The 57,671-nt window shown below is 39.6% G+C and carries 49 protein-coding genes, 3 tRNA genes and 4 rRNA genes (2 of these 56 running past the window's edge); 33 read left to right on the top strand and 23 right to left on the bottom strand.

The features are described 5' to 3' along the window. Positions 1–661: the 5' portion of a recombinase RecA gene (recA, locus tag C3V42_RS04350; RefSeq protein WP_009499645.1), read on the bottom strand. 404 nt of this gene lie to the left of the window's left edge; 661 of the gene's 1,065 nt are visible here — the first part of the coding sequence; it begins with the start codon at positions 659–661; the stop codon falls past the left edge of the window. A 371-nt stretch (positions 662–1,032) separates the two neighbouring features. On the opposite strand from recA, the gene tfoX reads away from it, so the two are divergent. The 10 genes from tfoX to murQ all read left to right on the top strand — a co-directional run bounded on the left by tfoX (position 1,033) and on the right by murQ (position 9,658). Next, the gene (gene tfoX, locus C3V42_RS04355) at positions 1,033–1,686 is read left to right on the top strand and encodes a DNA transformation protein TfoX (protein WP_106013805.1); all 654 of its coding nucleotides are present in this window, start codon (positions 1,033–1,035) and stop codon (positions 1,684–1,686) included. Between the two features lie 294 nt (positions 1,687–1,980). Next, positions 1,981–3,520: ribosomal RNA gene (locus C3V42_RS04360) — 16S ribosomal RNA — on the top strand. A 117-nt stretch (positions 3,521–3,637) separates the two neighbouring features. Then, positions 3,638–3,713, top strand: a tRNA-Glu gene (locus tag C3V42_RS04365). Between the two features lie 269 nt (positions 3,714–3,982). After that, positions 3,983–6,879 (top strand): 23S ribosomal RNA (locus C3V42_RS04370). Between the two features lie 118 nt (positions 6,880–6,997). Then, positions 6,998–7,113: ribosomal RNA gene (gene rrf, locus C3V42_RS04375) — 5S ribosomal RNA — on the top strand. A gap of 47 nt (positions 7,114–7,160) precedes the next feature. Next, positions 7,161–7,276, top strand: a 5S ribosomal RNA gene (gene rrf, locus C3V42_RS04380). Together the 16S, 23S and 5S rRNA genes with 3 tRNA genes alongside form the textbook arrangement of a ribosomal RNA operon. 12 nt (positions 7,277–7,288) lie before the next feature. Then, positions 7,289–7,365 (top strand) — tRNA-Asp (locus C3V42_RS04385). Positions 7,366–7,381: 16 nt separating this feature from the next. Then, positions 7,382–7,457, top strand: a tRNA-Trp gene (locus tag C3V42_RS04390). Between the two features lie 134 nt (positions 7,458–7,591). After that, on the top strand, positions 7,592–8,737 hold the full coding sequence (locus tag C3V42_RS04395) for an anhydro-N-acetylmuramic acid kinase (protein WP_164994220.1): 1,146 nt from the start codon (positions 7,592–7,594) through the stop codon (positions 8,735–8,737). A 9-nt stretch (positions 8,738–8,746) separates the two neighbouring features. Continuing rightward, positions 8,747–9,658: an N-acetylmuramic acid 6-phosphate etherase gene (gene murQ, locus C3V42_RS04400; protein WP_106013807.1), complete on the top strand. Its 912-nt coding sequence runs from the start codon at positions 8,747–8,749 to the stop codon at positions 9,656–9,658. Between the two features lie 29 nt (positions 9,659–9,687). On the opposite strand, the gene C3V42_RS04405 is transcribed toward murQ, so the two are convergent. Together C3V42_RS04405 and envC are read right to left on the bottom strand one after the other, a co-directional pair. Further along, positions 9,688–10,530, bottom strand: a complete 843-nt coding sequence (locus tag C3V42_RS04405) for a divergent polysaccharide deacetylase family protein (RefSeq protein WP_106013808.1) — start codon at positions 10,528–10,530, stop codon at positions 9,688–9,690. Next, positions 10,530–11,762, bottom strand: coding sequence for a murein hydrolase activator EnvC (gene envC, locus C3V42_RS04410; RefSeq protein ID WP_106013809.1), 1,233 nt, complete (start codon positions 11,760–11,762; stop codon positions 10,530–10,532). The genes C3V42_RS04405 and envC overlap by 1 nt, the downstream gene beginning before the upstream one ends. Before the next feature lie 175 nt (positions 11,763–11,937). Here envC and C3V42_RS04415 point away from each other — a divergent pair, with 175 nt between their 5' ends. After that, entirely contained in the window at positions 11,938–12,621 is a 684-nt protein-coding gene (locus tag C3V42_RS04415; RefSeq protein WP_005625827.1) for a 2,3-diphosphoglycerate-dependent phosphoglycerate mutase, read from the top strand. 77 nt (positions 12,622–12,698) lie between these two features. Beyond that, positions 12,699–13,295, top strand: a complete 597-nt coding sequence (locus C3V42_RS04420; RefSeq protein WP_106013810.1) for a hypothetical protein — start codon at positions 12,699–12,701, stop codon at positions 13,293–13,295. Positions 13,296–13,336: 41 nt separating this feature from the next. On the opposite strand, the gene C3V42_RS04425 is transcribed toward C3V42_RS04420, so the two are convergent. The 3 genes from C3V42_RS04425 to C3V42_RS08710 form a co-directional block, all read right to left on the bottom strand. Then, positions 13,337–13,966: a response regulator gene (locus C3V42_RS04425; RefSeq protein ID WP_048953116.1), complete on the bottom strand. Its 630-nt coding sequence runs from the start codon at positions 13,964–13,966 to the stop codon at positions 13,337–13,339. 164 nt (positions 13,967–14,130) lie between these two features. After that, a complete protein-coding gene (gene lysA, locus C3V42_RS04430) occupies positions 14,131–15,378 on the bottom strand; it encodes a diaminopimelate decarboxylase (protein WP_106013811.1) in 1,248 nt (415 codons plus the stop codon). Between the two features lie 41 nt (positions 15,379–15,419). Further along, complete coding sequence (locus C3V42_RS08710) at positions 15,420–15,536, bottom strand: lipoprotein (protein WP_005639040.1); 117 nt, start codon at positions 15,534–15,536, stop codon at positions 15,420–15,422. A 97-nt stretch (positions 15,537–15,633) separates the two neighbouring features. Between C3V42_RS08710 and cyaY the strand changes: the two genes are divergently transcribed. The 3 genes from cyaY to proS all read left to right on the top strand — a co-directional run bounded on the left by cyaY (position 15,634) and on the right by proS (position 19,600). Continuing rightward, complete coding sequence (gene cyaY, locus C3V42_RS04440) at positions 15,634–15,939, top strand: iron donor protein CyaY (RefSeq protein WP_005635590.1); 306 nt, start codon at positions 15,634–15,636, stop codon at positions 15,937–15,939. Between the two features lies 1 nt (position 15,940). After that, positions 15,941–17,800: a DNA helicase RecQ gene (recQ, locus tag C3V42_RS04445; RefSeq protein ID WP_106013812.1), complete on the top strand. Its 1,860-nt coding sequence runs from the start codon at positions 15,941–15,943 to the stop codon at positions 17,798–17,800. An 84-nt stretch (positions 17,801–17,884) separates the two neighbouring features. After that, on the top strand, positions 17,885–19,600 hold the full coding sequence (proS, locus tag C3V42_RS04450; protein WP_106013813.1) for a proline--tRNA ligase: 1,716 nt from the start codon (positions 17,885–17,887) through the stop codon (positions 19,598–19,600). Between the two features lie 46 nt (positions 19,601–19,646). Here the strand turns inward: proS and asnC are convergent, their stop codons facing one another. After that, positions 19,647–20,099, bottom strand: a complete 453-nt coding sequence (gene asnC, locus C3V42_RS04455) for a transcriptional regulator AsnC (protein WP_106013814.1) — start codon at positions 20,097–20,099, stop codon at positions 19,647–19,649. Positions 20,100–20,252: 153 nt separating this feature from the next. On the opposite strand from asnC, the gene asnA reads away from it, so the two are divergent. After that, on the top strand, positions 20,253–21,245 hold the full coding sequence (gene asnA / locus C3V42_RS04460; RefSeq protein ID WP_048953111.1) for an aspartate--ammonia ligase: 993 nt from the start codon (positions 20,253–20,255) through the stop codon (positions 21,243–21,245). Between the two features lie 117 nt (positions 21,246–21,362). Here the strand turns inward: asnA and slyD are convergent, their stop codons facing one another. The 3 genes from slyD to rraB are packed head-to-tail and all read right to left on the bottom strand — an operon-like array spanning position 21,363 to position 23,243. Next, positions 21,363–21,989, bottom strand: a complete 627-nt coding sequence (gene slyD, locus C3V42_RS04465) for a peptidylprolyl isomerase (protein ID WP_106013815.1) — start codon at positions 21,987–21,989, stop codon at positions 21,363–21,365. A gap of 54 nt (positions 21,990–22,043) precedes the next feature. Next, complete coding sequence (locus C3V42_RS04470; RefSeq protein WP_106013816.1) at positions 22,044–22,766, bottom strand: SIMPL domain-containing protein; 723 nt, start codon at positions 22,764–22,766, stop codon at positions 22,044–22,046. A gap of 54 nt (positions 22,767–22,820) precedes the next feature. After that, complete coding sequence (gene rraB, locus C3V42_RS04475; RefSeq protein WP_106013817.1) at positions 22,821–23,243, bottom strand: ribonuclease E inhibitor RraB; 423 nt, start codon at positions 23,241–23,243, stop codon at positions 22,821–22,823. A gap of 108 nt (positions 23,244–23,351) precedes the next feature. Here rraB and truD point away from each other — a divergent pair, with 108 nt between their 5' ends. The 6 genes from truD (at position 23,352) to tusA (ending at position 27,567) form a co-directional block, all read left to right on the top strand. Continuing rightward, the gene (truD, locus tag C3V42_RS04480) at positions 23,352–24,371 is read left to right on the top strand and encodes a tRNA pseudouridine(13) synthase TruD (RefSeq protein WP_106013818.1); all 1,020 of its coding nucleotides are present in this window, start codon (positions 23,352–23,354) and stop codon (positions 24,369–24,371) included. Positions 24,372–24,380: 9 nt separating this feature from the next. Beyond that, positions 24,381–25,121, top strand: coding sequence for a 5'/3'-nucleotidase SurE (gene surE / locus C3V42_RS04485; protein ID WP_005644202.1), 741 nt, complete (start codon positions 24,381–24,383; stop codon positions 25,119–25,121). Between the two features lie 29 nt (positions 25,122–25,150). Next, positions 25,151–25,729 carry a YqaA family protein gene (locus C3V42_RS04490; RefSeq protein ID WP_106013819.1) on the top strand — a complete coding sequence of 193 codons (579 nt, stop codon included), beginning with the start codon at positions 25,151–25,153 and terminating at the stop codon, positions 25,727–25,729. A gap of 8 nt (positions 25,730–25,737) precedes the next feature. Then, positions 25,738–25,923 (top strand): hypothetical protein, encoded by a 186-nt coding sequence (locus tag C3V42_RS04495; RefSeq protein WP_046949370.1) that lies wholly within the window; start codon positions 25,738–25,740, stop codon positions 25,921–25,923. A 23-nt stretch (positions 25,924–25,946) separates the two neighbouring features. Beyond that, positions 25,947–27,260, top strand: coding sequence for a murein hydrolase activator NlpD (gene nlpD, locus C3V42_RS04500; RefSeq protein WP_106013820.1), 1,314 nt, complete (start codon positions 25,947–25,949; stop codon positions 27,258–27,260). A gap of 67 nt (positions 27,261–27,327) precedes the next feature. Continuing rightward, on the top strand, positions 27,328–27,567 hold the full coding sequence (gene tusA / locus C3V42_RS04505) for a sulfurtransferase TusA (RefSeq protein WP_106013821.1): 240 nt from the start codon (positions 27,328–27,330) through the stop codon (positions 27,565–27,567). 44 nt (positions 27,568–27,611) lie between these two features. On the opposite strand, the gene htpX is transcribed toward tusA, so the two are convergent. From htpX to C3V42_RS04520, 3 genes are all read right to left on the bottom strand, one after another. After that, positions 27,612–28,466: a protease HtpX gene (htpX, locus tag C3V42_RS04510; protein ID WP_164994248.1), complete on the bottom strand. Its 855-nt coding sequence runs from the start codon at positions 28,464–28,466 to the stop codon at positions 27,612–27,614. A gap of 147 nt (positions 28,467–28,613) precedes the next feature. After that, positions 28,614–29,003, bottom strand: coding sequence for a RidA family protein (locus C3V42_RS04515; protein WP_048953102.1), 390 nt, complete (start codon positions 29,001–29,003; stop codon positions 28,614–28,616). 50 nt (positions 29,004–29,053) lie between these two features. Beyond that, positions 29,054–29,797, bottom strand: a complete 744-nt coding sequence (locus C3V42_RS04520) for a VacJ family lipoprotein (protein WP_106013822.1) — start codon at positions 29,795–29,797, stop codon at positions 29,054–29,056. Positions 29,798–29,969: 172 nt separating this feature from the next. Here C3V42_RS04520 and C3V42_RS04525 point away from each other — a divergent pair, with 172 nt between their 5' ends. After that, positions 29,970–31,892 (top strand): ABC transporter ATP-binding protein, encoded by a 1,923-nt coding sequence (locus tag C3V42_RS04525; RefSeq protein ID WP_106014310.1) that lies wholly within the window; start codon positions 29,970–29,972, stop codon positions 31,890–31,892. Between the two features lie 43 nt (positions 31,893–31,935). Here C3V42_RS04525 and C3V42_RS04530 read toward each other — a convergent pair whose 3' ends face one another. The 7 genes from C3V42_RS04530 to glpT all read right to left on the bottom strand — a co-directional run bounded on the left by C3V42_RS04530 (position 31,936) and on the right by glpT (position 39,593). Continuing rightward, the gene (locus C3V42_RS04530; protein WP_106013823.1) at positions 31,936–32,610 is read right to left on the bottom strand and encodes a phosphoglycolate phosphatase; all 675 of its coding nucleotides are present in this window, start codon (positions 32,608–32,610) and stop codon (positions 31,936–31,938) included. Between the two features lie 21 nt (positions 32,611–32,631). Beyond that, the gene (gene rpe, locus C3V42_RS04535) at positions 32,632–33,309 is read right to left on the bottom strand and encodes a ribulose-phosphate 3-epimerase (protein ID WP_106013824.1); all 678 of its coding nucleotides are present in this window, start codon (positions 33,307–33,309) and stop codon (positions 32,632–32,634) included. A gap of 127 nt (positions 33,310–33,436) precedes the next feature. Next, positions 33,437–34,948: a glycerol kinase GlpK gene (glpK, locus tag C3V42_RS04540; RefSeq protein WP_106013825.1), complete on the bottom strand. Its 1,512-nt coding sequence runs from the start codon at positions 34,946–34,948 to the stop codon at positions 33,437–33,439. 20 nt (positions 34,949–34,968) lie between these two features. Next, positions 34,969–35,763, bottom strand: a complete 795-nt coding sequence (locus tag C3V42_RS04545; RefSeq protein WP_106013826.1) for an MIP/aquaporin family protein — start codon at positions 35,761–35,763, stop codon at positions 34,969–34,971. Positions 35,764–35,994: 231 nt separating this feature from the next. Beyond that, positions 35,995–37,089, bottom strand: a complete 1,095-nt coding sequence (gene glpQ / locus C3V42_RS04550) for a glycerophosphodiester phosphodiesterase (protein ID WP_106013827.1) — start codon at positions 37,087–37,089, stop codon at positions 35,995–35,997. Between the two features lie 17 nt (positions 37,090–37,106). Then, positions 37,107–38,018, bottom strand: coding sequence for a hypothetical protein (locus C3V42_RS04555; RefSeq protein WP_106013828.1), 912 nt, complete (start codon positions 38,016–38,018; stop codon positions 37,107–37,109). Positions 38,019–38,150: 132 nt separating this feature from the next. Continuing rightward, the gene (glpT, locus tag C3V42_RS04560; protein WP_106013829.1) at positions 38,151–39,593 is read right to left on the bottom strand and encodes a glycerol-3-phosphate transporter; all 1,443 of its coding nucleotides are present in this window, start codon (positions 39,591–39,593) and stop codon (positions 38,151–38,153) included. 293 nt (positions 39,594–39,886) lie between these two features. On the opposite strand from glpT, the gene glpA reads away from it, so the two are divergent. From glpA to C3V42_RS04590, 6 genes are all read left to right on the top strand, one after another. Continuing rightward, positions 39,887–41,578, top strand: coding sequence for an anaerobic glycerol-3-phosphate dehydrogenase subunit A (gene glpA, locus C3V42_RS04565; RefSeq protein WP_106013830.1), 1,692 nt, complete (start codon positions 39,887–39,889; stop codon positions 41,576–41,578). Next, positions 41,568–42,866, top strand: a complete 1,299-nt coding sequence (gene glpB, locus C3V42_RS04570) for a glycerol-3-phosphate dehydrogenase subunit GlpB (protein ID WP_106013831.1) — start codon at positions 41,568–41,570, stop codon at positions 42,864–42,866. Before glpA ends, glpB begins: the two co-directional genes overlap by 11 nt. A 10-nt stretch (positions 42,867–42,876) precedes the next feature. Then, positions 42,877–44,157, top strand: coding sequence for an anaerobic glycerol-3-phosphate dehydrogenase subunit GlpC (gene glpC, locus C3V42_RS04575; protein WP_005632254.1), 1,281 nt, complete (start codon positions 42,877–42,879; stop codon positions 44,155–44,157). 160 nt (positions 44,158–44,317) lie between these two features. Next, positions 44,318–46,846: a class I adenylate cyclase gene (locus tag C3V42_RS04580; RefSeq protein ID WP_106013832.1), complete on the top strand. Its 2,529-nt coding sequence runs from the start codon at positions 44,318–44,320 to the stop codon at positions 46,844–46,846. 84 nt (positions 46,847–46,930) lie between these two features. Next, positions 46,931–47,734 (top strand): serine O-acetyltransferase, encoded by an 804-nt coding sequence (gene cysE, locus C3V42_RS04585; protein WP_048953091.1) that lies wholly within the window; start codon positions 46,931–46,933, stop codon positions 47,732–47,734. A gap of 9 nt (positions 47,735–47,743) precedes the next feature. Next, on the top strand, positions 47,744–48,559 hold the full coding sequence (locus C3V42_RS04590; RefSeq protein WP_106013833.1) for a shikimate 5-dehydrogenase: 816 nt from the start codon (positions 47,744–47,746) through the stop codon (positions 48,557–48,559). 64 nt (positions 48,560–48,623) lie between these two features. On the opposite strand, the gene C3V42_RS04595 is transcribed toward C3V42_RS04590, so the two are convergent. Further along, positions 48,624–49,448: a 5'-nucleotidase, lipoprotein e(P4) family gene (locus C3V42_RS04595; protein ID WP_048953089.1), complete on the bottom strand. Its 825-nt coding sequence runs from the start codon at positions 49,446–49,448 to the stop codon at positions 48,624–48,626. Between the two features lie 223 nt (positions 49,449–49,671). Here C3V42_RS04595 and ftsB point away from each other — a divergent pair, with 223 nt between their 5' ends. The 3 genes from ftsB to ispF are packed head-to-tail and all read left to right on the top strand — an operon-like array spanning position 49,672 to position 51,097. Next, positions 49,672–49,950 carry a cell division protein FtsB gene (gene ftsB, locus C3V42_RS04600; RefSeq protein WP_048953088.1) on the top strand — a complete coding sequence of 93 codons (279 nt, stop codon included), beginning with the start codon at positions 49,672–49,674 and terminating at the stop codon, positions 49,948–49,950. Beyond that, positions 49,950–50,627, top strand: a complete 678-nt coding sequence (gene ispD / locus C3V42_RS04605; protein ID WP_106013834.1) for a 2-C-methyl-D-erythritol 4-phosphate cytidylyltransferase — start codon at positions 49,950–49,952, stop codon at positions 50,625–50,627. Before ftsB ends, ispD begins: the two co-directional genes overlap by 1 nt. After that, positions 50,624–51,097: a 2-C-methyl-D-erythritol 2,4-cyclodiphosphate synthase gene (ispF, locus tag C3V42_RS04610; protein ID WP_048953086.1), complete on the top strand. Its 474-nt coding sequence runs from the start codon at positions 50,624–50,626 to the stop codon at positions 51,095–51,097. The genes ispD and ispF overlap by 4 nt, the downstream gene beginning before the upstream one ends. A gap of 601 nt (positions 51,098–51,698) precedes the next feature. Here the strand turns inward: ispF and C3V42_RS04615 are convergent. Continuing rightward, complete coding sequence (locus C3V42_RS04615) at positions 51,699–53,351, bottom strand: phospho-sugar mutase (RefSeq protein ID WP_106013835.1); 1,653 nt, start codon at positions 53,349–53,351, stop codon at positions 51,699–51,701. Positions 53,352–53,586: 235 nt separating this feature from the next. Here C3V42_RS04615 and dnaE point away from each other — a divergent pair, with 235 nt between their 5' ends. After that, positions 53,587–57,066: a DNA polymerase III subunit alpha gene (gene dnaE, locus C3V42_RS04620; RefSeq protein ID WP_106013836.1), complete on the top strand. Its 3,480-nt coding sequence runs from the start codon at positions 53,587–53,589 to the stop codon at positions 57,064–57,066. A 37-nt stretch (positions 57,067–57,103) separates the two neighbouring features. On the opposite strand, the gene ilvA is transcribed toward dnaE, so the two are convergent. Beyond that, positions 57,104–57,671 carry the 3' end of a threonine ammonia-lyase, biosynthetic gene (ilvA, locus tag C3V42_RS04625; RefSeq protein ID WP_106013837.1) on the bottom strand. 974 nt of this gene lie beyond the right edge of the window, so only the last 568 of its 1,542 coding nucleotides appear in the window; its start codon lies off the right edge, out of view; it ends in the stop codon at positions 57,104–57,106.

The raw sequence follows: 57,671 nt of genomic DNA on the forward strand, positions 1-57,671 counted from the left end.
AAGAATAGAATTTTAATGCATTACCGCCAGTGGTAGTTTCTGGATTGCCAAACATCACACCTATTTTCATTCGGATTTGGTTAATAAATACAACTAAACAGTTTGCATTTTTTATTTGGCCAGTAAGTTTACGCAAAGCTTGTGACATTAAACGAGCCTGTAGTCCCATATGGGAATCACCCATATCCCCTTCAATTTCAGCTTTTGGTGTCAGTGCGGCAACGGAGTCAACAATGATTACATCAATTGCGCCAGAGCGAACTAATGCATCACAGATTTCAAGTGCTTGTTCACCATTATCAGGTTGAGAAACAAAAAGTTCTTTTACATCCACCCCAAGTTTTGCTGCATAAATAGGATCAAGGGCATGTTCTGCATCAATAAATGCACAGGTTTTTCCCGCTTTTTGCGCTTGAGCAATGACGGAAAGAGTTAATGTTGTTTTACCAGATGATTCAGGTCCGAAAATTTCTACAATTCGTCCCATAGGTAAACCACCAATTCCTAGTGCAACATCTAAACCAAGTGATCCAGTAGAAATAGATTCTACATCTAACGTTTTGGTATCGCCTAACTTCATAATTGAGCCTTTACCAAATTGTTTTTCGATTTGTCCTAATGCTGCAGCTAGTGCTTTTTGTTTTTCTTCTTGAGTCGCCATAAGTGAATTCCTGTTTGAATGTTCAAGTTTTTCGTGATTATATCTGTATTGATGTACAGGTCAAGAGAAATTTCTATATTTTATGAAAAATGTGAACTACAGCTCAGAATTAGTTTTGAATATTTATAGATAAATAAAAATAGTTAGAAATAAATTTGCTTCTTTTATCTCTATTTTATGTTGTAAGAAGGATTTTTACTATATTGATTATTCATAGTAATTTAAGTGTTTTTTTTAAAATAAATTTTATTTTGCGATCAGGTTCACAAAATTGAAATTTATTTTTAGGTAATGAAAACAGTTCGTGATATAAAAAAAGCAGAAGTACTTCTACCGATTTTTTCAACAAATTATTCATTTTGGAGATATATATGAATATAAAAGACGAACATATTGATGTAGTTTGCTCTCTGTTAGATCAGTTGGTAGGAAATGTTACCTCCAGGAACCTTTTTACAGGATATGGGTTATTCCATAAAGGAGAAACGATGTTTGCAATTTGGCAAAATAAGAAACTCTACTTGAGAGGGGAGGGAGAGTTAGCATCTTATCTTATTAGGCTTGGTTGTGAGCCTTTTACAACAAATGAAGTAAATAAACGCTTTGTTCTTTCTCAGTATTATGCTTTATCTAATCAGGTTATAGGTGATAATACATTATGTAGAAAACTAGTAATTCTATCTATTAAACAAATTCAAAAGCAGAAGTTAAAGCGTATATTAAATAAACTAAACCGTTTGAAAGATTTGGTTAACTTGACTATTAGGCATGAGAGAGCGCTAATTAAAGCTGGTATTTTAGATGTTAAAATGCTGAGGGAAATTGGCGCAGAGAATGCTATGGTTCGATTAAAAAAAGCAGGAAGTGGTGCTACTTTAGATTTCTACTGGAAATTAGTTGGAGCATTACTTAATAAAAATAGCCAAATGTTCACTAAAGCAGAAAAACAAGCTTTATTAAAAAAATTGAATGAAGTTTTGAGGGCTAACGGTTTAAAGGGTTATAGAAAATTAGATGATGAGTAAAATTTGCGCGTTCAAATAAAATTTCTTAAAAAGGGGTTGCAAAGGGTTTTAAAACGCCTATAATGCACCGCACACAACGACGCACTGTTGTGAAGTATTTAAGTTTACAAGTGCGTCGTTGTTTTTTGCTCTTTAACAATATATCAGACAATCTGTGTGGGCACTTGTTGATTGACTTGTTTTTAAAATATTTTTAATTTTGAAGTCTTAATAGGTGCTTAACTGAAAAATTCATAATTACTTTTTAAGTAGTGTTTTATTTATAGCTAAGCAGTTTATTGAGCGATTGAACTTGAATTGAAGAGTTTGATCATGGCTCAGATTGAACGCTGGCGGCAGGCTTAACACATGCAAGTCGAACGGTAGCAGGAGAAAGCTTGCTTTCTTGCTGACGAGTGGCGGACGGGTGAGTAATGCTTGGGAATCTGGCTTATGGAGGGGGATAACTACGGGAAACTGTAGCTAATACCGCGTAGTATCGGAAGATGAAAGTGCGGGACCGCAAGGCCGCATGCCATGAGATGAGCCCAAGTGGGATTAGGTAGTTGGTGGGGTAAAGGCCTACCAAGCCTGCGATCTCTAGCTGGTCTGAGAGGATGGCCAGCCACACTGGAACTGAGACACGGTCCAGACTCCTACGGGAGGCAGCAGTGGGGAATATTGCGCAATGGGGGGAACCTTGACGCAGCCATGCCGCGTGAATGAAGAAGGCCTTCGGGTTGTAAAGTTCTTTCGGTATTGAGGAAGGAGTGTATGTTAATAGCATACATTATTGACGTTAAATACAGAAGAAGCACCGGCTAACTCCGTGCCAGCAGCCGCGGTAATACGGAGGGTGCGAGCGTTAATCGGAATAACTGGGCGTAAAGGGCACGCAGGCGGTTATTTAAGTGAGGTGTGAAAGCCCCGGGCTTAACCTGGGAATTGCATTTCAGACTGGGTAACTAGAGTACTTTAGGGAGGGGTAGAATTCCACGTGTAGCGGTGAAATGCGTAGAGATGTGGAGGAATACCGAAGGCGAAGGCAGCCCCTTGGGAATGTACTGACGCTCATGTGCGAAAGCGTGGGGAGCAAACAGGATTAGATACCCTGGTAGTCCACGCTGTAAACGCTGTCGATTTGGGGATTGGGCTTAAAGCTTGGTGCCCGTAGCTAACGTGATAAATCGACCGCCTGGGGAGTACGGCCGCAAGGTTAAAACTCAAATGAATTGACGGGGGCCCGCACAAGCGGTGGAGCATGTGGTTTAATTCGATGCAACGCGAAGAACCTTACCTACTCTTGACATCCATGGAATCCTGTAGAGATACGGGAGTGCCTTCGGGAACCATGAGACAGGTGCTGCATGGCTGTCGTCAGCTCGTGTTGTGAAATGTTGGGTTAAGTCCCGCAACGAGCGCAACCCTTATCCTTTGTTGCCAGCGATTCGGTCGGGAACTCAAAGGAGACTGCCAGTGATAAACTGGAGGAAGGTGGGGATGACGTCAAGTCATCATGGCCCTTACGAGTAGGGCTACACACGTGCTACAATGGCGTATACAGAGGGCGGCGATGCCGCGAGGTGGAGCGAATCTCAGAAAGTACGTCTAAGTCCGGATTGGAGTCTGCAACTCGACTCCATGAAGTCGGAATCGCTAGTAATCGCGAATCAGAATGTCGCGGTGAATACGTTCCCGGGCCTTGTACACACCGCCCGTCACACCATGGGAGTGGGTTGTACCAGAAGTAGATAGCTTAACCTTTTGGAGGGCGTTTACCACGGTATGATTCATGACTGGGGTGAAGTCGTAACAAGGTAACCGTAGGGGAACCTGCGGTTGGATCACCTCCTTACCAAAGACGAGAGACAGCGAGTGCTCACACAGATTGACTGATAGTTGTAGACAAGATTGAAAACGAAGCGAAAGCAACGTTGAAAGATAAAAAGAAGATAGAGTATCTTTAATTGATGTCCCCATCGTCTAGAGGCCTAGGACATCGCCCTTTCACGGCGGTAACCGGGGTTCGAATCCCCGTGGGGACGCCAATTAAAGATAACTTTGTTAGATTATCTTAGTGTTCTTTAAAAAATTGGAAACAAGCTGAAAACAAGAGATTTTCGAGAGAAAGTCTGAGTAGGCAAGATAGGAAAGTGAAAAGAGGGAACTGAGAAGGAAACTCTGAAAGCAAACCTGTTTTGTGATAAATCTTGATTGAACAAAAGCAATCAAGTGTTTAGTTGAATGAAAATACGCATCAAATTGACCTCACTTTGAAGTGAAAACTTAAAGTGATTGAAAACATTTGAGGTTGTATAGTTAAGTGACTAAGCGTACAAGGTGGATGCCTTGGCAATCAGAGGCGAAGAAGGACGTGCTAATCTGCGAAAAGCTTGGATGAGTCGATAAGAGGCGTTTAATCCAAGATATCCGAATGGGGAAACCCAGTGGGTGAAGAATCCACTATCAACAAGTGAATACATAGCTTGTTGAGGCAAACCGGGAGAACTGAAACATCTAAGTACCCCGAGGAAAAGAAATCAACCGAGATTTCGTCAGTAGCGGCGAGCGAAAGCGAAAGAGCCTGTTAATGATAACAGCAGAGATAGAGGAATAAGCTGGGAAGCTTAGCGACACAGGGTGATAGCCCCGTACTCGACATCCAGGCTGTGGTACTAAGTTAACGAGAAGTAGGGCGGGACACGTGATATCCTGTTTGAAGATGGGGGGACCATCCTCCAAGGCTAAATACTCCTGATTGACCGATAGTGAACCAGTACTGTGAAGGAAAGGCGAAAAGAACCCCGGTGAGGGGAGTGAAATAGAACCTGAAACCTTGTACGTACAAGCAGTGGGAGCCCGCAAGGGTGACTGCGTACCTTTTGTATAATGGGTCAGCGACTTATATTTTGTAGCGAGGTTAACCGAATAGGGGAGCCGAAGGGAAACCGAGTCTTAACTGGGCGACTAGTTGCAAGGTATAGACCCGAAACCCGGTGATCTAGCCATGGGCAGGTTGAAGGTTGGGTAACACTAACTGGAGGACCGAACCGACTAATGTTGAAAAATTAGCGGATGACTTGTGGCTGGGGGTGAAAGGCCAATCAAACCGGGAGATAGCTGGTTCTCCCCGAAATCTATTTAGGTAGAGCCTTGAGCGGACACCTTTGGGGGTAGAGCACTGTTTCGGCTAGGGGTCCATCCCGGATTACCAACCCGATGCAAACTACGAATACCAAAGAGTGATACTCAGGAGACACACGGCGGGTGCTAACGTCCGTCGTGGAGAGGGAAACAACCCAGACCGCCAGCTAAGGTCCCAAAGTCTATATTAAGTGGGAAACGAAGTGGGAAGGCTTAGACAGCTAGGATGTTGGCTTAGAAGCAGCCATCATTTAAAGAAAGCGTAATAGCTCACTAGTCGAGTCGGCCTGCGCGGAAGATGTAACGGGGCTGAAATATAGCACCGAAGCTGCGGCATCAGACGTAAGTCTGTTGGGTAGGGGAGCGTTGTGTAAGCGGAAGAAGGTGTGTTGAGAAGCATGCTGGACGTATCACAAGTGCGAATGCTGACATAAGTAACGATAAAACGGGTGAAAAACCCGTTCGCCGGAAGACCAAGGGTTCCTGTCCAACGTTAATCGGGGCAGGGTGAGTCGGCCCCTAAGGCGAGGCTGAAGAGCGTAGTCGATGGGAAACAGGTTAATATTCCTGTACTTGGTAAAGCTGCGATGTGGGGACGGAGTAGGTTAGGTTATCGCACTGTTGGATATGTGCGTTTAAGTTGGTAGGTGGGAAGTTTAGGCAAATCCGGACTTCCTTAACACTGAGAGATGATGACGAGGCTCTAAGGAGCTGAAGTAACTGATACCACACTTCCAGGAAAAGCCACTAAGCGAAAGGCTTTACTAAACCGTACTGAAAACCGACACAGGTGGTCAGGTAGAGAATACTCAGGCGCTTGAGAGAACTCGGGTGAAGGAACTAGGCAAAATAGCACCGTAACTTCGGGAGAAGGTGCGCCGGCGTAGATTGTAAGGGCTAGCCCCTGAAGGTTGAACCGGTCGAAGATACCAGCTGGCTGCAACTGTTTATTAAAAACACAGCACTCTGCAAACACGAAAGTGGACGTATAGGGTGTGATGCCTGCCCGGTGCTGGAAGGTTAATTGATGGTGTAATCGAAAGAGAAGCTCCTGATCGAAGCCCCAGTAAACGGCGGCCGTAACTATAACGGTCCTAAGGTAGCGAAATTCCTTGTCGGGTAAGTTCCGACCTGCACGAATGGCATAATGATGGCCAGGCTGTCTCCACCCGAGACTCAGTGAAATTGAAATCGCCGTGAAGATGCGGTGTACCCGCGGCTAGACGGAAAGACCCCGTGAACCTTTACTATAGCTTGACACTGAACATTGAATTTTGATGTGTAGGATAGGTGGGAGACTATGAAGATGATACGCCAGTATTGTTGGAGTCGACCTTGAAATACCACCCTTTAACGTTTGATGTTCTAACGAAGATTGCGGAACGCGGTCTCGGACAGTGTCTGGTGGGTAGTTTGACTGGGGCGGTCTCCTCCCAAAGAGTAACGGAGGAGCACGAAGGTTTGCTAATCACGGTCGGACATCGTGAGGTTAGTGCAATGGTATAAGCAAGCTTAACTGCGAGACAGACAAGTCGAGCAGGTACGAAAGTAGGTCATAGTGATCCGGTGGTTCTGAATGGAAGGGCCATCGCTCAACGGATAAAAGGTACTCCGGGGATAACAGGCTGATACCGCCCAAGAGTTCATATCGACGGCGGTGTTTGGCACCTCGATGTCGGCTCATCACATCCTGGGGCTGAAGTAGGTCCCAAGGGTATGGCTGTTCGCCATTTAAAGTGGTACGCGAGCTGGGTTTAGAACGTCGTGAGACAGTTCGGTCCCTATCTGCCGTGGGCGTTGGAGAATTGGTTGGGGCTGCTCCTAGTACGAGAGGACCGGAGTGGACGCACCACTGGTGTTCCGGTTGTGTCGCCAGACGCATTGCCAGGTAGCTAAGTGCGGAAGAGATAAGTGCTGAAAGCATCTAAGCACGAAACTTGCCAAGAGATGAGTTCTCCCAGGTTATAAACCTGTAAGGGTTGTTTAAGACTAAGACGTAGATAGGCAGGGTGTGTAAGTGATGTGAGTCATTGAGCTAACCTGTACTAATTGCCCGAGAGGCTTAACTATACAACGCTCAAGTGTTTTTGGAAAACAGAGTGAAAGAAAAAGAAATTAACTAAATGTTCAGCTTGTAGCCAATGAAGAACATAGATAGAAATTAGAATAAAAGTTATCAAAGAATTATCCTGGCGGCGATAGTGCGGTGGAACCACCTGACACCATACCGAACTCAGAAGTGAAACGCTGTAATGCCGATGGTAGTGTGGGGCTTCCCCATGTGAGAGTAGGGCACCGCCAGGTTTATTTTTTTAGTTTATTCATTGAGTAAATTAAAAAAATAAAAAATTTTTGGCAGAGATAGTGCAATAGATCCACCTGATACCATACCGAACTCAGAAGTGAAATGTTGTAACGCTGATGGTAGTGTGGGGCTTCCCCATGTGAGAGTAAGGCACTGCCAATTACCACATTTAGCGGAGTGGTAGTTCAGCTGGTTAGAATACCTGCCTGTCACGCAGGGGGTCGCGGGTTCGAGTCCCGTCCATTCCGCCAATTTATTCATACCAATAGGGGCGTAGTTCAATTGGTAGAGCACCGGTCTCCAAAACCGGGTGTTGGGAGTTCGAGCCTCTCCGCCCCTGCCATTAAGATATTCTTTTCAATTGATCATAAAATATCTTTATATTCATACCTTTTTCATATTATTTAATAATTCTTTTTATTTTTCTTTTTGAATTAGATATATAATTATCAAATTTTAAATATAAAAATAATTAGTATGAAACCTCAATATTATCTTGGCATGATGTCTGGAACTAGTCTAGATGGAGTGGATGTTGCTCTCGTTGATTTTTCTCTAGAGCCTCGACTTATCTTATCTGATTTTTTTCCTATACTGGAAAATTTACGTCAGAAATTAACCAAACTCATTCAATCAGGTGAAACAACTCTACAAAATTTAGGCGAACTCGATCATGAACTTGCTTTACTGTATTGTGATTGTGTAAATACTTTTCTACAAAAATATAATCTTATTCCAAGCCAAATTGAAGCTGTTGGTTGTCATGGACAGACAGTATGGCATTCTCCTGCTCCTACTTCTGCATTTCCTTTTACAATGCAACTAGGCGATATGAATTTATTGGCAGCTAAAACAGGAATATTGGTTATTGGTGATTTTCGTCGTAAAGATATGGCGTTAGGCGGACAGGGGGCCCCTCTTGTACCCGCTTTCCATAAAGCTGTATTCTCAAATGCTAATTTTGCTACAGTTGTTTTAAATATTGGTGGGATTAGTAATGTTTCTATATTGTTTCCTAATCAACCTGTAATTGGCTTTGATACAGGTCCAGGTAATACATTATTAGATCAATGGATAGAAAAACACCAAGGCCTTCGCTATGACAAAAATGGTAAGTGGGCTTCAAAAGGCAAAGTGAATCAAGTTCTGCTTGATGAATTATTAAATGAACCTTTTTTCTCTTTACCAGCCCCCAAAAGTACAGGGAGAGAGTTATTTAATCTTGATTGGTTAATGGACAAAGTAGAAAAAACATCAGAAAAACTTACAGCTCTTTCATCTAAAATGACATTAGCCCCAGAAGATGTGCAAGCGACTCTTGTTGAATTAACGGTAACAAGCATTGTTAATACACTAAATCAACTCAAAACAGATTTACCAAAACGTTTATTAGTATGTGGCGGCGGTGCAAAGAATAGCTTAATTATGTGTGGATTGCATGATAATTTACTCGATTGGCAGGTTGGTACAACGACAGAGCAAGGTTTTGATATTGATTATGTGGAGGCCGCTGCTTTTGCTTGGTTAGCTTATTGTCGAATGAACAATTTACCAGCAAACCTGCCTAGCGTAACTGGCGCAAAAAGTGCGGTTAGTTTGGGGGCTATTTTTCCTAAAGACTAAGGTCAAAATATGAATGACATTATATTAAAAAGTTTATCCACGTTAATTACGGAGCAAAGAAATCCGAATTCAGTTGATATTGATCGTCAAAGTGCTTTAGATATTGTTCGATTAATGAATAAGGAAGATAAACAAGTTCCTTTAGCTATTGAAGCATGTTTGCCTGAGATTTCGTTAGCGGTAGATAAAATCGTTCATGCTTTTCACCAAGGCGGGCGTCTAGTATATATTGGGGCTGGGACGAGTGGTCGTCTTGGCGTATTGGATGCGTCAGAATGTCCTCCTACGTTTGGTGTATCTTCGGAAATGGTCAAAGGTATTATTGCGGGGGGCGAACATGCTATTCGTCATCCTGTAGAAGGGGCGGAAGACAATACGAAAGCTGTACTTGAGGATCTACAAAGCATAAATTTTTCAAAAAATGATGTATTAGTTGGTATCGCTGCAAGTGGTCGCACACCTTATGTTATTGCTGGTCTTCAGTACGCTAAATCTCTTGGTGCTTTGACAATTTGTATTGCAAGTAATCCAAAATCTGCGATGGCTGAGATAGCCGATATTGCGATAGAGACTATTGTTGGTCCTGAAATATTGACGGGTTCTAGCCGCTTAAAATCTGGTACCGCACAAAAAATGGTTTTGAATATGCTGACTACGGCAAGTATGATTTTATTGGGTAAATGTTACGAAAATTTGATGGTCGATGTACAAGCCAGTAATGAAAAGCTTAAAGCACGCGCTGTACGCATTGTGATGCAAGCAACAGATTGTGATAAAGTGCTCGCTGAGCAGACATTAATTGAAGCAGAGCAAAATGTCAAGCTTGCAATTATGATGATTTTAAGTAATTTATCAAAATTAGAGGCCAAGGCATTATTAGAAAGACATCAAGGTAAATTAAGAAATGCACTTTCTAAATAAGACAAAAACCTGATTGTAAAATCAGGTTTTTATTTTGGAATTCCGTGTAGTAATCCTACGGGTTCAAAAGGTTCCATTGAAGTTGGGGCAGGCATTTCTGTAAATAATAAAACAAATGGTTTAGGCGGGATTACTTTTTCATTACGCCATAAGTTGCTCATTCCGACAAGTTGGATATCTTCAGGTAAATTGTTAATTCCTGCTTGTAACACCGCAATGGTATTTGGACGAGGATGTCCTATCGCAATCGCTGTACCATGTTTCCTTGCATATTGAATTGCAGCTTGAAATTGATGTTGAACGTTAGCTAGTTCGTTACTGTCATCTAAAAATATATGACGATCTAAGGAACGAACACCTTGTTCTTTTGCTATTTTCCCTGCTACAGATTTTCCTATTGTTCGACTATCTAAAAAGAATAAATGTCTTTCTTGAAGTGCGGTCATTAAATAAGTCATTAATTGGGGATCGGCTGTAGCCGCACTGCCCATGTGATTATTCATGCCAATGGCATAATTCACGATATTTTTGGCTGTATTTACCCGATCATTGACCTGCGCTGAAGACATTCCTAAATGTAGTCCTCCATCTTCTATTTTCACCGCACTTACTGGTTGCATCGGCATATGAATTAAAATGTCTCGACCTTGAGATTTTGCTTCTTGATTTCGAGCTCGAGCATGAGGCGCAGCAGGAATAATTGCTACGGAAATTTCACGCGGCATTGCAAAAATAGCCGCATCTTCTTTGAGATGATAGCCTACATCATCAATAACAATAGCAAGTTTATTTTGCGCAAGGGAGATGGAAGTATAAAGTGCGTTAGAAAAAATGATGAAATTTTTCACCGCACTTTTTATGAGAAGTTTCATTAATGAATCCATCCAGTTGGATTCACTGGTGTGCCTTTTCGGCTAATTCCAAAATAGAGTGCGGAGCGAGAGATTTCACCAGTATTGCCCACTTGAGTAATAGTTTGTCCAGCAGAAACAAGTTGACCAACTTTTACCAATACGGCTTGATTAAAACCATATAAACTTAAGTCGGTTTCACCATGTTTGACGATGACCATATAACCGTAGCCATTCAAATACCCCGCTAAAATTACACGTCCAGCCGCAATCGCTTTGACTGCAGTTCCTGCGGAGGCACCAATAACCATGCCTTTCCAACGAACTTCACCTGCCTGAATCGTTCCAAAATTATGTAAAGTTGGCCCTGAAACTGGTGCTGAATATTGTTTTTTGGCAATCCCTAAACCACTTGTGCTGTTAAGCAATTGACGTTCTTGTTCTGTCGGTTGATAAGGTTTTGAAGTCCTTTTTTCTTCAGCTTTTTGTCGTTGTGAAAGCGCTTCACGCTCTCTTTTTTCTTGTTCTAAGGCCACTTTTTCCGCACGTTGAATTTCTTGACGGAGAGCTTGTTCATTAGCCTTTAGGATATCTAATTTATTTTGATCTCTAGCCAAATTTTTATTAAGTTCATTTAGCGTAGATTGACGTTCTTGTTGTGATTTTTGTAATTCTTGTTGCTGTTTTTTTTGCGTTAAAAGTTGATCTCGATGATTTTTTTGCTGACCTAAAATTGATTCTTTTTGGGATACAATTTGAGCTTGTGTTGCTTTTAAACTATCAATTATTTCGATTCGAACTTGGTTTAAATGTTGGTAGTACACTTTCATGCGTTCTGCTTTTTCCGCATTTTTAGAAAACATTCTTTCAATGACGGAAGGATTTAAACCTGAGCGATAAATCATATCCATTTGTTTCGCTAAGCGTGATTTTTGTTCAGATTCTTGTTTTTCCAATTGTTTGAGTTGTTTATCTGAATCAGAAATTTGCTTACGAATTTCTTTCAAGCTCATTTCTGTTTCATGTAACTCCCCCACGACAGCATTAATTTTACTTTCATGGTTTTTCAAATTAGCTTGTAACTTAGCTTGCTCGCGTTTTTGTTCAGCAATTTTAGATTCTTGTTGCTTAATTTGCTTTTGAATCTGGTTAAGATCGGACGCATGGCTTATTGGGGAAAAAATCAACAAACCGCAGCCAAAAAGTGCGGTGAAAAATGGCGATATTTTTTTGTTTAATCCCGAATACAGCATAATTTTTCCTAAATTCTTAAAATCGCACAAATCTTATCATATTTGTTAAAAGGCGAAAAAGTTTAGCTCCTATTTTTTGCTAAAGATCAGGAAAACTCGCCTTTTTGCTTTTAAACATACTCAATTTTTGCTATAAAGTGCGAGTTATCTTTTACTTAAATTTTAGGAGATTCTTATGGAATTAGTATTTATCCGTCATGGTTTTAGTGAATGGAATGCGAAAAATTTGTTCACTGGCTGGCGTGATGTAAATTTAACAGAACGCGGCGTAGAAGAAGCGAAAGCAGCGGGCAAAAAATTATTAGATGCTGGCTATGAGTTTGATATCGCATTTACATCTGTGCTAACTCGCGCAATCAAAACTTGTAACATCGTGTTAGAAGAATCCCATCAATTATGGATTCCTCAAGTGAAAAACTGGCGTTTAAATGAACGTCATTATGGTGCTTTACAAGGTTTAGATAAAAAAGCGACTGCGGAACAATATGGTGACGAACAAGTTCATATTTGGCGTCGTTCTTATGATATTTCTCCACCAGATCTAGATCCACAAGATCCAAATTCTGCACATAATGACCGTCGTTACGCAAATATTCCGTCTGACGTTGTGCCAAATGCAGAAAACTTAAAAATTACTTTAGAGCGTGCACTTCCATTCTGGGAAGACCAAATTGCACCAGCAATGCTTTCTGGTAAACGTGTTTTAGTGGTTGCTCACGGTAACTCACTCCGCGCATTGGCAAAACATATTATCGGTATTTCTGATGCTGAAATTATGGATTTTGAAATTCCAACAGGTCAACCTTTAGTATTAAAACTAGATGATAAATTAAATTACGTAGAACACTACTACCTTTAATTTATCGCTTTACTTTTTTAATTTAATATTCAAAGTGCGGTTAATTTTAACCGCACTTTATATTTAAGGAAACATGAATGAGAAAATTGATAACGTTCATTTTGGTGGTGTTGCCATTTTTTACGACATCAGTTACTGCAGCATCAGTACATAAAAATCAAATAAATAAAAAAATTGTAGTAACCAAATCTTTAGATAAAAAACAACAAACTAAAAAAACGAAAGAAACTAAATCAGTTCTAACCAAGAAAATGAGTACTAAAAATAAAAAACAAGTTGTGAAATTGATAGACAAAAAGCCTAAAGCTTTGGTAAAGAAAATTAGCTCGAAACCTAAGACATCTATCGAGAAAAAACCGACAACAGTTGTTTCAGCAAAACATGAAAAAGCAGCAAAGGAGAAACCTGTTTATAAGTCAGTGATTGTGCCACAATGTAATGATTTTTCTGTATCAAAAGTGTTATCTGATGCATTTAAGCAGCAAGGCGATTCAACTAAAACCAGTATGATGGTGAAACAAATTCTTCAAGCAAGAGAAACGCAATTTTATCCACAAAAAGGCATTCGAAGCTGCCATGCTTTAGTGGTGACGGATGGGAAAAGTTATCAAACAGATTACAGTGTTATTTTGAATGATAAAGGATTCTTTATCCAAGTAGAAAATGCTCAGTAGAAAAATGCGCTTGGTTTTTTAACCTTGCGCATTTTTGTAAACTATTTATTGTTTTGTTCAAAAAAGAGTACAGTTGCGGCTACACGAGAGTGCACATTGAGTTTACGTAATAAATTACGAATATGTACTTTCACAGTTTCTTCTGAAATAAACAGTTGAGCTGCAATTTGTTTGTTTGATAATCCTGTCGCAATTTGACGAAGTACATCCATTTCACGATCTGTTAAGCTATCTAATGGATTTTGCTCATGTCTTCGTTCAAGTAATAAATCTTTAATAGAATCACTTAAGATCACTTCACCTTGCGCTATTTGCTTAATTTGTTCTAGTAAGGTTTCGGGTTCTGTATCCTTTAGCAAATAGCCATCAGCACCAGCGTCAATTAACGTATAAATATCATTTTTAGCATCAGAGACAGTTAAAATTAAGATTCGCGCATCAACGCCTTCTGCTCGTAATCCTTTGAGCGTATCTAACCCTGAAAGTCCTTTCATGTTGAGATCTAAAATGATCACATCAGGTGATGTTTGTAATGCCACAGAAATCCCTTCTGTACCGCTGCCTACGTCAGCCACCACTTCAAAGTTATCGTCTAATTCTATAAGTTGTTTAATGCCACGACGCATTAATGGATGATCGTCAATTAATAAAACGCTTAGTTTTTCTTGCATAAATTCCCCCTTAGTGACGATAAACGTGCCATTTTATAAATAATTTCTATTAGTTCCAATGACGAACCGATAGAAATTTGATTTTACGCATAAAGTTACTGTTTTTTAGGTATATCATAAGTGAATAAATTATATGGTTAGATTGAAATTTAATCAAAGGGTGGTTAAATGGTCGACTCTAATGCCCATAGCTCTTGTAAATTTTCACGACGACGAATTAAATAGGATTTATCGCCATCTACTAAAACTTCTGAAGTACGGGGTCTAGAGTTATAGTTTGATGACATGCTTGCTCCATAAGCGCCAGCTGAGCATTGAGCTATATAATCACCTTCAGCAATAGACAGTTCCCGTTGTTTGCCTAAGAAATCAGATGTTTCGCAAACTGGGCCCACAACATCATAAATGGCTTTTTCTCTTGCTAAAGTGCGGTCAATTTCTACGATATTCATATAAGCTTCATACAATGCAGGGCGGATCATATCGTTCATTCCTGTGTCGGTAATTGCGAAATTACGACTTTCATTATTTTTTAGGTATTGTACTTTTGCTACTAGAATTCCCGCATTTGCAGAAATTGCTCTGCCTGGTTCAAGAATAATTTCAAGTTCAGGATAATTTTTTAGTTTTTCTAATAATGCATTTGCGTAATCGCTTGGATGCGGTGGTGTTTCATCCGTATAAGTCACGCCTAAACCACCGCCCAGATCGAGATGTTTTAATTTTATTCCATCTTCTTTTAATTGTTCCATTAGGATAATTAAGCGATCTGTTGCATCTAAAAATGGTTGTAATTCCGTGAGCTGTGAGCCTATGTGGCAATCCATCCCTGTTATTTTTATGTTTGGCAGCGTTGAGGCTAATTTATATACCTCTCGAGCTTCATTTACGCTTACACCAAATTTATTTTCTTTTAATCCTGTTGAGATATAAGGGTGTGTATGCGCATCAACATCTGGATTCACTCGTAAAGATATTGGCGCTATTTTCCCCATCTCGCCTGCGATCTGGTTAATGTGTTTGAGTTCAGAAACTGATTCTACATTAAAGCAACGGATTCCAACTTCTAGTGCACGAATAATTTCTTCTCGGGATTTAGCTACGCCCGAAAAGACCACTTTTGATGCTTCGCCACCTGCTGCAAGTACACGCTCAAGTTCGCCTTGCGAGACAATATCGAAACCTGAACCTAGTTTTGCCATGATGTTTAACACGCCGATATTCGAGCAAGATTTTACGGCAAAGCAAATTAAGTGAGGGTGCTTACCGAAGGCTGAGTCAAAAGCATGCCAATGGCGTTCAAGTGTTGCGCGAGAATATACATAAAGAGGTGTACCGAATTGTTCAGCAAGTTGTTGAACCGGAATATCTTCAGCATAAAGCTTATTATTTTTATATTGGAAGAAATTCATGTTGTGTTCCTGTTTTTTGGGGATTGTAATTGGATAATCGCTTATTTGGTTTGTTGTGCTTGTTCTTTTTCTGGGAAATATAAAGGACCTTTTACACCGCATCCTGTTGCTACAATGCAAATTGCACTAAGCACTAAAATTGATAGTAGTTTTTTCATTTTTCTCTCTCTTACTTATCGGTAAATCCGCCTTTCACAAGCTTAAGAAAGGCTTTATAATTTGCTGCATTCTATCAGATTTAAACAGGAACATTTTATGAATATTGCAGAATTTCACCAAAATATTGAACAAGTTTGGCAAAAAATTGAAGAAGAATTAGAAGCGCAAGGTGCGGATGTAGATTGTGAAACGCAAGGTTCCGTATTTACAATCACCTTTGATAATCGCACACAAATAGTGATTAACAAGCAAGAACCATTACTTGAGCTTTGGATTGCGAGTAAATTAGGTGGTTTTCATTTTGCTTTTAAAAATGGTGACTGGGTTTCTAACGACGGAAAACGTTTTTGGGATTGTTTAGTAGAAGCTTGTGCTGCACATGGCGAGAACGTTCAGTTCTAAGATGCTTGATTCTCATTTATCACCAAAAATAATAGAAAAACCGACCGCACTTTCTGTTTTGAAATCGGTTTTCGGTTATCAATCTTTCCGTAAAGGGCAGGAAGAAGTCATCAATGCGGCGTTAAACGGACAAGATGCTTTGGTGGTAATGGCAACAGGGAATGGTAAATCGCTTTGTTATCAAATTCCCGCGCTTTGTTTTGCTGGTTTAACTTTAGTAATTTCTCCGCTGATTTCCTTGATGAAAGATCAAGTAGATCAGCTTCAAGCTAATGGAATTGAGGCAGATTTTCTTAATTCTAGTCAGACTTTAGAACAGCAGCAACAAGTACAAAATAAGCTGATTTCTGGGCAACTTAAACTGCTTTATGTGTCGCCAGAAAAAGTGATGATGAACAGTTTCTTTCAACTTATTTCTTATAGTAAAGTCAGCTTTATTGCGATTGATGAAGCACACTGCATTTCTCAATGGGGGCATGATTTTCGCCCTGAGTATACCCAGCTTGGCGGTTTAAAAGCTAGTTTCCCTCATGCGCCAATTATGGCGCTCACCGCGACAGCCGATTATGCGACTCGTCAAGATATTTTGACTCACCTCAACCTGGAAAATCCGCATAAATATATTGGTAGTTTTGATCGACCAAACATTCGTTATACCTTGGAAGAAAAATATAAACCAATGGAGCAACTGACACGTTTTGTGTTAGCTCAAAAGGGCAAGAGTGGGATTATTTATTGCAACAGCCGAAACAAGGTTGAGCGAATTGCGGAAAGTTTACGTAATAAAGGCGTCTCTGCTGCTGCTTACCACGCGGGAATGGAAACGGCACTGCGTGAGCGCGTGCAACAGGATTTTCAGCGTGATAATGTTCAAGTAGTCGTCGCAACCATTGCTTTTGGAATGGGGATTAATAAATCCAATGTGAGGTTTGTTGCCCATTTTGATTTGCCACGTAGTATTGAATCTTACTATCAGGAAACGGGGCGAGCAGGACGTGATGATTTACCTGCAGAGGCCGTTTTGTTTTATGAGCCAGCGGATTACGCTTGGTTACAAAAAATTCTCTTAGAAAAACCAGAAACGCCACAGCGTCAGATTGAGCAACATAAATTAGAAGCTATAGGTGAATTTGCAGAAAGCCAGACTTGTCGCCGTTTAGTTCTTCTCAATTATTTTGGTGAGCATCGACAAACACCATGCAATAACTGTGATATTTGCCTTGATCCTCCTAAAAAATATGATGGTTTAGTCGATGCGCAAAAAGTAATGTCTACTATTTATCGAGTGGGGCAATGTTTCGGTGCACATTATGTGATTGCGGTGTTGCGTGGAATGCACAATCAGAAAATTATTGAACGCCAACATGATAAACTTTCAGTGTATGGTATCGGAAAAGATAAAAGCAAAGAGCATTGGCAGTCTGTCATTCGTCAGCTTATTCATTTGGGTTTTGTGCAACAGGTCATTAGCGAATTAAATCCAACGTTACAACTTACTGAAAGTGCAAAAGCGATTCTGAAAGGTGAGGAACCATTGGAACTGGCAATGCCTCGTATTTCTGCAATTAGTAAGATTGCCCATAATCCACAACGTCAAGGTGTTGCAAATTACGATAAGGATTTATTTGCACGCTTGCGTTTCTTACGCAAACAAATTGCCGATAAAGAAAATATTCCGCCGTACATTGTCTTTAATGATGCAACGTTGCAAGAAATGGCACAATATATGCCAACAAGCAATATTGAAATGCTGCAAATTAATGGTGTGGGCTCTATCAAATTAGAACGGTTTGGCCAGCCGTTTATGGTATTGATTCAGGAACATAAAGCAATTTTGGCGAAAGCGCAAAATAATCAGTAAGTATCGAAAGTGCGGTTAAAAATCACCGCACTTTTTGTTATACTTGCGCCAATTTTTTCAGTTCTTTGAATCTAAGGTTAAACAATGCGTACAAGTCAATATTTATTTTCCACCCTTAAAGAAACGCCAAATGATGCTCAGGTAGTAAGCCACCAATTAATGTTGCGTGCAGGTATGATTCGCCCAATGGCATCAGGTTTATATAACTGGTTGCCGACGGGTATTCGCGTATTGAAAAAAGTAGAGAAGATTATTCGCGAAGAGATGAACAAAGGTGGTGCAATTGAGGTATTAATGCCTGTGGTGCAACCAGCGGAATTATGGGAAGAGTCTGGCCGTTGGGATCAATATGGTCCTGAGCTACTTCGTTTTGAAGACCGCGGAAACCGTAACTTTGTACTTGGGCCAACTCACGAGGAAGTGATTACAGATTTAGTCCGCCGAGAGGTTTCTTCATATAAACAACTTCCACTTAATTTATACCAAATTCAAACCAAATTCCGTGATGAAGTGCGTCCTCGTTTTGGTGTGATGCGTTCACGTGAATTTATTATGAAAGATGCCTACTCGTTTCACACTACACAAGAAAGTTTGCAAGAAACCTATGATGTGATGTACCAAGTGTACAGTAACATTTTTAACCGTTTAGGCTTAGATTTCCGTGCAGTACAGGCAGATACTGGGTCTATTGGTGGTTCTGCTTCTCATGAATTCCAGGTGTTGGCTTCAAGCGGTGAAGATGACGTAGTATTCTCAACAGAATCGGATTTTGCAGCGAATATTGAGCTTGCTGAAGCGGTAGCTATCGGTGAGCGTCAAGCGCCAACCGCAGAAATGACATTGGTTGATACACCAAATGCGAAGACTATCAATGAACTTGTAGAACAATTTAATCAACCAATCACTAAAACTGTGAAAACGTTGATTGTGAAAGGTGCAGACGAAAACCAACCGCTTGTTGCGTTGATTATTCGTGGTGATCATGAATTAAATGAAATCAAAGCACAAAAACACCCATTAGTGGCAGATCCTCTTGAGTTTTCAGATGAAGCAGACATTAAAGCGAAAATTGGTGCGGGTGTTGGTTCATTAGGTCCTGTGAATTTAAATATTCCAGCAATTATTGACCGCACTGTAGCGTTAATGTCTGATTTTAGTTGTGGAGCGAATATCGATGGAAAACATTACTTCAATGTGAACTGGGAACGCGATGTAGTAATGCCAGAAGTATTTGATTTACGTAATGTCGTTGAAGGTGATCCAAGTCCAGATGGTAAAGGCACTCTTCAAATCAAACGTGGTATTGAAGTGGGGCATATTTTCCAACTTGGTAAAAAATACTCTGAAGCAATGAAAGCAACTGTTCAAGGCGAAGATGGTAAACCTCTTGTGATGACAATGGGTTGCTACGGTATCGGTGTAACTCGCGTGGTTGCTTCAGCGATTGAACAGCATCATGATGATCGTGGTATTATTTGGCCTTCAGATGAAATTGCACCATTTACTGCGGCGATTGTGCCAATGAACATGCACAAATCTGAGGCCGTACAAAAATACGCTGAAGAACTTTACCGCACTTTACAATCACAAGGCGTAGATGTGATTTTTGATGATCGTAAAGAACGCCCAGGCGTGATGTTTGCAGATATGGAACTCATTGGTGTACCGCATATGGTTGTAATCGGTGAGAAAAACCTAGAGAACGGTGAAATTGAATATAAGAACCGTCGTACCGGTGAAAAGAAAATGATTGCTAAAGATGAGCTATCGGCATTTTTGGAAGAGAATGTGAAGGCATAGTTTTCTTATCAAGTAAAATGCGGTGAACGTTCACCGCATTTTTATTTTATGGCTTAATATCTCTTAAAATTGGATTTTGCATTGAAATCAAGGTTTCAGTGGACTGAATTTCATCTATTAACTGAATCTTGGTCGCCAAAATAGAATGTAATTCTGCAATTGTGTGTGTCATTACCTTTAAGAAAATCGAGTAATTGCCCGTTGTATAATAGGCTTCCACTACTTCATCGAAACTTTCTAGCTTTTTGATCACTTTCTCATAATCTTTTGCGCTTTTTAGAATAATGCCTATAAAACAGCATACGTCATAACCTAATTTACGCTCATCAATAATCACCTTCGTGCCTTCAATAATGCCGGATTGGCGCATTTTTTCTACACGTACATGGATTGTTCCAGGGCTTACACCAAAGTTTTTAGCCATTTCGGCATAGGGAGTTCTCGCATCTTTGGTTAGTACACGTAAGATTTGCTGATCTAAATTATCAATGTTGTGCATAAAATCATCTCCTTTAGATTTTATTTAATTTTTATACCTTAGATTAGATAATATTTAACTTATAAAAGAAAGTAAATAAAATACTTGAAATAATACTCGATTTTATTAAATAATACGTAACAAATAAAACAACAGATTAAAAAGGTTATAAAAATGAAAAAGACATTTATTTTACAACAACAAGAAATCAGCTTTGTGAAGAATACCTTCACCCAAAACCTTATTGAACAACTTGGCATTATTGAAGTACAAGGTCCGATCTTGAGCCAAGTGGGTAACGGAATGCAAGATAACTTATCTGGTATTGAAAAGGCCGTTCAGGTTAACGTGAAATGTATTCCAAATGCAGTATTTGAAGTGGTGCATTCTCTAGCAAAATGGAAACGCCATACCCTTGCTCGCTTCAATTTTAAAGAAGGCGAAGGCTTGTTTGTTCATATGAAAGCATTACGTCCAGATGAAGACTCTCTTGACCCAACTCACTCTGTTTATGTGGATCAATGGGACTGGGAAAAAGTGATTCCTGAAGGCCGTCGCAATTTTGAATATTTAAAAGAAACGGTAAATTCTATTTATCGTGCTATTCGCTTAACTGAATTAGCCGTAGAAGCACGCTTTGATATCCCTTCAATTCTTCCAAAACACATTACCTTTGTGCATAGCGAAGATTTAGTAAAACGCTATCCAGATTTAAGCAGTAAAGAGCGTGAAAACGCAATTTGTAAAGAATACGGTGCAGTATTCTTGATCGGGATTGGCGGCAAACTTTCAGATGGCAAACCTCATGATGGTCGTGCACCAGACTATGATGACTGGACAACTGAATCTGAAAACGGCTACAAAGGATTAAACGGTGATATTTTGGTATGGAATGATCAATTAGGCAAAGCATTTGAACTTTCCTCAATGGGTATCCGCGTAGATGAAAGTGCATTACGTTTACAAGTTGGTATAACGGGTGATGAAGACCGTTTAAAAATGGATTGGCACCAAGATTTATTAAACGGAAAATTACCATTAACTATCGGCGGTGGTATCGGTCAATCTCGCTTAGCGATGCTTTTACTTCGTAAAAAACATATCGGTGAAGTGCAATCAAGCGTATGGCCAAAAGAAATGTTAGAAGAGTTTGCCCATATTTTATAAGATAGGTATTAATACAAAGATACAAAAAACACGATGATTTCTCATCGTGTTTTTTATTTCAGAAAGCAATAGCAGACTTCATTACTAAAGTGCGGTAATGTTTTCGGCTGTTTTTAATTAATGACCGCCGCAGCCACAGCTGCCGTGACCGTGTCCATGCCCGTGACCACCGCCGCAGCATCCGCTGTGCTCGTGATCATGATCATGCTCGTGATGGTGGTGATGACCGCCACAGCCACAACTGTGACCTTCTTCGTCATCATCATGGTGGTGACTATGTGCGCCATGAACGTGACCGTGTGCGATTTCTTCTAACGTTGCTTCACGGGTTGCGACAACTTCAACGGTGAAGTGTAATTCTTGACCGGCTAACATGTGATTGCCATCAACCACAACTTCATCGCCATCGATTTCAGTAATCACCACTGGAACTGGACCAATGTCAGTATCTGCTAAGAAACGCATGCCGACTTCAAGTTCATCAACACCTTGGAATACATCTTTTGGTACACGTTGAACCATATTTTCGCTGTATGCACCGTAACCTTCTTCAGGTTGTACACGTACTTCAAATTTGTCGCCTACGTCTTTACCTTCAAGCGCTTTTTCAAGACCGATCACTAAATTATTGTGGCCCTGTAAATATTCTAGTGGTTGATTCGCTGGAGCTTCATCTACCAATACGCCATCTTGTGTGCGAACTTGGTAAGCAATGCTCACCACTACATTTTTTGCTACTTTCATTATGTTTTCCTTATAAAAAATCGGTTAAAAAAAGTCGTACCATTGTAGCGAAAATTATTCCGCGCGCAATGCAATTCGCGCACTAATGCGTGCTTTTATTTTCTCTTTACCATTTTCCAGATAAGCATCGCTAGAAGAATCCATCGCACTCATATCGGCAGATTTTGCCACCGCCATCATATAAGGTCGTGGGCTCATGGTTTGTTCATTTACGGAAGAGACATCTAAATCTAAAATTTGATAGCCTTTCATATTCAACGAATTTTGAATTAATGTGGCTTTGTTTTTAAATTTATCCAATGCAGATTGAGTTAATTCATTTTCTAAACTCATTAATTTTTCAGATGAAATAAGTGCATTCGTACTTTCCACCGCCATGACGTCATCAAGCTCGCTGATCACTTTGGAGACGGCTTGGAAATCTTTGCTTTCTAATACAAGTTCTACACGATCAATCCAGCCAGATTGCTTGCCTTGATTGTTATAACGCACATTGGTATGACGAAAATGATCTTTAATTTCCACCGCACTTTCGTTTTTCGCGATAGAAAGCGCTTTGCTTAATTTCTCATTGATTGTTTTATTTAAGGTAGAAAGCGAAGTGCCTTCTGCCTGATAAAAAAGTGTAACCTGTAACAAATCTCGTGAAACTTCTTTTTCGACTTCAGCATTGAAAGAAACAATATTATTTTGCACCGCACTTTGAGAATTATCCGCCAATGCAGGCAAAGCAAAAGGCAACGCCAATAACATTAAAGAAAGAGATTTTAATTTCATATTGAAACTCCCCAAAAAATAACCGCACTTATCAAGTGCGGTTAAAAAGAATGATTAATGCACATGAGGCTCTTCGACATCCTCGTCATCAAAAAATTCCCCATCATCACCGTATTCATCGTCATCGGCATTCGGATCTTCAAAATAGGTGCCCCAACCATCATAAATGCCTTTATGTTTTTCTAATAACGGAAGAATTTCTTTTTGTTGAGCATCAATAATTTCAGCTTTTAATTCTACTTCACTGATAATGTCAAAACAGAAAATTGGTTTGCCATCATCATCTTCAAATTCTTCTGCTTCGGAAACTTCATAACCGGCTTTAAACGCATCTACCGCGATTTTTTCTAACAAATCAAAATCGTGATGAGCAATGTGATGCTCAATAATGTAAAGCGCATCTGGGTCACTACCATCATTAAGTAAATCAGTGATAATTTCACGGGTTTCTGCTTGTAACTCAGCCAATTTTGACATAATAAAATCCTTCAACAAGAACAAAAGTGCGGTTATTTTAGTGGATAAATCACCAAAAGTCGCATAAAATTTCGCGCAGTTATTTTCTATAAAAAAGACCCCTTAATCATGCTCGAACAACTCCCTTATTTGGCATTAAAAACACCGCCAAAAACCACCGCATTTTTAAAGACTGAATGTGCGGATTTTATTGTAAAAGAGTATTTAGGCTATGAAATGTCAGGTGAAGGTGAGTTTGTTGCGTTGTATGTGCGTAAAACAGATTGCAACACCTTATTTGTTGGCGAAAAATTAGCTAAATTTGCCGGTGTTTCTGAACGCAATATGGGATATGCGGGGTTGAAAGATCGTCGAGCGGTGACAGAACAATGGTTTTGTTTACAAATGCCTGGAATGGAAACGCCCGATTTCAGTCAATTTGAATTAGATGGCGTAGAGATTTTAACAGTTACTCGACATAACCGAAAAATTCGCACGGGTAGCCTTGAGGGAAATTATTTCGATATTTTATTACGCGGTGCAGAAGAATCTGATGAGCTTAAAGCGCGGTTGGATTTTGTAGCAAATTTTGGTTTCCCCAATTATTTTACGGAACAACGTTTTGGTCGGGATGGTCATAACCTCACGCAAGCATTGCGTTGGGCACAAGGGGAAATCAAGGTAAAAGATCGCAAAAAACGCAGTTTTTATCTTTCCGCCGCGCGCAGTGAGATTTTTAATCTGGTTGTGGCTGCGCGTATCGAAAAGGGCGCAACAAATGAAGTTTTACCAAATGATATTGTGCAATTAGCTGGTTCGCACAGTTGGTTCAAAGCGGATGAAAAAGAAGACTTAAATGCCTTGCAAGTGCGGTTAGAAAATCAAGATATTTTACTCACCGCCCCTTTAATTGGTGAAGATGTGTTGGCCGCAAGCAATATTGAAAATGAAATCGTAAATCAACATTCAGTTTTCGATCCTTTAATGAAGCAAGAGAGAATGAAGGCATCGCGTCGTCCATTATTAATGAAAGCAAAAGATTTTTCTTGGGCATTTGAGCCAGAAGGCTTGCGTTTGAAATTTTATTTGCCAGCGGGCAGTTATGCCACGGCATTAGTTCGTGAGTTAGTAAATTACACAGAAGCATAAGGAAGTACAATGCGAATTTTAGTCAGTAATGATGACGGTTTTCACGCGGAAGGCATTCAAGTTTTAGCAACAGAATTAAGAAAAATTGCCGAAGTCATTGTTGTTGCACCTGATCGTAATCGAAGTGCGGCATCAAGCTCCCTCACATTAGTTGAGCCACTGCGCCCACGCCATTTAGACAATGGCGATTATTGTGTGAATGGCACACCAGCAGATTGTGTACATTTAGCATTAAACGGATTTTTATCTGGCCAAGTAGATTTAGTGGTATCGGGCATTAATGCGGGTTGTAATATGGGCGATGATACGATTTATTCAGGCACATTGGCGGCAGCTCTTGAAGGGCGTCATTTAGGCTTACCTGCTATTGCGGTTTCGTTAGATGGTCGTCAACATTATGAAACTGCAGCACGAGTGGTGTGTGATCTCATTCCAAAATTACATCATCAATTATTAAATCCTCGTGAAATTATTAATATTAATGTGCCAGATTTACCTTTTGAAGAATTAAAGGGTTACAAGGTGTGTCGTTTGGGTTACCGTGCGTCTTCTGCAGAAGTTATTAAACAAAGGGATCCTCGTGATGAAACCATTTATTGGATTGGCCCTTCAGCATTACCTGAGGATGAAAGCGAGGGAACAGATTTCCATGCGGTGAAAAATGGTTATGTGTCTATTACGCCAATTCAGGCAGATCTTACTGCACATCATTCACTTTCGGCTTTACAAGATTGGTTAGAGCAGGAATAATGGCGCGTTTTACCAAATAGAGAAGAAATATGAAAATTTTCGGCACGATGTACGATAAAACTATGCAATGGTCAACGCACCGTTTTGCGACTTTCTGGCTCTCTTTTGTTAGTTTTATCGAGGCGATATTTTTTCCTATTCCGCCCGATGTGATGTTGATCCCAATGTCTATGTCAAAGCCAAAAAGTGCGGTGAAATTTGCATTTCATACGGCAATTGCTTCTGTCATCGGTGGGGTTATCGGTTACGCTATTGGTTATTATGCAACGGATTGGGTAGAAAACATTGTACAACAATGGGGATATGGTGTGCATTGGGCAAAAGCCATAAATTGGTTTGAGCAATGGGGCGTATTAGTTGTGTTTGTGGCAGGTTTTAGCCCAATTCCTTACAAGGTGTTTACTCTCTGCTCTGGCGTAATGCAAATGGCATTTTTCCCTTTTGCCATCACCGCATTTGTTTCACGTTTAGCGCGTTTCTTGCTGGTGGCAAAATTAGCCGCGTGGGGCGGTGAAAAATTCGCAGCAAAATTGCGAAAATCTATTGAAATTATTGGTTGGTCAGTCGTTGCGCTGGCTGTCATTGCTTACTTTATATTGAAAAACTAGGATAAAAAATGAATAAATTAGGTCTTATTTTAATGACTGGATTCGTATTAGTTGGATGTGCATCAGAACAAGCAAAAGATCCAGATGCGTTGCCAAACGGCATCATGCAACCAGTAGAAGGCACTGGCGCTGTTGCTGGCGGTAGCTTTATGCCAGAAATTCAAAAAAACACAATGCCAGCGCAAACGAAATAATAAAGGAACAATAAGGAATTACTATGAAAAAATCGTTTCTCTTACTCCCTTTGAGTCTTGTTGTATTATCGGCTTGTACTTCTAATTCTCCCGCTCCAATCAGCAATGCTGATGGCAATCTTTCCCCTGGCATCATGCAACCAGTAAATGGCGAAAGTGCGGGTGGTTCTTGGCAACCTGAGATTCAAAAAAACACGGTACCAGCGATGGGCGGCGTACCAACAGGCGTGCAAACTCCACAGCCAAATTTCCAACCAACCTATCAACAGCCTGCCATGCCAGCAGCACCTGCTCAGCCAGCATTTAAACCTGCACAGCCAGCGTTTCAGCCAGCTCAAAAACCAGTAGCGCCAACACCAGCTCCAGCGCCAGCTGTGCAAACAAAAACCATCACTAAAACTGTTTCTGATTGCGTAGGTTCGCAACATATTAATGTTCCACGCAATCCAAATACCAATGCACCAGATTATAGCCAAATTGAAAAAGGCTCTTACAAAGGCAATACCTATAAAGTGAACAAAGGCGATACCATGTTCTTGATCGCTTATTTGGCGGGTATTGATGTAAAAGAATTAGCTGCATTGAACAACATGACTGAGCCTTATAGTTTGAGCCTAGGACAAACTTTAAAAATCTCTAATTGTGGTACAAAAACAGTGACAACAACGGTTCCTGTAAAACAACCTGCGGCAGCAACGACAACAACTACTGCGGCTGTACCGACAGCACCTGCAGAACCGGCAGTCACCTATACGCCAGGCGCAAACGGTACGCAAATAGGATCAGATGGCACAATCATTGGCCCAATTAAATCTGGTGCAGGTGTAGCGAATAGCGCACCAGCAATGGTACCGGTTGCGACAACACCAGTTGCTCCTGCGACAACGCCATCAGTACCAACTACACCAGTAGATAACACCAATAGCACACCGATTAATGCACATGTTGTTGCACCAATTGCATCGAATGTTGCATGGCAATGGCCGACTTCAGGTAATATTATCCAAGGTTTCTCAGATACTGATGGTGGAAATAAAGGAATTGATATTAGTGGTTCTCGTGGACAGTCTGTAAAAGCAGCTGCATCAGGTCGCGTTGTGTATGCTGGCAATGCTTTACGTGGTTACGGTAATTTAATCATCATCAAACATAATGATGATTTCTTAAGTGCTTATGCGCATAACGACAAAATTCTTGTAACCGATCAACAAGAAGTCAAAGCTGGTCAAGAAATCGCAAAAATGGGTAGCTCCGGTACAAATACTGTGAAACTTCATTTTGAGATTCGTTATAAAGGTAAATCAGTGGATCCTATTCGCTATTTACCAAGACGTTAAGCTAAGTTATAGAGTGCGGTAAAAATACTGTGATTTTTACCGCACATTTTTAATGATAAAAAAGAAAATGTCTGAAATTATTATTACTCAAACCCTTGATACCATGGGGCTTCGTTGCCCAGAACCTGTCATGCTTGTACGTAAAAATATTCGTCATTTAAATGAGGGAGAGGTATTACTTATTATTGCTGATGATCCGGCCACAACACGTGATATTCCTAGTTTTTGTCAATTTATGGATCATACGTTGTTGCAAAGTGAAGTCGGAACACCGCCATTCAAATATTGGGTGAAGAAAGGAAAATAAAAAATCGGTCATCATGAAAGGGTGACCGATTTTTTATCTATTTTTTAAAGATTACGTAATGCTTCAATGCGTTTTTCAAGCGGTGGATGACTCATAAAGAGTTCACTACGTTTACCATTAATCATGAAAGCATTGAGTGAGCCCTCAAGGTTTTGTGGTTCATGTAATTGTTGTAAACGCTGTAATGCCATAATCATTTTTTCTTTGCCGACAAGGCTTGCAGAACCCGCATCTGCTCGAAATTCACGATAACGTGAGAACCACATTGCAATAATGCTGGCAAGTACGCCAAATACCATCTCTAACACCATTGACACTAAAAAATATAAGCTAGAACTACGCGTTTCCTCACCGTTATTATTACGTGAGCTTGCGACTGCTGTTGCAATAATACGTGATAAGAAAATTACAAAAGTATTTAACACACCTTGTAATAAAGCCATAGTTACCATATCACCATTTGCTATGTGAGAAATCTCATGAGCAAGTACGGCTTCCGCTTCGGCTTCTGTCATGTTATTCAATAAGCCAGTACTCACTGCAACTAATGAATTACTTTTTGTTGCACCTGTTGCAAAAGCGTTGACATCTGGTGAATGGTAAATTGCTACTTCTGGCATTGGAATCCCCGCAAGTTGTGCTTGTCGAGCAACGGTGTCCATTAACCAATGTTCTGTTTGGTTACGAGGTTGAGTAATAACTTCGCCATCAACTGAACGCAATGCCATTGTTTTTGACAGAAATAAAGAAATTAAAGATCCGGCAAAACCAAATAGTAAGGCCATAATTAAAATACCACTGGTACTGTTTCCAGCTATACCTGTGACACTTAAAATAATTCCCAACACCAACATAACGGCCATATTGGTAGCAAGGAAAAGAAGAATGCGCATCATAATATGTTCTCTCTAAGTTAGGATTAATCTTCCTCTTTTAGTGGGGAAGGGTTATTAAAATTCAAGGTAGAATAGAAAAATTTATATAAAAATGCGGTCAGAAACACGCAAGTTTATGACCGCATTTTTGATAATTGGTTGCAGAAGTTATTATTTTCGTATTGCAATGGCCTCGATTTCTAACCCTACATCTTTTGGTAATCGCGCTACTTCTACGCAAGAGCGTGCGGGAAAGTGAGGATGATGATTTTCTTTGAAAAAACGTTCATATTCAGCATTTACTGCTGCGAAGTCATTGAGATCTTTTACAAAAACAGTTGTTTTGACAATATCTGCTACAGTTAAACCTGCTTGTTCAATGATTGCTTTTATATTTTCTAAAGATTGGCGTGCTTGTGCTACGATATCTGTTGGTATATCCCCTGTTGTTGGATTGACAGGAATTTGACCTGATGTAAGTACTAAATTGCCCAAATCAATGGCTTGAACATAGGGGCCAATTGCTGCAGGGGCATGCTCGGTATGAATAATTGTTGTCATGGTTTTCTCCTTGATTGATAAAAGTGCGGAGAAAATTACCGCACTTTTGTTTATTGATCAATTTCTTTTAGCACATCATCAGGAAGTGTCTCTTGATGATCTTCAGATTTTCCATCACTGACTTTGAATTGAAGATTTTGGTAATAAGCCTCGCGAAATGTTACGTATGGATCTTGGGCTTGACGTAATAGCTCTGCGTTATCGAGATTTTTAGCACGGGTATCTACAGCTTGAACACCATATTTAACGAGGGACCATGGCCCGCCTATCCATTCCCAGAAAGGATACATATAAGCGGCATCTACTACGGCACCAGTTAATTGGCGCGGTGTAGTGGCATTATAGATAGGTAAAACAATATATGTGCCAGCATCAACGCCATAGCTTCCAAGTGTTTCACCAAATCCGCGTTGGTGATCAATACGTAATTCTTTACTTGCACTCGCAAAATCAACAAAACCACCTAAACCAAATATAGTGTTGATCCAAAAACGGTTAAAATGTACAAAGGCTTTTTTAGGTTCACCTTCAATTAATCGGTTTACAAAGCTTACAGGCTCATCAAGATTGTTCGCCATACTTGTAAGGCCTGAAGAAACGCGTTTAGGGACGTAATTATTCCAGCCCTTAGCTACAGGTTCAAGAACATAACGATCCATCACATTATAGTTAAACTTCCACATTGTTCTATTGAACCCTTCAAGGGAGTCATTACGTTCTCCATCAGGTTTATTTGCGCATCCCGTTAGTAAGAATGTACCTAAAAGTGCGGCTAAAATTGCTTGTTTTTTCATTCATAATCTCAGTATAAAATTTGGCTTATTCTACCTAATTTGCCTAGTAACAACAAAATAAATCTACCGTAAGTAATTATTTCTTATTGATTGAAATTGATTTTGTAATAAGTTTTGCATATTGAACATAATGTTGCAAAATAAGCAGAAATTAAGATGTGTTTTAGAAAAAATGATTGTATTTAATAATATTTCCTTAAAGCGTGGACAAACGGAATTACTCGACAATGCGGTAGCTATGATTACCCCTAAACAAAAAGTTGGTTTAGTGGGTAAAAATGGTTGTGGTAAATCCTCTCTTTTGGCGTTGTTAAAAAAAGAACTTCAGCCAGAAGGCGGAGATGTGACTTATCCATCAAATTGGGCGGTATCTTGGGTGAATCAAGAAACGCCTGCACTGGATGTTTCTGCAATTGATTATGTAATTCAAGGTGATCGAGAATATTGCCGCTTACAGCAAGAATTAGCTTGGGTGAATGAACAAAACGATGGTAATGCGATTGCACGCATTCACGATAGACTTGATGCTATTAATGCGTGGACAATTCGCTCTCGTGCGGAAACACTTTTACATGGTTTGGGCTTTACTCAGGCAGAAACCAGTCATGCAGTGAAATCCTTCTCTGGTGGTTGGCGAATGAGATTGAATTTAGCACAGGCGTTGCTTTGCCCGTCAGATTTATTGTTACTTGATGAGCCGACGAACCACTTAGATTTGGAGGCGGTGATTTGGTTGGAACGTTGGTTAGTGAATTATCAAGGTACATTGGTGCTGATTTCTCACGACCGTGATTTTCTTGATCCGATCGTGAATAAAATTTTGCATATTGAACATCAAAAACTGAATGAATACACCGGTGATTATTCGTCTTTTGAGGTGCAGCGCGCGACTAAACTTGCACAACAGGCAGCGATGTATCGACAGCAACAACAAAAAATTGCTCATTTACAAAGCTATATTGATCGCTTTAAGGCAAAAGCCACTAAGGCAAAACAGGCGCAAAGTCGAGTGAAAGCGTTAGAACGAATGGAACTTATTGCACCAGCTTATGCAGATAATCCTTTTACCTTTGCATTTCGTTCCCCTGCTACTTTGCCAAGCCCTTTAGTGATGATTGAACAAGCTAGTGCGGGTTATGGAGAAGGGGAGAGTGCGGTTGAAATTTTGAGTAAAATTAAACTTAATCTTGTGCCAGGTTCACGCATTGGTTTATTGGGGAAAAATGGGGCAGGTAAATCAACTTTGATTAAACTTTTGGCTGGAGAGCTAACCGCACTTTCAGGCAATGTTCAACTTGCTAAAGGTGTACAGCTTGGTTATTTTGCTCAACATCAGTTAGATACGCTTCGTGCGGACGAATCTGCGCTTTGGCATATGCAAAAAATCGCACCAGAACAAACTGAACAACAGGTACGTGATTATCTTGGTAGTTTTGCTTTTCACGGTGATAAAGTAAATCAGGCGGTGAAATCCTTTTCCGGTGGTGAAAAAGCGAGATTAGTTTTAGCATTGATTGTATGGCAACGCCCAAATTTGCTGTTATTGGATGAGCCAACTAACCACTTGGACTTAGATATGCGCCAAGCTTTAACAGAAGCCTTGGTTGATTACGAAGGTTCGCTAGTTGTTGTCTCTCACGATCGTCATTTACTACGTAATACGGTAGAAGAATTTTATTTAGTACATGATAAACAGGTGGAAGAATTTAAGGGAGATTTAGACGATTATCAGAAATGGTTAACTGAACAAAATAGTCAATTGATATCCAAATCTAATGATGAAATTGAAGCTACAGAAAATGCTACCTCTAACCAAAATCGTAAAGAACAAAAACGCCGTGAGGCGGAATTACGTCAACAAACCGCGCCATTTCGTAAAAAAATTGTTCAGTTGGAAGACAAAATGGATAAGTACTCTCAACAACTTGTAGAAATCGAAAATCAGCTGTCGGATTCAGAGCTTTATAATGCAGAAAATAAAGAAAAATTAACCGCACTTTTGAATGAACAAGTGACGGTGAAAAAGTCGTTAGAAATAGTGGAAGCAGATTGGATGATTGCGCAGGAAACGTTGGAAGGAATGTTGAACCTTTAGATTGAGTTAGGGCGGAAAACTGCCGCCCCATTTTAAAGATATCTTACAAAATTGTTAGTAACTGAGAAAAATCATCGAATACCCAATCTGGGTTGGAATCGCTAATAGGCATATTATAGTTATACCCATAGGTTAATCCGACAGCGGGGCAACCTGCTGCGTGTGCAGCAAGAATATCATTTTTAGAATCACCAACAAAAAGTATTTGGCGTGGTTCAACACCGAATTTCCCACATAAATAATAAAGTGGCCCTGGATGGGGTTTGATCGCAGGTAGTGATTGTCCACCAAGCATTTCACTAAATAAATGATCAATACTAAATGCGGCCAATACTGGTTGAACATGACGTGTTGGCTTATTTGTTACGACTGCAAGCGTATAGCCTTTTTCTTTTAAATTTTCTAAAGTTTCCTTCACATTGGGATATAAACGGCTGACATTGCATAAATTTTCACCGTAGTAAAAATTAAACCGCGCTTTTACTTTTTCAATTTCGGACGCTGTTAATTCTCGACCGCTTTGAGCACAAGCCCAATCTAATGCTCGGGCAATTAAGACAGGTGCACCGTTGCCAATCCAAGTGAGTACTAATTCTTCGGATGCTTGAGGTAAGCTAAATTCAGTTAATGCAGAGTTTACTGATAAGGCTAAATCTGGCAGGCTATTTACTAAGGTTCCGTCTAAATCAAATCCAATAAGTTTAAATTGTGTATTCATTTGTTATCTCTTCTAAAAATATTATTGGGCTTTCACATTTGATAATTGTGTACGCATTTGATCTATTACTTGTCTATAATCGGATTTTCCAAAAATGGCTGAGCCCGCAACAAACATATCAGCACCTGCAGCAGCAATTTCTGCAATATTATCGACTTTAACACCACCATCAACTTCGAGACGAATATCATAGCCACTGTTATCAATAATTTTACGTGCTTGTTGAAGTTTTTGTAAGGTTGCAGGAATAAAGGATTGACCACCAAAACCTGGGTTTACTGACATTAATAATACAATGTCAATTTTGTCTAACACATAATCTAAATAACTTAGTGGTGTTGCGGGGTTAAAAACTAAACCAGATTTACAACCGTGATCACGAATGAGTTGTAAAGTGCGGTCAATATGTTCGCTAGATTCTGGATGAAATGTAATATAGTTTGCCCCAGCTTTAGCAAAGTCAGGAATAATTCTATCCACAGGTTTTACCATTAAATGTACATCAATTGGCGCGGTAATCCCATAATCACGTAAGGACTGGCATACTGCGGGGCCAAAAGTTAGATTAGGCACATAATGGTTATCCATCACATCGAAATGAATGACATCTGCGCCAGCATTAAGCACACGTTGTACATCATCTCCAAGTCGAGCAAGATCGGCAGACAGAATAGAGGGGGCTATGAGATAAGGTTTCATGATGATTCTCCATTGAGAAAATAATATCTTTAGTTTACTGATTTGAGATAAAAAAACCAATAAAAAACGACCGCACTTACGATCGTTTTGAAGTAATAATGAACATTTGAAAATAGGCAATAAAAAATTATTCCTCATCCTCTTTTGCCCATTCTAATGAGCGTTTAACGGCTTTTTTCCAGCCTTTGTAGCGACGTTCGCGTTTGTCATTGTCGCTGTCTGGACTAAAGGTGCGTTCTACACGGGCTTTATCGCGAAGCTCGTCTAAATCTTTCCAAAAACCTGTTGCTAAACCCGCAAGGTAAGCGGCGCCTAGAGCGGTCACTTCTTTCACGACTGGACGCTCAACATTTACATCTAAAATATCAGCTTGGAATTGCATTAAGAAGTTATTGTTTGTCGCGCCACCATCTACACGGAGATATTGTAAGTGTTCACCAGAATCTGATTGCATAGCCTCTAAGACATCGCGGGTTTGGTAAGCAATAGATTCTAAGGTTGCACGAACAATATGATTACGGTTTGCACCGCGAGAAAGACCCAATATTGCACCGCGCGCATATGGATCCCAATATGGTGCACCTAACCCCGTGAAAGCAGGAACAACATATACGCCATTACTATCAGTCACTTTTTGTGCAAAGTATTCAGAGTCAAAACTATCGTGAACAATTTTGAGTTCATCACGGAGCCATTGGATTGATGCACCCGCTATAAATACAGAACCTTCTAAGGCATATTCTGGTTCGCCTTTTGCATTACAAGCAATGGTTGTGAGAAGTCCATTTTGGGATGTAATGGCTTTGTTACCTGTGTGGAGTAACATAAAGCAACCTGTGCCATAAGTGTTTTTGGCTTGGCCCGCATGTACGCAAAGATGTCCGTAAAGAGCGGCTTGTTGGTCACCAGCAATCCCTGCAACAGGAATACGAACGCCGCCTTTACCGCCGATATTGGTTTGGCCGTAAATTTCAGAAGAGTTGCGTACTTCAGGTAACATTGAACGTGGAATATTCAAGATTTCAAGCATCTTGTCGTCCCATTGTTTGGTATGAATGTTGAATAACATGGTACGAGATGCATTGGTGTAATCGGTTACGTGCACTCGGCCTTGAGTCAGTTTCCATACAAGCCAAGTATCAACGGTACCAAATAATAATTCGCCTCGTTCTGCTTTTTCTCTAGCACCTTCAACGTTATCCAAAATCCATTTTACTTTTGTGCCAGAGAAGTAAGGGTCAACCACTAAGCCTGTTGTATTACGAATGTATTCTTCATGACCATCGGCTTTTAATTTATCGGTAATGTCTGCTGTACGGCGGCATTGCCATACGATAGCGTTGTAAACAGGCGTACCTGTTGCTTTTTCCCATACAATGGTGGTTTCACGTTGGTTGGTGATACCGATAGCGGCAATTTCATCAGATGTAATGCCTGCTTTTGCAACGACTTCGTTTAAGGTTGAACTTTGAGTTGCCCAAATTTCCATTGGGTTATGTTCTACCCAGCCGGCACGAGGGTAGATTTGGGTAAATTCACGTTGTGCAATTTCAACCACATTCGCATTATGATCTAATAATACTGCGCGAGAGCTTGTTGTGCCTTGGTCTAATGCAATGATGTATTTTTTGTCTGTCATAGTATTACTCCTTCAAATAATTATTCGCAGCCGCAATTACAAGGTAAATTGCCGCCAATTGCTTTTTTGTATAACCATGCACCAGCTAATGCGCCTAAAACAGGTGCAACCATTGGAACGATAAAATAAGGGATTTCGCATCCGCCAGTTAGAGCGAGTTCGCCCCAGCCAGCGAGATAAGCAAAGAATTTTGGTCCGAAGTCACGCGCTGGATTCATGGCAAAACCTGTTAAAGGGCCCATAGCACCACCAAGAACTGCGATTAATACACCAATTAATAATGGGGCAAGTGGACCACGAGGTACACCGTTTCCATCGTCAGTTAATGCCATAATTAATGCCATAAGAATTGAAGTAATCACAAATTCCACAGCAAAGGCTCCACCAATGCTTAAACTTGGATGAGGGTAAGTGGAGAATGTACCAGCAAGGCTTAAACTTTCTTGTGTACCACGAACAATGTTGTGGGCTGTTTCATAATCAATAAAAACATTGTGGTATAAGGCATAAACTAATGCTGCAGCAAAGAATGCGCCGAGCATTTGTGAAATGATATAAGGAATTACTTTTTTGCCGTCAAAGCAAGCAAATTTCCAAAGGGCAATGGTTACTGCTGGGTTTAAATGAGCACCAGATAAACCAGCGGTTGCATATACTGCAAGTGCAACGCCCATTCCCCACATAATGCTGATTTCCCACAAGCCAAAACTAGCGCCTGCTACTTTTAGTGCTGCAACGCAGCCCACACCAAAGAAAATCAATAAGGCTGTACCTAAAAACTCGCCAATACAGTTCGCTTTTAATGATTTGTCCATAGATCACTCCTTAGAAGTGCGGTTGAAATGAAGGGTGTTTTCCTTAAATAAAGGGGAAGAAGAATTTATTAAAAAAGAATACGGAGTGTTTTGAAATAGCCTCCTTATTTGAATTCTAGATTAGAACACCTAGATTGATTATGATGTTACTCTGTTAGAGTAGATTTTTAGCTTCTATGATATAGAAACCTATTTAACCGTGGGTATGTTTACCCACGGTTGTGAGGGATATTATTTTTTCCCTTTTAAGAATTCTACGCCAGTATCTGGGAAATCGGTAAATACGCCTGTTGCACCTGATTTATTCAATAATGCATCGTACATTTGATTTACGTCAGTGAAGAATTCTGGCAATGCATCTTTACGCACTGTATATGGATGAAGTTCTACTTTGTATTGAGCAAGCTCTTTTACTAATGGTGTGTAGACAATGTTGCCTGGTTTAGATTGTTCTTTATCTACTAACATATACCAACCTGGACCAACACCATCAGCGTATTTTACCACTTCTGCCATTGCACCTGGTTTAAACATCCAATCGTAATCGTAGTTTACCCATTTGCCTTTCGCATCTTTTTCTTGCGTTTCTTTCCAATCTGTATAAGCCACTAATTGAACTAATTTCAAATCCATGCCCATTTTTGGAAGTAATTCAGTTTTGATACGTTTTAACTCATTAAAGTCGAAAGTTTGTAAGTAAACCATATCGGTTTTCTTATCATAGCCATATTTTTTCAATACTTTGAGCGTTTCAGCGGCAATATCTTTGCCATTTTGATGGTGGAACCAAGGTGCTTTGATTTCTGGATAAATCCCTACTTTTTTGCCTGTAGATTTTTCTAAGCCTTGGATAAATTCAATTTCATCTTCAAAGGTGTGAATTCTGAAGTGTGATTTCCAAAGTGGGAAACGACCAGGATAAACTTGTGATTGTTTGCCATCTTTAGTTTCAAAGTTTTCTGTCATTTCTAAACTTTGAATTTCTTTTAAGGTAAAGTCGATGACATAGTAACGACCATCTTTACGGTGACGATGTGGGAATTTTTTCGCTACATCAGTCAAACCATCTAAAAAGTGATCGTGAATAACCACTAAACGACCATCTTTAGTCATTGCTAAATCTTGCTCTAAATAATCAGCATGTTGTGCAAACGCAAGTGCTTTAGATTCTAAAGTATGCTCTGGTAAATAACCGCTAGCACCACGGTGAGCAATAATGATTTTGTCTGATTTCATTTGGGTGTTTGCCATGCTTGATGAATGGCTGCTGCAACCTGCTAGTACGCCAGCTGCTAATAAAGAAAGCGCTAAAATTTTAAGTTTCATTGTGTGTTCTCCTTGATTTACTTATTACATCTTGGTTTCATGTCGTAAAAATAGATTTCGCTAATTTCACGGTCATAACCTGGATAAAATCCTTTTGGCATCCCTAACACAATTTGTTTGCCTCGGTTTGCATGGACAAGTAGTTGTTTTGTTTTCGGATTAATATTCAAGCCTTCGATTTCGCCGACATCTCGAATATCATCCAAAGTTTTTTCTAAAACAACGCGAGCTTCATTATTTTTATCTGAGATTTCTACACGATAAATATGATCGGGTTCTTTTTCATCGGCAGTACCGTCATCCGCGGTGACGTAGAGATCGCCGTTGTAGGCATAAACACCTTGAATCCATTGTGGAACAGGTTGTAAATGCACTTTACGTTTATATTTACCGGTTGAAAGGTCATATTCATATAGATAACGGCCGCTTTCTTCACCTACCCAAGATGCCATCCAAACTGAATTGTGAACGGTATCTACGGTGATACCGGAAACTTCGACTTGACCAGACTTAGGCTTAAAATCAACAGATCTTTTTAATGCGAGTGTGTCAGGGTCATGAATGGCAATTTGAATATTTTTCCCTACGCCAGCATCAAACCATTCAGAAGAAACATAAAGTTCATTGTTGTAGATATCAATATCGCCAATGTGGTTAGCTTCTTTTTGATAGCCTACAAAAGGATCTTTATTTTCCTTGATGAGTTTTCCATTCATATCATATTTAGAGAGGGTTTTACTTCCGGACACATAAAGATGGTTTCCATCAGTTGTAATACCTTGGCGGCCATTTACTTCTAATACTTTATTCAATTTATAAGTATATTTAGGTAAAGCTGAATGATAAGGAGCTTCGCAAGTTTGATTTGCCGACACAGATATCGCAAAAAATGTGCAACCTAATCCAATAGTAATTGATGATAATTTCATAATTATTGTCTCCTTAAATATATGATTTATTTTGTGGGAAAGGAATCAAGATGGTCTTAATCAGAAACTAAAATTAATTTTAGTTACAAAAAAGGCGACCAAGCAATTTGCCTGTCGCCTTTTTTAAGCTAATTATTTAGTACCGTAAGTATCGCCTAATTTCGCTTTGTGTTTTCCTTCTTCAACCATTACGATTAAGAGTAATAACACCGCTAATATGCCACCGCCGATCATTACGTAGAAACCACCGTCCCATCCGTAATGTTGAGCAGCCCAACCGATAACTGCAGATGCAGAAACTGTACCACCTAAGTAACCGAATAAACCGGTGAAACCTGCTGCAGTACCTGCTGCTTTTTTCGGTGCTAACTCAAGAGCATGTAAACCGATTAACATTACAGGACCATAGATTAAGAAACCGATTAAAGTCATTAAAATGAAGTCTGTTAATTGGTATGGGTTTTGATACCATGCGCTGTAGTTTGCTAATTCAGCTTCTGGTGTCGCTGGGTTCATCCAATATGCAACAACCGCTGCAGTTGTTAAGATCATGAAGATGAAACCGGTTAAACCACGCTTACCTTTGAATACTTTATCTGATACCCAACCACATAATAATGTACCTGGAACCGCTGCTAATTCATAGATTGTGTATGCCCATGCGGTACCTTTGATGTTGAAGTGTTTTACTTCGCTCAAATAAACTGGAGACCATTTTAATACACCGTAGCGGATTAAATATACGAACACGTTAGCAAGTGCAATGTACCATAACAATTTGTTTTTCAATACATAGGTAACGAAGATTTCTTTTGTGCTTAAATCGTTTTCGTAAGTTTTTTCGTTATAGTCATCAGGGTAGTCATTACGCCATTTTTCGATAGATGGTAAACCACAAGATTGTGGAGTATCACGCATCACGAAGTAAACAGGAATTGCACAGATCATTGCTGCAATACCCGGATAGTATAGGGATTGTTGCCAAATGTCTTTTGCTTGTGCTTCGATACCATGAGTGCTGAAGAAGACGGCACTTGCTAATAGCACCATTGCACCAGGCATCATACCACCGATATTGTGCGCAGTATTCCAAATTGACACGATAGTACCGCGTTCTGATTTAGACCACCAGTGCACCATTGTACGACCACATGGAGGCCATCCCATACCTTGGAACCAACCATTTAAGAAGATCATCGCCCACATGATAGCGATGCCAGAGGTTGCCCATGGGAATAGACCCATTAAGGTCATACATAAACCAGATAGTAATAGACCAAATGGTAGGAATACGCGAGGGTTAGAACGGTCAGACATACCAGCCATGACGAATTTTGATAAACCGTAAGCAAGACCAGCTGCAGAACCGATTACACCAAGCTCAGCTTTTGTATAAAGACCAGCTTGAATTAAACCAGGTTGTGCTAAGTCAAAGTTTGCACGCACGAAATAGTATGCGGCATAACCAAAGAAGATCCCTGCGAATACTTGCCAACGTAAGCGTCTATACGTGGAATCAATTTTTTCCGCTGGAAGTTCCGCAATATGCGGAGCGGGTTTAAATGGACCAAACATAATTTTTCTCCAACTTTGTAATTATGTGTTATTGAAATTTACCCTTCAGATAGTAAGGGATGTGCTGCATCATAAAAGAAAATAAAAAATAAGAAAGTAGTAAAATGCAAAAATGTGAAGTGTTTCACAAAAATTTTACTTTGTCTGAGCGAATGCGAAAATTATTGTGATCAACTTCACAAATTCATTTTCTTTTCCGCTCAAAATGTTGTTAATTTAAGCATACTTAAATACAATACTCTCTGTATTTTTTATATTACTTTTTTGTTAAATTTTGGGAATTGGGGGTAAACATGGGATTATCGCCTAGCATGTACAAAGATGTTGGAGATTTTTCGCCACTCAGTACTGATGTCATTATTATCGGTGGTGGCGCAACGGGTGCTGGTATTGCGCGTGACTGTGCACTTCGTGGCATTGATTGTATTTTATTGGAACGCCGAGACATAGCAACGGGTGCGACAGGACGTAACCACGGATTATTACACAGTGGTGCACGTTATGCCGTGAACGACCAAGAATCTGCTGAAGAATGTATTAAAGAAAACCGCATTTTGCGCAAAATTGCGCGTCATTGCGTAGATGAAACGGAAGGCTTATTTATTACTTTGCCTGAAGATTCTCTCGACTATCAAAAAACCTTCCTTGAGAGTTGTGCAAAATCTGGAATTGATGCGCAAGCCATTGATCCTGACTTAGCTAAAATTATGGAGCCTTCTGTAAATCCAGATTTAGTGGGCGCTGTTGTTGTGCCAGATGGTTCGATTGACCCATTCCGTTTAACGGCCTCTAATATGATGGATGCGACAGAAAACGGCGCAAAAATGTTCACTTATTGCGAAGTAAAAAATTTGATTCGTGAAGGTGGAAAAGTAATTGGTGTAAATGTATACGATCATAAAAATCGTAGAGAACGCCAATTTTTTGCACCGCTTGTTGTGAATGCTGGTGGTATTTGGGGACAAGGGATTGCGGAATATGCCGATCTCAAAATTAAAATGTTCCCAGCGAAAGGTGCATTGCTTGTAATGGGCCATCGCATTAATAAACTTGTAATTAACCGCTGCCGTAAACCAGCTGATGCGGATATTCTTGTTCCAGGCGATACAATTTGTGTTATTGGTACAACGTCAAGTCGTGTTCCTTATGATCAAATCGATAACATGCAAGTGACGCCAGAGGAAGTGGATATTCTTTTCCGTGAAGGTGAAAAACTTGCACCGAGTTTACGTCATACTCGCGTATTACGTGCTTATGCAGGGGTGCGTCCATTAGTTGCGAGTGATGATGATCCATCAGGTCGTAATGTGAGTCGTGGTATTGTGCTACTTGACCACGCAGAACGCGATGGCTTAGATGGCTTTATTACTATTACAGGCGGTAAGTTAATGACTTATCGTTTAATGGCTGAATGGGCAACCGACCTTGTTTGTAAAAAACTCAATAAAACAGCACCTTGTGTCACTGCGGAGCAACCTTTACCAGGTTCTACTGAAAGCCGTCAAGAAACCAATCAAAAAGTCATTTCATTACCAAGTACCATTCGTTATTCCGCCGTGTATCGTCATGGTTCACGTGCTACTCGTTTGCTTGAAAAAGAACGTTTAGATCGTTCAATGGTTTGCGAATGTGAAGCGGTGACGGCGGGCGAAGTGCGCTACGCGATTGATGAACTAGGCGTAAATAACATTGTGGATTTACGTCGCCGTACTCGTGTTGGTATGGGTACTTGCCAAGCTGAGCTTTGTGCATGTCGTGCTGCAGGCTTAATGAACCGTTTTGAAGTGGCAACACCAACTCAATCAACTACTCAACTTTCTGCCTTTATGGAAGAACGCTGGAGAGGTATTGAGCCGATTGCTTGGGGGGAAGCTATTCGAGAAGCTGAATTTACATCTTGGATGTATGGTAGCGTATTAGGTTTAAATGATGTGAAACCGCTTGATGAACAAGCACAACAAGGGACGGATAGCAATGAATTTTGATGTAGCCATTATTGGCGGTGGTTTGGCGGGTTTAACCTGTGGCATCGCCCTTCAACAACGCGGCAAACGTTGCGTGATTATCAACAACGGTCAAGCAGCCATTGATTTTGCATCCGGCTCTTTAGATTTATTAAGCCGTATGCCATCAACGCCAAATGGAGAAGGTCGCGCGGTAGAAAATTTAAAAGAAGATATCACCGTACTTCGCAATGAATTACCTGCTCACCCTTATAGTTTATTGGGCGCAGAGAAAGTGCTTGCTAAAGCACAAGATTTTGAACGTTTAGCTAATGAATTAAATCTTGATTTAATTGGTTCAACGGAAAAGAACCATTGGCGTGTAACTGGCTTAGGCAGTTTGCGTGGTGCGTGGCTTTCACCAAATAGTGTGCCAACTGTACAAGGCAATGAAAGTTTTCCGCATAAACGTATTGCGGTGCTTGGTATCGAAGGTTATCACGATTTTCAGCCACAACTTTTATCGGCAAATTTGGTGTTAAATCCACAATTTGAACATTGTGAAGTAACAAGTGGTTTCTTAAATATTCCGCAATTAGATGAACTTCGCAAAAATGCTCGTGAGTTCCGTAGCGTAAACATCTCTCAACTTTTAGAGCACAAACTTGCATTCAATGATCTTGTTAAAGAAATTATTGAATCAGCGCAAGGCGCAGAAGCAGTATTTTTACCGGCTTGTTTTGGTTTAGAAAACCAAGAATTTATGACCGCACTTCGTGATGCAACTAAGCTCGCATTATTTGAATTGCCAACGTTGCCACCATCATTACTCGGTATGCGTCAACGTATTCAATTACGCCGTAAATTTGAATCCCTTGGCGGTTTAATGATTAACGGTGATAGTGCATTGAGTGCAACATTTGAAGGAAATCAAGTCCGTTGTATCAACACTCGCTTGCTCGAAGATGAAGAAATTACCGCACATAATTTCGTACTAGCTTCAGGAAGTTTCTTCAGTAAAGGACTCATTTCTGAATTCGATAAAATTTATGAGCCGGTTTTTGAATCCGATATTATCGGTGTTGAAGGGTTTAACGATAAAGATCGTTTCACTTGGACTGCTCATCGTTTTGCTCATCCACAACCTTATCAATCTGCCGGTGTAGCAATTAATGCTCAATGCCAAGTGCAAAAGAGCAGTCAATATTTAACGAATTTATATGCCGTCGGTAATGTGATTGGTGGTTTTAATGCGCTTGAGCTTGGTTGTGGTTCGGGTGTCGCAGTTGTAACTGCCTTGGCGGTTGCTGATGAAATCTTGGCGAAATAGGGGGAATAATATGGATAATAATATTCAACGACTCATTGATAGTGCAAAACAATCCCTTAATTCACCTGAAAGTCATAAATATATCGACGAAAGTTTTGAAAGCTGTATTAAATGTACGGCTTGTACTGCTGTTTGTCCGGTTTCACGCAACAACCCGCTTTATCCTGGTCCAAAACAATCTGGCCCAGATGGTGAGCGTTTACGCTTAAAATCTGCTGAACTTTACGATGAAGCACTTAAATATTGTACCAACTGTAAACGTTGTGAAGTGGCTTGTCCGTCTGATGTGAAAATCGGTGATTTAATTGTGCGTGCACGTAATAACCACTTAGCACAATCTAAAAAACCGTTAATGAATAAATTGCGTGATGCGATTTTAAGTAACACGGATGTCATGGGGAAAATCAATACGCCATTAGCGCCGATTGTAAACACTATCACAAGCCTAAAAGCTACCAAATTTATGTTGGAAAAAACGCTTAAAATTAGTAAAGAACGTACTTTACCTAAATATGCGTTTGGCACGTTCCGTAGCTGGTATATGAAAAATGCGTTACAAGACCAACAAAAATTTGAGCGTAAAGTCGCGTATTATCATGGTTGTTATGTGAACTATAATAATCCACAGCTTGGTAAAGAATTCCTTAAAGTGTTCAACGCGATGAACATTGGAGTGATGTTACTAGAAAAAGAAAAATGCTGTGGTTTACCATTAATGGTGAATGGTTTCCCAGAACGCGCACGTAATATTGCACAGTTCAATACCGATTACATTGGAAAAATGGTAGATGAAAATGGACTAGATGTGATCAGTGAAGCATCAAGTTGTTCACTTAATCTGCGTGATGAATACCATCATATTTTAGGCATCGACAATGCTAAAGTCCGTCCGCATATTCATATGGTGACGCCATTCTTATACCAGCTTTTCAAAGAAGGTAAAACATTACCGTTGAAACCACTTAAACTTCGAGTGGCTTATCACACCGCTTGTCACGTAGATAAAGCAGGCTGGGCACCTTATACTTTGGAAGTGTTGAAAAAAATTCCTGGTTTAGAAATCATTATGTTACCTAGCCAATGCTGTGGTATTGCTGGGACTTACGGTTTTAAATCGGAAAACTATGAAGTTTCACAATCTATTGGTAAGAACCTATTCGATAATATTAACGAAGGTGGGTTTGATTACGTCATATCTGAATGCCAAACTTGTAAATGGCAAATTGATATGTCATCCAACGTAACCTGTATTCACCCATTAACCTTACTCTGTATGTCGATGGATGCTTAGTTAAGAAAATGTTACACCTTAATCCCCCATATTCTGGGATTAAGGTGTAATAAATCGAATGATAGAATAGTACCGCGCTATTTCGTTTAATTCTTTTGCTTTCCTACACCTCAAGTGGTAAATTACCTGGTAAATTTTGCTGTTCTGGTAAGGACGCCGCTTGGAATATAATCTTGAACGAGCCAAACAATGGGTAAAGGCTTTAGATAAACGTCGTTTTGAACGAGCGTTACTGGGTTCTGGCGATGCGTTTCAACATGTGTTATCAATAGTTCCTTTACTTTTACAGAGTAATCACCCACAGCTTCCTGGCTATGTCATTCATGCTCCATCAGGGGTTTCCGGTTTCCATATTTCTGATTATCAAAAGCGATGGCTTGTTAATGAATACGGTATTAATTATGCCGATTGTAAATATATAAATCATCAAAGTGCGGTAAATTTTCGAGCTGTTTTGCCTCCTATTTTAGGTGTGTATGTGATGGGGAGTTTTGGTTCTATTAGCCAAACTTCATCTTCTGATTTAGATACTTGGATTTGTGTCCGTGATGGCCTTAGTTCAGATGAATGTGCGCTTCTCACCAAAAAAGCTAAACGTATTTCTGAATGGGCGACTCAGTTTAATGTAGAAATTAATTTCTATTTAGTAGATCAGCAACGCTTTCGCCATGAACATTATGCTGATTCACTCACCGCTGAAAATAGTGGATCCGCACAGTATATGTTGCTGTTGGATGAATTTTATCGGTCAGCAGTTCGTTTAGCGGGTAAACCTTTGTTATGGCTACATTTATGGGTTGAAAACGAAAAGGATTATGAAAAGGAAGTTGAACGACTGATTGAATCTGGGGAACTCGATCCAAATGATTGGGTTGATTTTGGCGGTTTAGGTCAATTCTCGGCGAGTGAATATTTTGGGGCTAGCTTATGGCAGCTTTATAAAGGAATTGATTCTCCTTATAAATCAGTACTCAAAATTTTACTACTAGAAGCTTATTCTAAAGAGTATCCTAATACCTGTTTAATTGCACGCACCTTTAAGCGCGATTTACTTTCAGGTTGTGCTAATCCAGATCACCATTTTGATCCTTATATTGCTATCCTTTCAAAAGTTACTCAATATTTAACCGCACTTTCTGAATTTAAGCGCCTTGATTTTGTACGTCGTTGTTTTTATGTGAAAGCAACGAAGGATCTTGCGCTTTACCAAGCAGATAATTGGCGTATCCGTTATATGGAAATTTTGGCACGGGAATGGGGATGGTCTGATGAAACTGTACAATTCCTTAATTGTCGCCCACTCTGGAAAATCAAAGCAGTAAAAGAAAATCATGATAATGTGGTGAAGTTTTTGATGTTGAGTTACCGTAACTTAGTTGAGTTTGCTCGAAAACATCGAATTCACTCAAGTGTTGTACCACAAGATATTAATATTCTTTCACGTAAACTTTATACTGCCTTTGAAGCAATTCCGGGTAAGGTCACTTTACTCAACACGCAAATTTCCCATAATTTGTCGGAAGATCATATTACCTTCTTAGAAGTACGAGGAAATAAGCATTTTAAAGATGGCTGGTATCTTATTAATCAGTCGCCAAATCATATTATGTTTTCTAAAGAGCGAGTGATTGAATATGGTGAGAGCTTAAATAAACTCGTCGCATGGGCATATTTTAATCGTCTTTTAACTGAGAAGACGCACTTATCTATTTTCAGTAAAAAAGTGAGTTCAGCAACATTACATCGTTTTGTAAATAATCTTCGAGTGGCATTTCCAAGTACTGTCACGCCTCAACCAAGTAATAGCGATTTATTAAATCAGTGTGAAATTCGTAGTTTGTTTATTGCAATTAATCTAACGGTAGATCCAACAGCTAATGTAGAAGAAGTATTAACAGATATTTCATCAAGAGATTTATTTAGTTTTGGTGCAATGGAGCAAAGCCTTGTAGGAAGTATTGATTTTACTTATCGTAATATTTGGAATGAAATTCGTACCCTTCATTTTGAAGGTCAAAATGCGATTTTGCTTGCTTTAAAAGTGCTTTCTAACAAAATTTATCGTGGAGTAAATCGACCTGATTCGATTCAAGTATATTGTTATAGCAAACGTTATAGACAAGATTTATGCCAGCTTGTTAGCGGGTTAGTTAATCGTTGTGTGAGTATTCAGGTTGGAGAGACGTCATTAAGTCATTCCTCTCGTTTACGTGTTGCAGGTAAAAATTGGCAATTCTTCTTTGAAGAGCGTGGTATCACTTTACAAGAAATCCAGAGTGATTCTGCGCTTGATGATATAAAAAGTGCGGTAGATTTTGATGAAGTTTTACAAAATCCTATTAAGGATAGTGAAATGAGCCAAGAGAGCCGTTGTTATCCAGCAGAAATGGATGTATTTGCTCGAGAAGGTTTCTTACAGTTTTTCTTTGAAGATAATCCAGATCACAGTTTCAATGTTTATATTTTAGATGAAGCTAATCGTCTTGAAATTTATCGCCGATGTGATGGTGAAAAGGATGATAAAGTGCGTGAGATTAATCAACTTTACCAAAATGCTAAGCATGAGGGAGATAATAATCCTTATAATATAATTTTGCGTAATTTTAATTATCCGCAATTTTATCAATTACAAAATGGTGAAAAAGGAAGGGTGATAGTGCCTTTTCAATTTCGTTTAGCTAATGTTTAGTTGATATTGCGTTATAATTTTTGTTGAATAAATTAAGATATGGCCAGGCTTGCCAATAAAATGGGCGGAGAAAGGGGATATAATATGACATTAGAGGTATGGCAGTACATCCGTCAAGAGGCCAAAATGCTCGCAGAGCATGAGCCTATGTTAGCAAGTTTCTTTCACTCTACTATTTTGAAACATCAAAATCTTGGTAGTGCGTTGAGTTATTTACTTGCTAATAAATTAGCGAATCCTATTATGCCAGCGATCTCTTTACGAGAAATCATTGAAGAAGCCTATCAAGCTAATCCTTCAATTATTGATTGTGCAGCAAGTGATATTAAAGCTGTTCGTCAGCGCGATCCTGCGGTGGAATTGTGGACTACGCCATTACTTTATTTAAAAGGTTTCCATGCTATTCAGAGTTATCGGATTACACATTATTTGTGGAATCAGAATCGAAAAGCGCTTGCGCTTTATTTGCAAAATCAGATTTCAGTAGCCTTTGATGTAGATATTCATCCCGCAGCTAAAATTGGCCATGGCATCATGTTTGATCATGCCACAGGAATTGTCGTAGGGGAGACCTCTATAATTGAAAATGATGTGTCTATTTTGCAAGGCGTAACACTTGGAGGAACAGGTAAAGAATCTGGTGATCGTCATCCAAAAGTACGCGAGGGCGTGATGATTGGTGCTGGAGCTAAAATTTTAGGTAATATTGAAGTAGGAAAATATGCCAAAATTGGGGCTAATTCAGTTGTGCTTCATCCTGTACCAGAATACGCGACAGCTGCTGGGGTACCGGCGAGAATTGTTGGGCAAGATAAAGCTGCAAAACCTGCATTTGATATGAACCAATATTTTATTGGACTTGATGATGGTATGAATTTAAATATTTAGAAAAGTAAAATGATAAATAAAGATACTCAACTCTGTATGTCGTTGTCAGGACGACCTGGTAATTTTGGAACCACATTTCATAATTATTTATATAAAAAGTTAGGATTAAATTTCATTTATAAAGCCTTTACGACACAAGATATTGAACATGCAGTGAAAGGTGTACGAGCATTAGGTATTCGTGGTTGTGCTGTTTCTATGCCGTTTAAAGAAAGTTGTATACCTTTTTTAGATGAAATCCATTCTTCAGCAAAAGCGATAGAATCAGTAAATACTATTGTGAATGATGATGGTTTCTTACGTGCTTATAACACAGATTATATTGCCATTGTAAAATTAATTGAGAAATATCAACTGAATAATTATGCTTCCGTGATTGTACAAGGAAGTGGCGGGATGGCGAAGGCCGTTGTTGCTGCATTTAAAAATAGGGGCTTTGAGAAGCTTAAAATTTATGCTCGCAATGCAAAAACAGGGCGATATTTAGCCGCACTTTATGGTTATGAATATATTGATTCGTTGGTAAATCAGTGTGCAGAAATTTTGGTAAATGTCACCCCGATAGGCATGAAAGGTGGAAAAGAAGAAACTGAGTTGGCTTTTCCACAACCTATGATTAATGCTGCAAATATCGCTTTTGATGTTGTTGCTATTCCAGCTGAAACCCCCTTTATCCGTTATGCGGAATCTAAAGGGAAAATGGTTATTTCAGGTGCTGAGGTTATTGTTTTACAAGCGGTTGAACAATTCGAACTTTACACGCATCAGCGTCCAAGTAATGAATTAATAGAAGAAGCGGCAGCATTTGCAAGAACAAGAAGTTAAATAAAATCTCCATTAAATAACATTTAATGGAGATTTTCTATCAACTACTATTAATAATAGCAGACTATTTACCATCCCATGCTTGTACGGCATCTAGACGTGCTTTAATTTTGCCTTGGGTATCTTTTTTAAAGTAACCGTCAGCTAATCCACCTTCCCAGCCACCGTAATTTGCATTTGGTAATACAATAAAGGTTTTACCAAATTTAGCCTGATTTTGTTGTACAAATGAACGACGTTCATTGTTACTTTTTCCGTAGACTGTATCACCGAAATCGTCTAGGTTATCGCCAGCGTAAAGAACAATCTCATAGCCTTGTTTTTCAATCTCGGCAAAACGCGCAGCTTTAGCAGATTTATCTTTTTTAAAGTAAAAGGATGAATCATCTAAGCCTTTAAAGCCAAGACGTTTCATATCGTCAATGGTACCGGTTTTTTCTGTGCTATCTTTACGGTTAGTCACGTAAAACATTTTACCGTTATGTGAATTTACATAATTATTAAATTCTACTGCGCCAGGGATAGCTCGGGATTGGCGAGCTTCAACCCAACGCGTCCAATCTTTTCCATCAAATGGTTTATTGTTTTTTACTTGCCAACCAGCATAAAGGCTGTTATCTAACATGGTTTCATCTAAATCAACAACAACCGCTTTTTTCTTTCCTTTAGTAACTTTTGCGTGATCAAAGGCAACTTTTGCTGCATTGTACGCTTGATAAGTTAATGCTTGGTATTCACCCGAATCTTGCATCCAGTTTAATCCAAGAACAGCTTGTTGTTGCAATTGTGCATTAGCATGTTCCTTTGAATCCATTGAATGAGTACTACATCCAGCGAGAACAAAAGCAGAAATTGCAGCAAGTGCGGTCATTTTTAAGGTTGTTTTCATGTTAAATTATTCTCCATATTAAGGCAGTTAAATACTGTGGGGGAGTATATCAAGTCTTTTGGTTTTTTACCTCATCTTCTCTGAATATCTCTTTAGTTTGTGACATTGATCACATTTTTTCTTTTCATTTTGTGACGAATATGTACAGCATTTTTTTATGCTATCGCCTTTCCTCTTTTTTCACGGTAAACTATCAGCATTTTTCTTGTATAACATAAAGATTATGCGACTTTTGATTCTTATTCTTTTCGCCATATTGGCACTGTTTCAATATGATTTATGGTTTGGACGCAATGGATTTTGGGATTATCGTGAAACCGCGGTAAAAATTGTAGAAAATCATGCTGAAAATGAAAAACTTTCCCAGCGTAATCAACGCATTAATGCGGAAATTCAAGGATTAACAAAGGGGTTTGAATCGATTGAAGAACGAGCAAGGATGCAGCATGGTATGGTAAAAGAAAATGAAGTGTTTTATCACATTGTGAAAGAGAATAAATAATGGATCGTCCAATTGTTGTTGTATTACCTGCAGCTGGAGTAGGCTCGCGTATGCAAGCGGATAAACCAAAACAATACCTAGCGTTGTTAGGTAAAACGTTGTTAGAACATACGCTTGATATCATGCTAACTCATACAGCGATTTCTAAGATTATATTAGTCGTGAGTAAAGATGATCCTTATATAGCCAATTTATCACTTTCACCTAAAATTCAATTGGTAGAAGGTGGTGAAACGAGGGCTGAATCAGTGCTAAATGGTTTGAATGCAATTTGTGATAAAAATGCTTGGGTACTAGTACATGATGCGGCTCGTCCTTGTTTACAGCATACTGATATTGATAAATTATTAGCCATTGATGATGAACAGGGGGCAATTTTAGCAATTCCCGTAACAGACACAATTAAGCGTTCAGACAATCAACAACGTATAGTTGTGACTGAAGATCGTAGTCTGCTTTGGCAGGCTCAAACACCACAATTTTTTCAAGTGGAATGCTTGAAAAAAGCACTTTCTACAGCTCTACAGCAAGGGCTTCAAATTACGGATGAGGCTTCTGCAATGGAGCATGCGGGTTTTCGACCACACTTGGTAGCTGGTCGTAGTGATAATTTGAAAGTCACGCGTCCTGAGGATTTGGCATTAGCTGAATTTTATTTAACAAGGAATAAATTATGATGAGAATTGGACATGGGTTTGATGTTCATGCTTTTGGAGAGAATCGCCCATTAATTATCGGTGGTGTAGAAGTACCATATCACACTGGTTTTATAGCACATTCGGATGGCGATGTGGCTTTACATGCCTTGACTGATGCAATTTTAGGCGCCGCAGCGCTAGGTGATATTGGCAAACTTTTCCCTGATACAGATATGCAATATAAAAATGCAGATAGTCGTGGTTTATTACGTGAAGCTTTTCGTCAGGTTCAAGAAAAGGGATATAAAATTGGGAATGTTGATGTAACTATTATCGCTCAGTCACCCAAAATGCGCCCATATATTGATGCAATGCGTGTAAAAATTGCTGAGGATTTACAATGTGATATTGAGCAAGTCAATGTAAAGGCCACGACCACGGAAAAATTAGGTTTTACAGGGCGAAGTGAAGGCATCGCCTGTGAGGCCGTTGCATTGTTAGTATATTGATAGTGATATATCGTAAGTGCGATAGTGTGCCTAAAAGAATTTTATCGTATTTCAAATTTTGTGATCTAGATCACAGTTTCTAAAAGTGAAAAGTCATACCATATATCTGCACAGTAAGTTTGTTGTCAATGACGCAAGCTATAAATCAAGATTTAGGCGCAAGAATGGACGTTTGTGCCATTTGGCATAGAGCTGTGCATCTTGCCTATTGGGTTTGGCGGACTGTTGTCTGACATTCCCGAACGATATCCTAATCAGTGAAATGATAACGAGTGAGTCGCTCACCTTTATTATGAAGTGGCCATTGATGATAGGACAACATCCATAACTGGATGTGGGGCAAATGGAGGGCTTCAGTCCGCTTCTTTGTCCACCAACCTTGTTGTTAGGTGCGATATTGTTAGTTGTTGTTGGCTAATGGAATGTTTATATGGGGTGTAACGATGTAACTATTCCATTAGTCAAACTATCTCAAATTCTAATTTTTATTAATCTATTAGTCATCCTTGTAATTCTAATTTTATCTGCTGATATTTATTGGGTTTCAGATATAAAAAAACGCACTTTCTACAAAGTGCGTTTTATTTTTAGAAACGATTAATTAGCAAGCTTGTTTGCCATAAGCATCTTGGCGAAGAATGTGACGAACACCTTCATCAAATTCTGCTAATACGCGATCTGCATCTTTTGGATCTTTACCGCGCGCATCCAAGTAGAATTTAATTTTTGGTTCGGTACCTGAAGGACGAGCAATTAAGCGTCCGCCATTTTCCAAGTTAAATACAAGGATATCGCTTTGACGATCTGTTTTAGTATGGTCGATAAATTGTGCCACTTTCACGCCAGCGATTTCTACTGGTGGATTGTTACGAAGTGCGGCCATTAATTTTCCGATTTCTGAAAGATCGCTTACTCGAATAGAGATTTGTCCACTCACATAAGCGCCAAATTCTTTAGTAAATTCATCAGCATAATCTGCTAAAGTTTTGCCTTGTTTTTTCAAGTTACGTACAAGATCTAAGAACACGATTGCTGCAGAAATACCATCTTTATCGCGTACTTTGTCTGGGTCAACTAAATAGCCCAATGCTTCTTCAAAACCAAACAATAAGCCAGATACTTTACCGATATATTTGAAACCGGTTAAGGTTTCTTCTGATTGGAAACCGTATTTTTTCGCAATTTCAGCGAGTGCAGGAGAAGAAACAAGTGAGCAAGCCAATGTGCCTTGTTTTCCTTGATATTGTTTTGCTAAGTACCAACCTAAGAAACAGCCTACCACATTGCCGTGTAGTGATTTCCAGTTGCCTTGCGCATCAGGCACAGCAACGGCTAAACGGTCTGCATCGGGGTCATTAGCAATGATAAATTCAGCATTCTTTTCTTTTGCTACTTTAATTGCTAAATCTAATGCGCCTTTTTCTTCTGGATTTGGGAAGTTCACGGTTGGGAAAGTACCATCTGGCCAAACTTGATCTGCCACTACGTGTGGTTGTGGTAAGCCTGCTTTTGCCAGCGTTTTACTTAAAACTTCATAGCCAACACCGTGCATAGCGGTATAAACATAGTTAATGTCGCAAGCTGGCTCTTTAGCTAATGATGCTGTTTTTGCAATGTAGGCATCTACCACTTCATCATTTAACACTACATAATTATCGCTACGTGGTAAATCTTGGATATTGCCTACCGCAATTTTATCAATTAATGCTGCGATGTCTGTATCTGCCGGTGAAACGATTTGACCGCCGCCATTTGCTTTACCTAAATACACTTTATAGCCGTTATCTTCTGGTGGGTTATGGCTTGCTGTTACCATTACACCCGCAGTGGTATCAAAATATTGGATAGCATAAGCTAAAACTGGCGTAGGTAATTTGCGTGGTAATAAATAAGCTTTTACGCCTGCACCCGCCATAATTTCAGCAGTGTCACGGGCAAAAACATCAGAGTTTTTACGGCCGTCGTAACCAATTACGATTGATGGTTCTTTATCGTAATCTTTTAAATATTCCGCTAAACCGCCAGCAGCTTGAGAGACTAAAACTCGGTTCATCCCCATTGAGCCAGCTTGTAAACGGCCACGTAAACCAGCCGTACCAAATTGTAAGCGACCATCAAAACGTGTGTGCAATTCTGCTTCTGCCGCTTTATCTCCGCCTTTTGCCGCATCTAAAAGTGCGGTTAATTCTGTATGAGTTTCTGCGTCAGGGTCTTGGTTTAACCAATTTTGCGCTACATGAAAAAGAGTTGTCATAGGATCATCCTTATTCTCTTGAAATAAATAAATCGCTGCTAGACTAGCCGAAATCACCCAAAATGGGAACGAATAATTATCAAAATTTTGATCTACTTAACATTTTTTGTTCACGCAATCGGTTATCCGAGCTAATTAGGAAAGCTATTTGTTGCATAGGCATTTATTTGAAAAATTCGCTATAATACCGCCTCAATATTTACGGCAAAATTTAACCGCACTTTAAGGATTTTCAATGTCATCCCAGCCTCGTTTCGTCCATCTTCGCACGCACACAGATTTTTCGATGATTGACAGTATCGTCAAAGTGAAACCGTTAGTAAAAGCCTGTGCTGCTAATGAAATGGTTGCAATGGCACTAACGGATTTTACTAATTTTTGTGGTGTAGTGCGTTTTTATGGTGAGATGCTTTCTTTAGGGATGAAGCCAATTATCGGGGCAGATGTAAAAGTCAAAAGTGCATTATGTGGCGATGAATACTTTGATCTGACTTTGTTGGCTAAAAATAATGAAGGTTATAAAAATATTACTTTATTGTTATCAAAGGCTTACCAGCGAGGTTATAACGACTTACCTTATATTGATCAAGATTGGCTTATTGATTATCGAGAAGGGGTGATTATTTTATCTGGTGGTATACAGGGAGATGTGGGAAAGAAATTATTAAAAGATAATGCTGATGAGATTGAAAGTGCGGTCGCATTTTATCAAGAATTTTTTCCCGAGCATTTTTATCTTGCTCTTAGCCGCACAGGAAGAGCGGATGAAGAAAGTTATATCCAAGCAGCACTAAAATTAGCTGAACATTACCATTTACCGTTAGTTGCTACAAATGATGTGGTATTCCTCAAGCAAGATGATTTTGAAGCCCACGAAATTCGTGTAGCGATTAGAGATGGTTATACTTTAGATGATCCTAAACGCCCAAAACGTTATACCTCCGAACAATATTTCCGTTCAGAAGAGGAAATGTGTGAGTTATTTGCAGATATTCCCTCAGCTTTAGAAAATACGCTTTTAATTGCTCAGCGTTGTAGTGTAACGCTTCGTCTTGGTCAATATTTTTTACCAAAATTTCCAACGGGTGAATTGAGCACAGAGGATTTCTTAATAAAAAAAGCCAGAGAAGGACTAGAGGAGCGTTTAGCATTTCTATTTCCGGATGAGAAAATTAGGGCCGAAAGACGGGCAGAATATGATGAACGTTTAGAAGTGGAATTAGGTGTTATCAACCAAATGGGATTCCCTGGTTATTTCTTGATTGTGATGGAATTTATTCAGTGGTCAAAAGATAACGATATTCCAGTGGGACCAGGACGAGGTTCGGGGGCTGGTTCTTTAGTTGCCTATGCATTGAAAATTACCGATTTAGATCCGCTTGAGTTTGATTTGCTATTTGAGCGTTTTTTAAATCCAGAACGGGTATCTATGCCTGACTTTGACGTGGATTTCTGCATGGATGGTAGAGATCGTGTTATTGAGCATGTTGCTGAAACTTACGGACGCGGTGCAGTATCACAAATTATCACCTTTGGTACCATGGCGGCAAAAGCGGTGATTCGCGATGTAGGGCGCGTATTGGGACATCCTTATGGTTTCGTTGATCGTATTTCGAAATTGATTCCTCCAGATCCAGGAATGACGCTCGCAAAAGCGTTTGAAGTTGAGCCACAATTGCAAGTGGCGTATGACAGTGATGAAGAGGTGCAAGCCTTAATAGATATGGCGCGTAAGTTGGAAGGTGTAACCCGTAATGCGGGTAAACATGCGGGAGGCGTAGTAATTTCTCCAACTTTAATTACGGATTTTGCGCCGCTTTATTGCGATAATGAAGGGCTTCACCCTGTTACCCATTTTGATAAAAGCGATGTGGAATATGCTGGGCTTGTGAAGTTTGATTTCTTAGGATTACGTACTCTGACTATCATTAAGTGGGCATTAGATATGATCAATGCTCGCATGGCTCGAGAAGGTAAGCCACTTGTTGATATTGCAGCGATTCCCCTAGATGATCATGAATCTTTTGAACAGCTTAAACGTTCTGAAACTACAGCTGTATTCCAGCTAGAATCTCGTGGTATGAAAGATTTGATCAAACGCCTTCAGCCTGACTGTTTTGAAGACATTATCGCGTTGGTAGCATTGTTCCGTCCTGGTCCTTTGCAGTCAGGAATGGTGGATAATTTTATTGATCGTAAACACGGACGAGAAGAAGTATCCTACCCTGATGCAGAATATCAACATGAAAGTTTGAAGCCTATTCTTGAGCCAACTTACGGTATTATTTTGTATCAAGAGCAAGTTATGCAGATTGCGCAAGTGTTGGCTGGTTATACGTTGGGTGGAGCAGACTTATTGCGTCGAGCGATGGGGAAAAAGAAACCAGAGGAAATGGCAAAGCAGCGTTCTGTATTTAAAGAGGGGGCGATAAAAAACGGTGTTGATGGTGAGCTTTCCATGAAGATTTTCGACTTGGTGGAAAAATTTGCTGGCTATGGTTTTAATAAATCTCACTCTGCTGCTTATGCCTTGGTGTCTTACCAAACTCTTTGGCTCAAAACCCATTTCCCTGCAGAGTTTATGGCTGCGGTGATGACATCTGAAATGGATAACACGGATAAAATTGTGGGTTTATATGATGAATGTTTACGTATGGGATTAAAGGTTGCTCCACCAGATATTAATGTGGGTAAGCATCATTTTAGTGTTAATGACCAAGGTGAAATTGTATATGGTATTGGCGCAATTAAAGGTGTGGGGGAAGGCCCTATTGAGGCACTTGTGACCGCTAGAAATGAAGGGGGAATTTTCAAAGACTTATTTGATTTATGTGCTCGAGTAGATTTGAAGAAAATTAACCGCCGGACTTTTGAAAGCCTAATTATGTCAGGTGCCTTTGATAAATTAGGTCCACATCGCGCCGCACTTTCTAAGAATTTAGAAGATGCCCTTAAAGCATCTGATCAACATGCTAAAGATGAAGCAATGGGACAAACGGATATGTTTGGGGTGTTGACTGAAACACACGAAGAAGTTGAGAATGCCTATGCGAATACCCCACCTTACTCAGAAAAACAAATTCTTGATGGTGAGCGTGAAACACTAGGGCTCTATTTAAGTAGTCATCCTGTAAGCCGATATTTAAAAGAATTATCTCATTACACATCAATACGTTTAAAAGATTTGACTCCAAATCGTCGTGGGCAAATAAGTACTGCCGCAGGATTATTAGTTTCGTCTCGTATAGCTATGACTAAAAAAGGTAATCGACTCGGTATTGCAACATTAGATGATCGTTCTGGTCGTTTAGATTTAACTTTATTTGGTGAAAGTTTAGATCAATTTGGTGAAAAGTTACAAAAAGATACAGTAGTGATTGCTTCTGGACAGGTCAGTGTTGATGATTTCTCAGGTGGCTTAAAAATGACGGTGCGAGAGTTAATGACCTTAGATGAGGCTCGTTCTCGTTATGTCAAATCCTTAGCTATCAGCCTTTCTGAGCATCAAATTACACCAAGTTTCATTAAACAACTTAAAGCATTACTTGAGCCAGTGAGTGGTGGAACGTTGCCGATTAACGTATATTACCAAAGTCCGAAAGGTCGTGCGTTGTTACGTTTGGGCGTGCAATGGTCGATCATTCCAACAGATGAAATTCTGACAGAATTAGTGAATTTACTTGGCGAAAGCGCGGTGGAATTAGAGTTTGAATAATACAAAGGCGTGAAAGATATCACGCCTTTCTAATCAATTAACGTAAGAAATAACGATAAGATTTGCTTTCTGTTACATCTTCAAAAACATAATTGAGTTGAGCAAGTGCCTGTTCAAATTCTGCTTGTTCGGATTCTTCAATTTGGAAACCAGCAAGGATATTTCCATAGTCCGCGCCGTGGGCACGATAGTGGAATAATGAAATATTCCAACGATTTTGTAACATTTCCAAGAATTTCAATAACGCGCCTTTTTGCTCTGGGAATTCGAACGTATATAAGCGTTCGTTATCATTGGCTACGCGACCACCCATTAAATAGCGAACATGCGTTTTCGCAATATCATCATCAGACATATCCTCAACATCAAAACCATTTTTAGTGAGGTCTGCAATAATATCTGCTCTTTCTTGCTCATTTGTCGTTCTTACCCCAACAAACACACAAGCGTGTTTATCATCTGCATAGCGATAACTGAATTCGGTTACAGCTCGGTTACCTAATATATAAGCAAATTTTAAGAAACTACCGGGTTGTTCAGGCATGGTCACGGCTAATAAAGCTTCTCGGTTTTCACCAATTTCACAACGTTCGGATACATAACGT

This window comes from Haemophilus sp. oral taxon 036, from assembly GCF_002998595.1.
GTDB lineage: Bacteria > Pseudomonadota > Gammaproteobacteria > Enterobacterales > Pasteurellaceae > Haemophilus > Haemophilus haemolyticus_K.

Coding starts and splice junctions, on each gene's coding strand:
- glpK (WP_106013825.1), bottom strand. CDS start 34,948: ATGACAGACAAAAAATACATCATTGCATTAGACCAAGGCACAACAAGC.
- cyaY (WP_005635590.1), top strand. CDS start 15,634: ATGAATATTGCAGAATTTCACCAAAATATTGAACAAGTTTGGCAAAAA.
- glpB (WP_106013831.1), top strand. CDS start 41,568: ATGAATTTTGATGTAGCCATTATTGGCGGTGGTTTGGCGGGTTTAACC.
- C3V42_RS04520 (WP_106013822.1), bottom strand. CDS start 29,797: ATGAAAAAACAAGCAATTTTAGCCGCACTTTTAGGTACATTCTTACTA.
- C3V42_RS04615 (WP_106013835.1), bottom strand. CDS start 53,351: ATGACAACTCTTTTTCATGTAGCGCAAAATTGGTTAAACCAAGACCCT.
- rpe (WP_106013824.1), bottom strand. CDS start 33,309: ATGAAACCTTATCTCATAGCCCCCTCTATTCTGTCTGCCGATCTTGCT.
- C3V42_RS04405 (WP_106013808.1), bottom strand. CDS start 10,530: ATGAAACTTCTCATAAAAAGTGCGGTGAAAAATTTCATCATTTTTTCT.
- envC (WP_106013809.1), bottom strand. CDS start 11,762: ATGCTGTATTCGGGATTAAACAAAAAAATATCGCCATTTTTCACCGCA.
- glpA (WP_106013830.1), top strand. CDS start 39,887: ATGGGATTATCGCCTAGCATGTACAAAGATGTTGGAGATTTTTCGCCA.
- murQ (WP_106013807.1), top strand. CDS start 8,747: ATGAATGACATTATATTAAAAAGTTTATCCACGTTAATTACGGAGCAA.
- C3V42_RS04530 (WP_106013823.1), bottom strand. CDS start 32,610: ATGAATACACAATTTAAACTTATTGGATTTGATTTAGACGGAACCTTA.
- C3V42_RS08710 (WP_005639040.1), bottom strand. CDS start 15,536: ATGAAAAAACTACTATCAATTTTAGTGCTTAGTGCAATTTGCATTGTA.
- C3V42_RS04545 (WP_106013826.1), bottom strand. CDS start 35,763: ATGGACAAATCATTAAAAGCGAACTGTATTGGCGAGTTTTTAGGTACA.
- cysE (WP_048953091.1), top strand. CDS start 46,931: ATGACATTAGAGGTATGGCAGTACATCCGTCAAGAGGCCAAAATGCTC.
- C3V42_RS04395 (WP_164994220.1), top strand. CDS start 7,592: ATGAAACCTCAATATTATCTTGGCATGATGTCTGGAACTAGTCTAGAT.
- rraB (WP_106013817.1), bottom strand. CDS start 23,243: ATGTCAAAATTGGCTGAGTTACAAGCAGAAACCCGTGAAATTATCACT.
- C3V42_RS04515 (WP_048953102.1), bottom strand. CDS start 29,003: ATGACAACAATTATTCATACCGAGCATGCCCCTGCAGCAATTGGCCCC.
- ispF (WP_048953086.1), top strand. CDS start 50,624: ATGATGAGAATTGGACATGGGTTTGATGTTCATGCTTTTGGAGAGAAT.
- truD (WP_106013818.1), top strand. CDS start 23,352: ATGCTCGAACAACTCCCTTATTTGGCATTAAAAACACCGCCAAAAACC.
- glpT (WP_106013829.1), bottom strand. CDS start 39,593: ATGTTTGGTCCATTTAAACCCGCTCCGCATATTGCGGAACTTCCAGCG.
- tfoX (WP_106013805.1), top strand. CDS start 1,033: ATGAATATAAAAGACGAACATATTGATGTAGTTTGCTCTCTGTTAGAT.
- C3V42_RS04470 (WP_106013816.1), bottom strand. CDS start 22,766: ATGAAATTAAAATCTCTTTCTTTAATGTTATTGGCGTTGCCTTTTGCT.
- C3V42_RS04415 (WP_005625827.1), top strand. CDS start 11,938: ATGGAATTAGTATTTATCCGTCATGGTTTTAGTGAATGGAATGCGAAA.
- C3V42_RS04420 (WP_106013810.1), top strand. CDS start 12,699: ATGAGAAAATTGATAACGTTCATTTTGGTGGTGTTGCCATTTTTTACG.
- proS (WP_106013813.1), top strand. CDS start 17,885: ATGCGTACAAGTCAATATTTATTTTCCACCCTTAAAGAAACGCCAAAT.
- ftsB (WP_048953088.1), top strand. CDS start 49,672: ATGCGACTTTTGATTCTTATTCTTTTCGCCATATTGGCACTGTTTCAA.
- C3V42_RS04495 (WP_046949370.1), top strand. CDS start 25,738: ATGAATAAATTAGGTCTTATTTTAATGACTGGATTCGTATTAGTTGGA.
- ispD (WP_106013834.1), top strand. CDS start 49,950: ATGGATCGTCCAATTGTTGTTGTATTACCTGCAGCTGGAGTAGGCTCG.
- C3V42_RS04590 (WP_106013833.1), top strand. CDS start 47,744: ATGATAAATAAAGATACTCAACTCTGTATGTCGTTGTCAGGACGACCT.
- glpQ (WP_106013827.1), bottom strand. CDS start 37,089: ATGAAACTTAAAATTTTAGCGCTTTCTTTATTAGCAGCTGGCGTACTA.
- slyD (WP_106013815.1), bottom strand. CDS start 21,989: ATGAAAGTAGCAAAAAATGTAGTGGTGAGCATTGCTTACCAAGTTCGC.
- asnC (WP_106013814.1), bottom strand. CDS start 20,099: ATGCACAACATTGATAATTTAGATCAGCAAATCTTACGTGTACTAACC.
- C3V42_RS04425 (WP_048953116.1), bottom strand. CDS start 13,966: ATGCAAGAAAAACTAAGCGTTTTATTAATTGACGATCATCCATTAATG.
- C3V42_RS04595 (WP_048953089.1), bottom strand. CDS start 49,448: ATGAAAACAACCTTAAAAATGACCGCACTTGCTGCAATTTCTGCTTTT.
- C3V42_RS04555 (WP_106013828.1), bottom strand. CDS start 38,018: ATGAAATTATCATCAATTACTATTGGATTAGGTTGCACATTTTTTGCG.
- C3V42_RS04490 (WP_106013819.1), top strand. CDS start 25,151: ATGAAAATTTTCGGCACGATGTACGATAAAACTATGCAATGGTCAACG.
- nlpD (WP_106013820.1), top strand. CDS start 25,947: ATGAAAAAATCGTTTCTCTTACTCCCTTTGAGTCTTGTTGTATTATCG.
- surE (WP_005644202.1), top strand. CDS start 24,381: ATGCGAATTTTAGTCAGTAATGATGACGGTTTTCACGCGGAAGGCATT.
- C3V42_RS04525 (WP_106014310.1), top strand. CDS start 29,970: ATGATTGTATTTAATAATATTTCCTTAAAGCGTGGACAAACGGAATTA.
- lysA (WP_106013811.1), bottom strand. CDS start 15,378: ATGAATTTCTTCCAATATAAAAATAATAAGCTTTATGCTGAAGATATT.
- dnaE (WP_106013836.1), top strand. CDS start 53,587: ATGTCATCCCAGCCTCGTTTCGTCCATCTTCGCACGCACACAGATTTT.
- recQ (WP_106013812.1), top strand. CDS start 15,941: ATGCTTGATTCTCATTTATCACCAAAAATAATAGAAAAACCGACCGCA.
- asnA (WP_048953111.1), top strand. CDS start 20,253: ATGAAAAAGACATTTATTTTACAACAACAAGAAATCAGCTTTGTGAAG.
- glpC (WP_005632254.1), top strand. CDS start 42,877: ATGGATAATAATATTCAACGACTCATTGATAGTGCAAAACAATCCCTT.
- tusA (WP_106013821.1), top strand. CDS start 27,328: ATGTCTGAAATTATTATTACTCAAACCCTTGATACCATGGGGCTTCGT.